The organism is Pantoea graminicola, assembly GCF_048452665.1.
GTDB lineage: Bacteria > Pseudomonadota > Gammaproteobacteria > Enterobacterales > Enterobacteriaceae > Pantoea.
The window spans coordinates 115,106-172,776 of sequence record NZ_JBLWSJ010000008.1; the positions used below are offsets into that span (position 1 = coordinate 115,106).

Here is a 57,671-nt window from a genome sequence, read left to right on the forward strand (position 1 = left end):
GCCGACCTGCAGACCAATCACCGTCACCACCGGCAGCATGGCGTTGCGCAGCGCATGCACCACGATAACGCGCATCCGCGTCAGGCCCTTGGCGCGCGCCGTACGGATGTAATCTTCACCCAGGACTTCGAGCATGGCCGAGCGCGTCATACGCACAATCACTGCCAGCGGGATGGTGCCAAGGACGATGGCGGGCAGAATCATGTGCATGACCGCATCGTGGAAATCACCCGGCTCGCCCCAGAAGAAGGTATCGATCAGCATGAAGCCGGTCAGCGGCAGGGTGTCGTCCAGGAAGACGCTGTCGCCCACCCGCCCGGACACCGGCGTCAGGTTGAACTGCACCGAGACCAGCATGATCAGCATGATGCCCCACCAGAAAATCGGCATGGAGTAGCCGGTCAGTGAGATGCCTACCGCCGTATGGTCGAAAATCGAGCCACGTTTCACGGCCGCCAGAACCCCCACCGGGATGCCGATAGCGACGGCGAAGATCATGGCGCAGATGCCGAGTTCCAGCGTCGCTTTGAAGCGCGGCACGAACTCATCCCAGACCGGGATACGGCTCTTGAGTGAAATGCCGAGGTCGCCATGTAACACGCCGTTGATGTAGTTCAGATACTGTTTCCACAGTGGCTGATCCAGACCCAGCAGCGCCATTAACTGTGCATGACGTTCAGGTGAAATACCGCGTTCACCCGCCATGATCAGCACCGGATCGCCGGGGATCATATGAACAAACGCGAAAGTAAGTAGTGTAATGCCAATAAACGTTGGGATGACAAGGCCCAGACGTCGGAGTATGAACTGCAGCATAATCCGGTTTCTCTCTTGTCCGCGCGACCGTCGCCGCGAGGGGGGTTATTGCTTACATCTGACGATCGGGTAGGCCCGACCGCGACGCAGACAGGCTGCGCCTCTACCGTTTCCAGTAAAACAGGGAGATAGAGCCGGGGCGACGCGCAGCCGCCCCGGAAATGCGACAATTATTCTTTAATGTCTACCTGAGCAAAGTAGTGTCCGCCCAGCGGATCGACTTTGTAGCCGGAGACTTTCTTGCTGACCGGTTCATAGACCGTTGAGTGCGCGATCATCAGCGCCGGTGCCTGGTCATGCATTACAACCTGAGCCTGCTTGTAGTACTCGATGCGCTTCGCCTGATCGGCGGTGGCGCGGGCTGGCTGGATCTGATCCTCGAAGGATTTATCACACCAGCGCGAGTAGTTAGAGCCATCTTTGGCCGCTGAACAGCTGAACAGCGTTGCCAGGAAGTTATCCGGGTCACCGTTGTCGCCGGTCCAGCCCATCATGACGGTCTGGTGCTCGCCCGCTTTAGCACGCTTCAGATATTCGCCCCACTCGTAGGTGACGATTTTGGCTTTCACGCCAATCTTCGCCCAGTCGCTCTGGATCATCTCCGCCATGCGGCGTGCGTTCGGGTTGTAAGGACGCTGAACCGGCATCGCCCACAGGTCAATGGAGAAACCGTCCGCCATGCCCGCTTCTTTCAGCAGCGCTTTGGCTTTCTCAGGATCGTACGCGTAATCTTTCACCGCATCGTTGTAGCCCCACATTGTTGGTGGGATCAGGTTTTTAGCCGGCTGGCCTGCACCCTGATAAACGGCGTCGATGATTGCCTTTTTGTTGACCGCCATGGTCAGTGCCTGGCGCACTTTCAGGTTATCCAGCGGTTTTTTCTCAACGTTGTACGACAGATAACCGACGTTCAGGCCAGCCTGCTCATACAGATTGATGTTTTTGTCCTGCTTCATACGGGCGATGTCAGCCGGGTTCGGGTACGGCATCACCTGGCATTCGCCTTTCTGCAGCTTGGCGTAACGCACGGACGCGTCTGGCGTGATTGAGAAGACCAGGCGATCGATTTTAGGCTTGGTGCCCCAGTAATCCGGGTTCGCTTTATACAGGATGCGGGAATCTTTCTGGTACTGCAGCAGCTGGAACGGCCCTGTACCCACCGGATTCAGGTCGACGTTCTGCGGAGTGCCCGCTTTCAGCATGTTGTCGGCGTACTCTTTCGACAGAATTGAGGCGAAGTCCATACCGAGATCGGCCAGGAACGGCGCTTCAGGACGCGTCAGCACGAAGCGTACAGTGTGGTCGTCCACTTTTTCGACTTTGCTGATCAGCTTCGGCATATCCATGCCTTCGAAATATTCGTAGCTGCCGCCGGAAACGCCGTGGTAGGCGTTATTTTTGTCCAGCTGGCGCTCGAAGGTGAACACCACATCATCCGCGTTAAATTCGCGCGTCGGTTTAAAATCTTTAGTGGTCTGCCACTTCACGCCTTTACGCAGGTGGAAGGTGTAGGTTTTACCGTCTTCGCTGACATCCCATTTCTCTGCCAGCGCCGCGTGCAGTTCGGTGGTGCCGATAGTGAACTCAACCAGTCGGTTGTAGATCTGACGTGAGCTGGCATCGTAGGTGGTGCCCGAGGTGAACAACTGCGGGTTAAAGCCTTCCGGCGAACCTTCAGAACAGTAAACCAGGGTTTTTGCCTGAACACCGGCGGCGACAGTCATAGCAATCAGGCTCAGACCGACCTTCAGCATCCCGGATTTAGCCAGGGAGTTGATCATGCTTTTGCTCCATTGTGATGTGATGTTGTGTGTATTGCCCGACCTCTGATTTTTTTATGCGGTTCAGGCGGACCACCGAACGGGTGGCGTAAACGCACGATACTGTTTGTTTTTCTTATGCCGACCGGGCATTCAGAAAATTCCGTAACTGCACGTTTATTGACGCATCAATTTGTCAACAGTTGCAAAGAACGTCAATACAACGGTTACTTATTTACACAGAGTGTGAGGAATAGCATGCAACGGTAATAAAAACCGTTTTGCCTTGAAAGCCATACAATGCACAGCGCAGAAGGCCTGGTTTCCGTGCATTGTGCTGGACGGCGACTCTGTCGCTAGTGATTCTCACCGCTAAAAAACTTAAAAATTTCACCGATAAATGCTGAATAACTGAACGATTCACCGTGCGTTATGACGTTCATCCAGCGGAATATGCTGGTAAGTAAGTATAAGAAATCAGCATGTTGACGCTTTCGGTCATAAGAAGAACGTGTCGCGAATTATGCTGGCATCTCTGATGTGGCAAGGGCTGTCAGCGCGAAAACGGCCATAACAGCGGTCAATCAGCGAAACGGGTGACGAACGGGTTTTACTGGAACTTTCAGGAAAAGGCAGAGGCGTTGTGGGGTTGACATCCGCCGCCTGATAACGCAGGAAAATCCGGGACCCTTTGTCCGACGACACCTGTGAGCTGCGGGATGATAAAATATTGATTATGTTATCTTTTTTTCATTGCCTGCCACCTCTGTCAACTATAACACCAGGGGATCCTGCCTAGCTGCCAGATCGGGAATGCACTGCGGTAAGCGGCTCACGGATTTAGTCTGAAGTGTCCGTATTGGCACCTGAAACCTCTGCCGGATGTAAAGCGAAGGGAGCCTGCATGGCTGTCGGATCGGGAATGCGCCGGAAACACGGTCAGATCGGAAAGGCGCTTAAACCTTCCCTGGACGCTTTTCTCTTCTGCCCCTGTTCCCTGCGCCTTAGATTATGCGCTGCGGTAAGAGGCTCACGGATTTAGTCTGAAGTGTCTGTATTGGCACCTGATGCCTCTGCCGGACGTAAAGCGAAGGGAGCCCGCGCCTGTAGCAAAGCATAGCGGGCCAGGGATGGCCCGCGCTGAGCCCGCCAGGGATGGCGGTTTTGCGTCTTTGCGGAAGGCGCAGGCTTCCTGAAGCCCGCTCAGTACCAGGCGCCTGCCCGTAATCCTCTTTTCTGCAGACGAAAAAAAACCTGTCTTTTCAGACAGGTTTCTTAAATATGGTCGGCGAGAGAGGATTCGAACCTCCGACCCACTGGTCCCAAACCAGTTGCGCTACCAAGCTGCGCTACTCGCCGATGGGGGCGCATGTTACTGCTACCCCCGAACAGCGTCAACCGCTTTTTGAGCTTTTGCCGCCGATCGCCTGGAAAGCACACGGTTAACGGGCTTCAGCCGCCTGCCGCTGCCTTTTCATCCTCTGCTACAGCGACTTAGCCTGACTCTTATCCGGTGCCTGGCACCAGTTATTGGCCGGATTAATGCCTCCATCTGGCGAGGTATACCCCAGACAACCCAGAATGGTATCGAACAGCTCAACATGCCGATGAGTACGCCCTACACGCTGCTGCGCCTGCAGACGCTCAAAGTTGCTGCGGTTCTGGCTGTCTTCCAGGTATTTATCAGACGCCCAGACCATCATGGGCACCCGGAACTGCTCAGGGGGGGCCATCTCACGCGGCGTGCCATGCAGATGCATATTCTCGCTGATCGACTCACCGTGATCGGCTGCATAGAAGACGATCGCCTTCTTGTCGCGCAGCTGGTCCAGCACGCTGTCCAGCATGCTATCGACATAGAGCACCGAGTTATCATAAGCATTAATCAACTGCGCTTTACTACAGGTCTCATCCACGCCCATGCACTCCGGCTGATATTTCGCGAAGCTGCGCGGATAACGCTGTGAATAGAGATAGTGCGACCCTTTGGTGTGCAGCACCACCAGATGCTTGCCTTTCGGGAAACGATCCAGTGACGCTTTCATCTCCGGCACCAGCAGCATGTCATCGACCGCTTTACCCTGATTGCGCTTCTCTGAACCAATCTGCTCGCGGAAAGCAAAGTTATTGGCATTTACGTTATCGTAGAACCAGACCTCGCTCTGCATCGCAAACAGTTCCGAGGTAAAGCCCAGCTCTTTCATCACCGCAAACACGTTCTGCTCTTTCAGCGTACGCCCCGGATTATCCATGGTGCCGCCCTCGCGCACGAACATGCAGCGCAGCGACAGTTTGGTCGCGGTATCACAGGACTCACCCCGGAAGGCCACCAGGTTCTTCTCTTTGGACAGCTTCGGCGTGGTATCACGCTCATAGCCCAGCATCCCCATGTGATCCCAGCGCGTGGTCTCGCCAATCACAAACACCACATAGGTATCGTCCAGCCCGGCAGGCGCAACATAGGTAAACTTCTTCGCCGGATCGAGCAGCTCCTCGTTTTTCAGAGACTCATCCACGCGGGTCCACGCAAACAGTCCGACCGCCGCCAGCCAGTTAGACGGCAGATAGGAGTGCGCTACCACCCCGCCGTAGCTCGGCAGATCGATATTGGTGATCTCTTCGTTGTGCTTCTGCAGCTTGTCGAAAAAGCGGATGGGCAGCCAGACCAGCGCGACACAGAGCAGCATAACCAGGGTCGGTTTCAGGCGCTGCCCCGGCGTCCGCAACTGCTCATTCAGCGTCATGCTCAGCCGGTTGCGCCAGATCATCAGCAGCGGCAACGCGCTGACCAGCACCATCCACAGGATGAAATGATAACCCACGACCTCTTTAGAGAGATCGGTGTCGGTAGTCATCACTGACGCCACAATACCGTAACCAATCACAACGTTAAAAAACGCCATGTAATAGGCCGCGGCGACAGAAATCAGCACGATCAGCGTGGCCAGCACGCGATAAAACCACTTTCCTCCCAGCGACAGCAGGCGCATCAGGAAGAACGTCAGCAGCACAATGGCGACCACCTCGGTGACGGCAGTCAGCCAGTTCGTTATCGTAGAATGCCTGAGAAAACCATCAAAACGGCGATAGAAAATCGGTAAATTCAGTAAGATACCGAGATAGAGCGCCAGCAAGAGCGATAACTTTTGCTGAGACAGGGTTTTAATATAATTCATGAAAAAAGGTGTTTCTCCGGAGTGAAGCGCTTGACCAAATCTTGTTATGTGACTACCGAAACGCGACAGAGTTCGCCGAATAAGCGGACCGGACAAAGATGAAGGAAAATTCTGAACGGGCTAACAGGCTGTAACGCGAGGTGGCTCAGTAAAGCATGGCCGCTCTTGTCAGGCCAGAAAATAATCACTGATGACCCGATTAGCGCCTTTTTTTACACAATGAGAGGATTCGTGGGAGGACATTGCCGCAGTGCGCAGCAGAAAAGAAGCGGGCCTGCGTATCAGGCCCGCAGCACGCTTAGCAGAGGATATTCAGCGTGACGTCGATGTTGTTGCGGGTCGCGTTTGAGTAAGGGCAGACGATATGTGCCGCATCCACCAGCTTCTGCGCTTCTGCTTCATCCATGCCAGGCAGATGAATGTTCAGCGTCGCTTCAATACCAAAACCGTTGGGAATAGGACCGATGCCCACTTCACCTTCGATCCATGCATCTTTTGGCATAGCGATTTTGTCACGACCAGCAACAAACTTCATCGCGCCGATGAAGCAGGCAGAGTAACCCGCAGCAAACAGCTGCTCAGGGTTGGTGACTTCACCGCCTGCACCACCCATCTCTTTTGGCACGCCCAGTTTCACGTCCAGCACACCGTCAGAAGAGGTTGCACGACCATCGCGACCACCGGTTGCTTTGGCTTTGGCGCGGTAAACCACTTGTTCTAAAGACATGACATTTCTCCGTTACGCTATTTAATCGCCCGCTACTTATTTAGCCGTAACCGGGCGGTGAGGTTCAGTGGGTGCGGCGCACCCAACCGCAATCTTTATCGGGACTGGTTCAGGTTGTCGCGCAACCCATCCAGCTGTAATTTCAGGGCCAGCAGGGCCTCATCTTCACAGGCCGTGGCACATTTAACGGCGTCAGGGATGGTCTCAGCCCTGGCGCGCAGCGCCCGGCCAGTCTCCGTCAGCGTCACCGCAACCTGCCGCTCATCCTGACGGGTGCGCTGCCGGTTAATCAGACCTGCGCTCTCCAGCCGCTTCAGCAAAGGCGTTAAGGTGGCCGAGTCTAAAAAGAGCTGCTCGCCAATCTCCGAGACCGTGACATCATCTTTTTGCCACAGCACCAGCATCACCAGATATTGCGGATAGGTAATATCGAGCTGGCTCAGCAGCTGGCGATAGACTTTGCTCATCGCCAGGTTGGCAGAATAAAGCGCAAAGCAGAGCTGCTGATCGACCAACAGTGGCATCGGTTTCACTTTTTTGTCATCTTGATCACTGTTCATACTGATGAATATAGATAGTGCGCTAGATAATTGCAAGCAAACTTTTGGCCAGGGGGAAAAGCATGCAGGATTCACTGGAAGAACAGGCTCGTCGCTTTGCCACCGAGGCACATGCCGGGGCCGGTCAGCGCCGCAAATATACCGATGAGCCATACATCGTTCATCCGGCTGCGGTCGCAGAGCTGGTGCGCAGCGTCAGTCACGACGAGGCGCTCTTAGCGGCGGCCTGGCTGCACGACACGGTGGAAGATACCGCCACGACGCAACAGGATATCGAAGCGCATTTTGGTCAGCGTGTGGCCAGCCTGGTGGAGATGCTGACCGACAGCGCCCCCGCCAACGCAAAGAACCGCGCCGCCCGCAAAGTGGCGCACTTCCGCCACACCGCCAGCGCCAGTCCCGAGGCGCAGACCATCAAACTGGCGGACATCATCGACAACACCCGCGCGATCGTCCGTTTCGATCCCGATTTTGCACGGATTTACCTGGTAGAAAAACAGATTCAGATCGCCTTACTGAAACAGGGTGATGCGCAGCTATGGCAGCAGGCTTCGACGATTATCGAAAGCGGGCTGGCCCAGCTGCGGGAGCCGCCCTACAGCGTGCCGGAGAGCTGGTTTGCAAAGCAGGCGGCGAAATACAGCCTCTGACATCCATAAAAAAACCCGCCAGCGGCGGGTTCCTTCGTGCTGCCTGATCACTCAAGCAACTGCCGCCCCAGATAGGGGTTGGCATGTAATAACTTCATCAGTTTCTGCGCCGTCGCAGATGGACGGGTACGGCGGGCTTCCCAGCTTTTCACGGAAGAAACGCTCACGCCCATTACTTTCGCAAACTCATCAACCTGCATGCCGGTCATTTCACGCAGACGCTGCGGCTCTGGCTGGGCGGGTTGCTGACGCTGAATAAGTAACTCGGCGGCGCGATCATCACGTGTCAAAACAATCTGCTCAAGGCTGCTGAGCAATTCAAACATCGGGTCTTTTAATTCCATAGAGAACTCCTTAAAACTCACTATGAAGCACGTGAAAGTAGAGAGGTACGAGCCTGAAGTCAGGACTCTGAAACCGGGCCTGTTCCAGGCTGGATCCCGCAAGGGTTTGTTTTTGTTATGAGAGAAACCATTACGGGACACAGCCTGCGGTGCACTGCTTTAAAAGTTGTCAGGTCAATGCAACAAATGCCGGGAGACTAAGTATGGATAGAGACCTGACGATTTGCCGCGCAATTTGTAATTATTTTTTTAACTATGGTTTGCCGGAAAAATTCCAGCGCCTCTAACGTGCTGAGGCAGTTGATTTTTGCGCCTCCATAGCGGGCAAAAAAATCAATCGGTGTTTGCGATTTATGTGGAAGCCATCATGCTTTTTACTGGCATCTTCTCATTTCTGTGAGGCGCTGCACCTCTGCAGTGATGAGTGCAAAATATACGCCAATGGTTTACTTCCTGAACACATATATTCATCGCTCTAATGAAAATAAGAATAATCCTGGCATACCCTTCAGCGTTGCCGCGCGTCGGCTCACGGTGCCGGACAGGAAAATCCGCTAATCTGAACGCTGTTTTTTTAGCAGATTAATCAACAGTGGACCTGAAGAAACGGCGGGCGCCCCATTCCGGTGCGTTTATGCCGTCTGCGCCTGGCGTTATGCGCGACAAAAGTGCGCTCCCTGACTGTTGCGCAGACGGCGGCCCACACTCCCGATCCCGGCAAGGAAGAGCGATGCGTGAAACAGATTTTAATGTCGCTTACCCCTCTCATCGCGTCCCGATGATGGGGCGTAATGCGGTGGCGACATCACAACCGCTGGCGGCGCAGGCAGGCTTGCGTATGCTGCAGCAGGGGGGCAACGCGGTGGATGCGGCGATCGCCACGGCTATCGCCTTAACCGTACTGGAGCCGACCGGAAACGGCATTGGCAGCGATGCATTTGCGATCGTCTGGGATGGCAGTGAGCTGCATGGGCTCAACGCGTCAGGCCGTGCTCCGGCCGCCTGGCACCCCGGACGTTTTGCCGCCTTTGACGCCATGCCGGAAACCGGCTGGGAGTCAGTCACCATTCCTGGCGCGGTGTCGGCATGGGTCTCACTGGCGCAGCGCTTCGGCACCCTGCCGCTGACCACCCTGGCGCAACCGGCGATCGATTATGCGCGCGATGGTTTTCCGGTCTCACCGCTGATTAGCCAGCTGTGGCAGCGCGGCTACGACAAACTACGGGATCAGCCGGGCTTCAGCGACTGCTTTGCGCCCCAGGGCCGCCCGCCGCAGGCTGGGGAACTGTTCCGCAATCCGGCGCAGGCCGCCACCCTGCAGGAGATCGCCGAAACCCAGGGCGAGAGCTTCTATCGTGGCGCGCTGGCGCAGAAGATAGCGGCCTTCGCCCGTGAGCATGGCGCCGCCCTGACGCTGGAGGATCTGAAAAACCATCGGGCTGACTGGGTTACGCTGCTGTCGCATCCGTTTGCCGGTGGATCGGTCCAGGAGCTGCCGCCTAACGGTCAGGGCATCGCGACGCTGATCGCGCTGGGGATTCTGGAAGAGTGGGAGATCAACCGTCACGCACCCGATTCGCCGCAGTGGCTGCACCTCTCGATTGAGGCGATGAAACTGGCGCTGGTCGATCTCGAACGCTATGTCACCGATGAAGATCACCTGGAATTTCCGGCGGCGCTGCTGCTGAGCCGGGACTATCTTCGCCAGCGGGCCGCACTAATCGATCCTGACAGAGCAGGCGATTTCCGCTTCGGCTCGCCGCAGCAAAGCGGCACTGTCTATGTGGCCGCCGGTGACAGCCAGGGCATGATGGTTTCGTTCATTCAGTCCAACTATATGGGTTTTGGCTCCGGCGTGGTCGTCCCCGGCACCGGCATCAGCCTGCAGAATCGCGGCGCGGGCTTCTCATGCGACCCGGCCCATCCCAACGTCGTGGCGGGCGGTAAGCGCCCTTTCCACACCATCATCCCCGCCTTTGCGCGGGATCAGCAGGGCCAGCCGCTGATGGCGTTTGGCGTGATGGGTGGCCCGATGCAGGCCCAGGGGCACGTTCAGCTGGCGCTGCGCATCATGCTGCACCGGCAGAATCCCCAGGCCGCGATTGATGCGCCGCGCTGGCGGGTGGTTCAGGGGCGCGAGGTGGTCTTCGAATCCACCCTCGATCGCAATACTCTGAGCACCCTGCGCCGCATGGGCCACAACGTGCTGCTGGAAGATCCGCTGAGCAACTACAACTTCGGCGGCGCACAGGCGATAGTGCGCGATCCTCAGGGGTTCTATATTGCAGCCAGTGAAAGCCGGAAAGATGGTCAGGCCGTGGTCTTTTAGGGCCGCCGCCAGAAAAACGCCGCCCGGAGAGCGGGACGCCTGCAAGCCGCGCAGGGCGCGCCGCAGATCCTGCTCTGTTACCGCCATTTCAGAAAGCACCTGTTTTAGCGGCGGTTTCACATTGTGCCGTGGCGCGGGTTTGTTCTATTCTTTAGGCCATTCCTACCTGGACATCAGACAGTATCACCGACAGGAGTTGACCCTATGGCTTCAGGATTTACACGCCTCATGGCACGCGGCGGCATTATGCTCGCTGGCGCGCTGATCGTGCTGCAGCTCACCGCATGTGGTGACAAAGAGGGCGAGCAGCGTAAAGCATTTATCGACTTTCTCCAGAATACCGTGATGCGCAGCGGCGAGCATCTTCCCAGCCTCAGCGAAAACCAGAAGCAGAGCTTTGGCAACTTCGCCAGCGATTACGCCATTCTGTATGGCTTCTCGCAGCAGGCGAACAAAGCGGTCGAACAGGGAATGCGTCCGGTGGTGGATGAGCTTTCCGCGATTCGTGTTCCGCAGGATTATCTCAGCCGTCGCGACTCACTGCGTCAGGCCAACAGCGCCCTTGTGATTGTCACCCAGCAGATTGAAAGCGCCAAAATGCAGGCGGACAGCAGCAAAGCGGCCCTGAAGCAGTCGGATGATCTGAAAAAGGTCTACGACACCGCCTACAACAAAGTGGTAACGGTGCCCGCCAATCAGCTGATCCCGCTGCTGCCTAAACTGCAGGCGCTGAGCCAGGGTGCGGTGCAGACCGGCGACTTCCTGCAACTGCAGGGCTCCCGGGTCAGCTTCAATGATGGCGGCGTACAGTTCCCGACCCAGGATCAGGCTACGCAATATAATGCGCTGATGAGCACGCTCTCTGCCAACGCTCAGGCCCTGCCTCAGGCCCAGGCGGCCGTTCAGGGTGGCATTCAGCAGTAAACCGCTTTCCGGGCAGAGGTGATCTCTCTGCCCCTCTCCCCACTCTTTCTCTTTGCCGCCAGGACCCGCAAAATGAAGTGTGATCTGGCGCATTTTCGACCAAAAATATTTTGTGACTTTCATCACATATCTATAACAAAGCGCCTTTCTCAGGATGTGATACAGCTCACAGATAACCGGCAAATCTGACTAAAAATCGCCCAATACAGCGGCATTCACGCCACTAATTGTGATCAGAGTCACGCTAATGACCCCTGCAGCCCCCCTTAATCAGTGACACAGATCACACTAATGTCATGCCCTACGCAGTGCCAGATTCGCGTGATAGAGTCCGCGTGCATACAGTAATACCACCGGCTTCAGGTCGGGGTGGCTAAACAAAAACAAACGCGCTCTCCTATTGCAGCGCGTCTCAATAAGGGGTGGGTTTATGTCCTCATCAGTGAAGGTCAAAGTACAGAGCTTTGGTCGCTTTCTGAGTAATATGGTGATGCCAAACATCGGGGCGTTTATCGCCTGGGGTATCATCACCGCGCTGTTTATTCCAACTGGCTGGATCCCTAACGAAACGCTGGCCAAACTGGTCGGCCCGATGATTACTTACCTGCTGCCGCTGCTGATCGGTTTCACCGGCGGACGTCTGGTGGGCGGAGATCGCGGCGGCGTAGTCGGTGCCATCACCACCATGGGTGTGATTGTCGGTGCAGATATGCCGATGTTCCTGGGGGCGATGATTGCCGGTCCGCTGGGTGGCTGGGCCATTAAGTCGTTTGACCGGGCCATTGACGGCAAAATCAAAAGCGGCTTCGAGATGCTGGTCAACAACTTCTCGGCCGGTATTATCGGGATGGTGCTGGCCCTGCTGGCATTCCTGGCCATTGGCCCGCTGGTAGAAGGTCTGTCGCATATTCTCGCGGCGGGCGTGAACCTGATGGTGCAGAACAACCTGCTGCCGCTGACCTCCATCTTCGTAGAACCGGCGAAAATCCTGTTCCTGAACAACGCCATCAACCACGGTATCTTCTCACCGCTCGGCATCCAGCAGGCGAGTGAAGCGGGTAAATCGATCTTCTTCCTGATCGAAGCGAACCCGGGTCCGGGGATGGGCGTGCTGATGGCCTACATGTTCTTTGGTCGTGGCAGTGCAAAACAGTCTGCGGGCGGTGCCGCCATTATCCACTTCCTGGGCGGCATCCATGAGATCTACTTCCCTTACGTGCTGATGGCGCCTCGTCTGCTGCTGGCCGTGATCCTGGGCGGGATGACCGGCGTCTTCACGCTGACCGTCCTGAATGGCGGCCTGGTCTCTCCTGCTTCACCGGGTTCTATCCTGGCGGTGCTGGCGATGACGCCAAAAGGCGCCTACTTCGCTAACGTCGCTGCTATCGCGGCCGCCTTTGCTGTCTCCTTTGTGGTTTCCGCTATCCTGCTGAAAACCAGCAAAGTGAAAGAAGATGACGACATCGAAGCCGCGACCCAGCGCATGCATGAGATGAAAGCGCAGTCCAAAGGCCTGAGCGCACCCGGTGCCGCCATTGCCAGCGACGCCATGAGCGTGGACCTGCATCATGTGCGTAAAATCATCGTTGCCTGTGATGCCGGTATGGGCTCCAGCGCCATGGGCGCAGGCGTGCTGCGTAAGAAAGTGCAGGATGCCGGTCTGCGCAATGTCTCGGTGACCAATACCGCGATTAACGCCCTGCCGGGTGATGTCGATCTGGTGATTACGCATCGTGACCTGACCGAACGCGCAATCCGTCAGGCGCCGCACGCGCAGCATATCTCGCTGAATAACTTCCTCGACAGCGCGCTCTACAGCACTCTGACCGAACGTCTGGTGGCGGCTAACCGCAGTGACGCGCATCGCGAAACCGTGAAGACGACGCTGGCCGATAGCTACGATGAAGGTAACGCGCATCTGTTTAAGCTGGGCGCGGATAACGTCTTCCTTGGCCTGACCGCCAGCAACAAAGAGCAGGCGATTCGCTTTGCCGGTGAACAGCTGGTGAAAGGCGGCTACGTCGAGCCGGAGTATGTGGAAGCGATGCTGGCGCGTGAAAAACTGACCCCGACCTATCTCGGTGAGTCAATCGCGGTGCCGCACGGCACGGTGGAAGCCAAAGATCGCGTGCTGAAAACCGGCGTGGTGTTCTGCCAGTATCCGGCAGGCGTCCTGTTCGGCGAAGAGCCGGAGGATGTGGCGCGTCTGGTGATCGGGATTGCGGCCCGCAATAACGAGCACATCCAGGTGATCACCAGCCTGACCAATGCGCTGGATGATGACAGCGTGATCGAGAAGCTGGCCAACACCAGCAGCGTGCAGGAAGTGCTGGATCTGCTGTCAGGCAAGCCTGCCATCGCATAATGTGGTGATATTTTCCCTGGGGCGGTCATGCCCGTCCCGATTTTCCGGGGCGGGTTTGCCCGCCCCATCGTCATTTGATATGGGTCAAAAATTATGAAAGCGTTACATTTCGGAGCAGGAAACATCGGTCGCGGCTTTATCGGCAAATTACTGGCTGATGCCGGTATCGAACTGGTTTTTGCTGATGTGAATCAGACGGTGCTGGATGCACTGAACGCGCGTCATGAGTACCCCGTTCATGTGGTTGGCGAACAGGCCAGAACAGAAATCGTGACCGGCGTCAGCGCCGTTAACAGCACCAGCGAGGCGATCGTCACCCTGGTGTCTGAGGTCGACCTGGTGACCACCGCCGTAGGTCCGCAGATCCTGGAGCGCATTGCCGGCAGCGTGGCGAAAGGGCTGGCTAAACGCAGCGATGACGGCACGACCCGTCCGCTGAATATCATCGCCTGTGAGAATATGGTGCGCGGCACCAGTCAGCTGAAACAGCATGTTCTGAAGGCGCTGCCTGAGCAGTATCAGGCCTGGCTGGAGCAGCATGTCGGCTTTGTTGATTCCGCCGTCGACCGCATCGTGCCGCCCACGGAAGCGGGCAGCAGCGATCCGCTGGAAGTGACCGTTGAAACCTTCAGCGAGTGGATCGTCGACAAAACCCAGTTTAAAGGCGACCTGCCCACCATTCCGGGCATGGAGCTGACCGACAACCTGATGGCCTTTGTTGAGCGCAAACTCTTCACCCTGAACACCGGCCACGCGATTACCGCCTATCTTGGCCAGCTGGCCGGTCACCAGACCATTCGTGACGCCATTCTGGACGAAAAAATCCGGGCCGTGGTGAAAGGTGCGATGGAGGAGAGCGGCGCGGTGCTGATCCAGCGTTACGGTTTCGACGCGGAGAAACATGCGGCCTACATCCGCAAAATCCTGGGCCGTTTTGAAAACCCTTATCTGAAAGATGATGTTGAGCGCGTAGGCCGTCAGCCGCTGCGTAAACTGAGTGCTGGCGATCGCCTGATTAAGCCAACTCTGGGGACGCTGGAGTATGGTCTGCCACACGCCAGCCTGGTGCAGGGTATTGCTGCTGCAATGCACTATCACAGCGATCAGGACCCGCAGGCGCAGGAGCTGGCCGCGCTGCTGGCAGAAAAAGGTCCACAGGCGACCCTGGCTGAGATTTCCGGCCTGGATGCCGACAGCGAAGTGGTGGCTGCTGTGGTGAGCGCCTGGCACGCTATGGCATAATGCGCGCGTGTTAGTGACGCAAGCCGGGCGCAGTTCGCCTGCGCCCAACGGCGGTATTGAACCCATGCAGGCAATAATGGAAGAGAAGCAAGCTTTTGAGAACCGGGTGCTTGAGCGCCTGAACGCCGGTCGTTCGGTGAGAAGCTTTCTTATCGCCGCCGTTGAGCTATTGGCTGAAGCAGTCAATCTGCTGGTGCTGCAGGTGTTCCGCAAAGATGACTATGCGGTGAAGTATGCCGTGGAGCCACTGCTGCTGGGCGATGGTCCGCTGGGCGAACTCTCGGTTCGCCTGAAACTGATTTATGGCCTGGGCGTTATCAGCCGGCACGAATATGAAGATGGCGAACTGCTGCTGGCGCTGCGCGAAGAGCTGAACCACGATACCGCCGACTACCGTTTCACCGACGATGAAATCCTCGGCCCGTTTGGTGAGCTGCACTGTGTCACCGCCTGGCCGCCTGCCCCGGTGTTTCACACCGACGATGCGGAGCTGCGCAGTATGCAGCAGCAGCGCTATCTGCAGATGGTGCGATCCACCATGGTCCTGTCACTCACCGAACTGATCGCCCGCATCAGCACCAGGCAGGCGTTTAAAAAGCCCGGCAGCTAATCCCGTCAGGCGCCCTCTGCGGCGCCTTTTTTGTCTTACGCTGAGCGGGAACCTGCATCCGATTTGGTGTATCCTTAGCCTGTTTTCCTCAACGAGTTGTTGTCATGAAAGAGCAAGAAAAGAACGAAATCAAACTTCTCAGCGATAAGCTGGACGCACTGAACCGCAAAGAGCCGCAGTTACTGGAGTCGGGTGACACCGAGAAACTGGGCGCACTGCTGAAAGAGAAAGAAACGCTGGTCACGGAGATCGAGCGTCTGCGCAATCAGCGGGTTGAAAAGCTGAGTGCCGAAGCGCAGAAGCTGCAGAAAATGGGCTTCAGCCGCGAAATTACCAAAAAAGAGCAGGCTAATCTGGGTGCGCTGAAGAAAAGCGTGCGCGGCCTGGTAGTGGTGCATCCAATGACCGCGCTGGGACGTGAAATGGGCCTGAAAGTGATGACCGGCTTCGCCAGAACCGCCTTCTGAAGCGTCGATCAGGCCGCAGCCTGATCGACATCGGCTTTGCGTTCGCCAGCGGCGGCACAGACCTGTTCTGCCAGCGCATCCAGCAGTTCATAGCGACGGCGGTACTCTGCGCGCTTCTTGCTGGCGATCTCCTCCAGCGTTTTACGCGGCAGGCTCAGCGGCAGGGTAAACATCCCGTCACTGCGTGCCTCTCCACTCAGCGACAGCCAGAATTCACTGTAGCTGGCAAAGAACTTATCCCCTTTGCTGTGGCGATAGCGCAGACTGCGGAAGACGTGTGTCTCATCACCCACCGCCAGAATCTTCTCAACGCCACACTGTTTCGCAACAATAAACACCGCTTCCATTAACAAGCGTTTCGGGAAGAGACCCTGCGCGGCTTTTGTCGCTTCACGGATGACCTCATTATTGATATGTTTCCGCGGCCCCTGTAATCCGCCAATTAATAAGGTGCGCTGGTTATTCTCATTAAGAATAGAAAATGAAAGCGACGCGATAATTTCGTCGTTATAACGCAACACCAGCGTTACTTCGCCTTCGCGGTCAAAATAGCCTGAACTGCAGGAGAGTAAGAAGGCTTCGCCGTTTTTACCGGTCAGCGCCGCCAGCGGATTATCGGTGGCGCTCTGCAGCAGCTGACGCAGCGCAGGATTTTCCAGGTTATTCATCAGGGTATAATGATCGAGAATCGCCTGCGCACGCGCAGCAATACTCAGTCCTGAACGCAGATAAGGCCGGTGCAGCTTGGCGGGCAGCAGACCCTGGGTGCTCATCAGCAGAGGCAATTGCGGCAGACGCGACAGGGCATCCAGATAATGCAGCGTCGTCAGTGGTGATATTAAGGTCCTTAAGACAAATTTCATCCGGAACCGTTTACTTATCCAGAGTTTATCCGGAACATATTTACCACTAATTAACTGAAAAAAAAGCGAAGCAGAGGAATCTGTCGTAGTTTCGTGAGTAGTTATAATGGACATAGTCAGCGACACACAGTGGGTTAAGCAGGATTGTCACTGAAAATAACATAGCCAATATCAACGGCAGGTTAATGCGGAATAACATTAAAACTGATTTATGACGATTTCTGGTTCCATCTGAGAATGCGCAATATAAAGCAAAAAAAAACCGGCGAAATAGATTTCACCGGTTGAGCGGTTAACGCCGGATTAACTTACTGCGCTGCAGCGAAGCGGGCTGCCGCTTCGTCCCAGTTAACCACGTTCCAGAACGCTTTGATGTAGTCAGGACGCTTGTTCTGATACTTCAGGTAGTAAGCGTGTTCCCACACATCCAGACCGATGATCGGGAAGCCAGATACGCCGGCAACCGCTTCACCCATCAGCGGGTTATCCTGGTTTGCGGTTGAGACCACGGCCAGCTTGTCGCCTTTCTTAACCAGCCACGCCCAGCCTGAACCGAAACGGGTCGCTGCGGCTTTCTCGAACTCTTCCTGGAATTTTTCCACGCTGCCGAAATCTTTCTCGATAGCCGCTTTCAGGTCGCCCTGCAGGGTGGTGCCGGTTTTCAGGCCTTTCCAGAACAGGCTGTGGTTCGCGTGACCGCCTGCGTTGTTGCGCAGCGGACCTTTTTTGTCTGCTGGCAGCTGATCCAGTTTGGTGATCAGCTCGTCGACCGGCAGATCGGCAAATTCAGTGCCTTCCAGCGCCGCGTTGGCGTTGTTCACATAGGTCTGGTGATGTTTAGTGTGATGGATTTCCATCGTCTGCTTGTCGAAATGCGGTTCCAGTGCGTCGTATGCGTAAGGCAGGGATGGCAGTGAATAACTCATGTTCTTCCTCTCCATTTAATATGAGCAGCACGACAGATTCGGGACGTGCCGCGTAAGCAGTCGAATCATTATAGTTAAATTCATGTAGCGTAAAAGGGTAATCAATGCCCTAATAACCATAAGGATTTGCGAAACCCGGCAAAAGCAACCCGTTGTTTTTACAGCGGGCAGCTGCACGCTCTGCTTACAGAGATCGGATCGCGCCGACGGTTATGCAGGCGCGCCATCTGCCCGGATGCCGCGCCTGCCCTGCCCTTTGCCTTAGCGACCCAGCTCGCGCAGTGCGCTGTCGAGCGCCCCCACCAGCCAGTCGATGTCGCTTTCCTGGAAAGCCAGAGGCGGGCGCAGTTTCAGTACATTCCCATAGGGGCCGGCGACCGAGGTCAGCACGCGATGTTCACGCAGCTTCTCAATCAGATCCAGCGCCAGCGTCTTATCCGGCGTTTTGCTGTGACGATCGGTGACCAGTTCAAAGCCGATAAACAGCCCGGCACCGCGCACATCCCCCACGCACTCAAAGCGATCCATCAGCGTACGCAGCTCAGCCAGCAGCTTCGCACCGACCACGCGGCTGTGTTCCTGTAATCCCTCTTCGGTGATCACTTTCAGCACCGCCTGCGCCGCCGCCATCGCGACCGGGTTGCCGCCAAAGGTATTGAAGTAAGGAATCGAGTCGCTGAAGGCGGCCAGCACCTCGCTTTTTGCCAGCAGTCCGGAGACCGGGATGCCGTTGCCCATCGGCTTGCCGGTGGTGATCAGATCGGGCACCACATCGTGACGGCCAAAGCCCCAGAACGCGTCGCCGGTGCGGCCAAAGCCTGGCTGAACTTCATCGGCAATAAAGATACCGCCGTTGGCATGCACCACCTCGACGGCTTTTTTCAGGAAGCCGCGCGGGTCGGGCAGGACGCCGTCCGACGAGAAGATCGAATCCGCCAGGAATCCGGCAAACTTAATGCCGTGCGCGGCCATATCATCAATCTGCTGCTGAATCTGGCTGGCGAACCAGTCGCCCAGATCCGGGGCATCCACGCGATAAGCATCCGGCGGCATCACCAGCCGGGTGGTCGGCGCCAGCGGTTGCCCGCTACCCAGCGCCGGAGAGGCCCCGGAGGTCAGCTCGCTGGTGCCGTGATAGGCCTCTTTGGTGACGATAATCCCGGTGCCGCCGCTGAAGGCGCGCGCTACGCGGATCGCCAGATCGTTGGCTTCCGAGCCGGTACACATATACATGGCGCGATCGATCGCCGCAGGTGTCGTCGCCAGCAGTGCTTCGCTGTAGTCGAGAATATTTTCATGCAGATAACGGGTGTGGGTGTTCAGCCTTTTCATCTGCTGCGTCACCGCGTCAGTCACGGCCGGATGACAGTGACCAATGCTGGCCACATTGTTGTAGACGTCGAGATATTTATCGCCTGCCGCATCCCACAGATACTGCCCCTCTCCCCGCACCAGATGAACCGGCTTGCGATAGAACAGGCGATAGGATTCACCAAGCACCTTGCTGCGTTTATCGGTCAGCTTGCGCGTCTCGCTGTCCAGCGCAGCGGCATGTTCGGCACGAAAACTGTTGGTATCCATAATGGTGGAACGCGTGGCCATAATTGACTCCGGTTTCAGGGATAAAGGGGAAGAGCGGATGCCCTTATCATGCCTGCCTGCGCTAAAAATGCAACAAAATACACAAATGCAATAAAATACACATGACGGCGGCAAGGAGTCGCGCTAAGCTGGCCCCCGATTCAGACGGACGCCAGCGCCCGACTGGCGTATTATCCGTGCTCTTCGCGCTTTATAAGGAAACCGCTATGCTGCAGGAAATGCGTCTTCACCGTATCCGTGCCTTACTGACCCGGCTTAACCAGGTGAGTACCGAACGCATTATCAGGGAGCTGGAGGTGTCACGCGAAACCGCGCGCCGGGACATGATTGAGCTGGAATCGCTGGGGCTGGCGCGCCGGGTGCATGGCGGGCTGGTGGCGCTGGAAACCCCAGCCGAACCGCCACTGACTGAGCGCCGCAGCCAGCAGACCCGTGAGAAGCGCGCTATCGCCCGCGCAGCTGCGCAGCTGCTGCAGCCCGGACAGACGCTGTTCCTGGACGCGGGCAGCACCACTACGTTTCTGGCAGAGGAGCTGCATGCCCTTTCCGGCCTGACGATCCTCACCAACAGCCTGCAGGCGGCGCTGGCCCTGAGCGCCGGAGAGGAAAATCAGACGCTGAACAATCAGATTATTTTGCTGGGCGGGAGCATGTCTGCGGGCGCACAGCAGACGCGCGGCGAAATCACCGTCGGCGAAATTATGCGCTACCGTGCCGATATTGCGCTGCTGTCGCCGGTGGGCGTGGAGGCGGATAGCGGGGCCACCAGCTTTCATCCGCACGAAGCGGCGATTGCGCGTGCGATGGTGCAGCAGTCTGCATCCTGCTATCTGCTGGCCGATCACAGCAAGCTGGGCGTGGTCAGCCGCACGGTCTATGCGCCACCGCAGGCGATCTCTCTGCTGATTACCGACGGTGGCGGCGGCGACGGTGCCGCCCTTGCGGCGTTGCAGCAGCAACTGCCGGAGGTGATGGTGGTTTAACGCAGCCGCTGAGGGTGGCTGTAGATGGTGGCCCGGCCCGGTTTGCTGAAGCCGGCCAGCGTCAGGTTGCAGCGCTCAGCGACCTCCACCGCCAGGCGGGTCGCCGCCGAGACGGCAAACAGGATTTCCACGCCGCACATGGCGGACTTCTGCACCATTTCATAGCTGGCGCGGCTGGAGACCAGAACCGCGCCCGGCCCCCAGTCGGCCTGGCTGCGATAGCCCAGCAGCTTGTCCAGCGCCACATGGCGCCCCACATCTTCGCAGCCCCCGGCCAGCTGACCGTCGGGCTGGATCCATGCGGCCGCATGGGTACAGCCGGTAAGCTGGCCGACCGGCTGATACGCTTTCAGCTCTCCCAGCGCCCGATCCAGCCTGTCCAGCGCAAAAGTCTGGGTAAAGGGCAGCGGCGAGAGCGGCTTGCCGATCTGTTCCAGCTGTTCAACGCCACAGACGCCACAGCCCGTCCGCCCTGCCAGGGCGCGGCGCTGCGCTTTGAGGGCCATAAAACGGCGGCTGGAAAGCTCAATCTGCACCTCTATACCGTCGCAGCCCGGCACGATATCCATACCAAAAATGTCGCCGGGCGCATCGATAATGCCCTCCGAGAGCGAAAAGCCCAGCGCAAACGCCTCCAGATCTTTTGGCGTGGTCATCATCACGACGTGAGAGATGCCGTTATAGACCAGCGCCACCGGCACTTCGTCCGCCAGCCAGTCTGAACGGGCGGCCGTCAGATCGTCACGCTGCCACACCTGCGTCATGCTGACACCGGCCTGAGTTGTTAAATCTTCGCCTGAGTCAGGCTGGATAGCTTTCAAAAAATATGACCTGTTGTTAATAAATGATGAAATTCAGCGTCGTATTCCGCCGCGTCCTGATTCTGCCTCTAAGCCCCGGGTTGCGCAAATAAACCGCGGGGCAATTCATGCGGTTTTACCGTCGCAGCGGGCTGGCGCGCCCGCTGGTGCAGAAAATGAGAAGGGTCATTTTTCAGGCATAACATCAGTAAGCATATAACAACAGTAATCCGTGGCGGCCGCTGAAAATCTGCTTGCAACTTCCCTTCACTGTCGAGGGTTTTTAACAAAATGTAGGAAATGAATTACTAATGACTAACCTGTTGACCCTGGTCAACTTAGACGCAGATAAGACTGTTATTTTGCAGGGCTTCGCAATGGAGCCGATACAGAAGAACGAAAATGCAAATAAACAGACGGAGTTTTTTTAAAATCTGTGCAGGCGGCCTGGCGGGAACCAGTGCTGCGCTACTCGGTTTTGCCCCCACCACAGCCTTAGCCAGCGTCAGAGAATTCAAACTCATCCGCGCCAGAGAAACCCGCAATAACTGTACCTACTGCTCGGTCGGCTGCGGCATGCTGATTTACAGCCTGGGCGATGGGGCGAAGAATGCCAGCGCCTCGATTTATCACATCGAAGGCGATCCTGATCATCCGGTCAGCCGGGGATCGCTCTGCCCGAAAGGGGCGGGCGTGCTCGACTTTATTCACAGCGAGCAGCGACTGAAATATCCGGAATATCGTGCGCCCGGTTCCGATAAATGGCAGCGCATCAGCTGGGAAGAAGCCTTTGATCGCATCGCCCGGCTGATGAAGCAGGACCGCGATGCCCATTTCCAGACCACCAATGCGGCGGGCGTGACGGTCAACCGCTGGCCGACCACCTCTATGCTCTGCTCTTCCGCCGCCAGCAATGAAACCGGCCTGCTCGATCAGAAATTTGCCCGGGCGCTGGGGATTCTGGCGCTGGAAAATCAGGCGCGCCTCTGTCACGGCCCGACTGTCGCCGCACTCGCGCCGAGCTTTGGTCGCGGAGCGATGACCAACAACTGGAATGACATTAAAAATGCCAACGTAGTGATGATTATGGGCGGCAACCCCGCCGAAGCACATCCGGTGGGGTTTAAGTGGGTCATCGAAGCGAAAATCCATAACAACGCCCAGGTTATCGTGGTCGATCCGCGCTTTAACCGTTCAGCGGCGGTAGCCGATCACTATGCGCCACTGCGGGCGGGCAGCGACGTGGTTTTCCTGATGGGCATCGTCAACTATCTCCTGCAGCACAATCAGATCCAGCAGGAGTATGTGCGCGCCTTTACCAATGCCGCCCTGATTGTCAAAGAGGACTTCAGCTTCAGCGACGGCCTGTTCAGCGGCTACGATGCCGCGTCCCGTCAGTACGACCGCCAGAGCTGGCACTATGAGCTGGATGAAAAGGGCTTTGCCCGCCGCGATGAGAGCCTCACGCATCCGCGCTGCGTCCTGAACCTGCTGAAAGCCCATGCCAGCCGTTACACCCCGGACATGGTGACGCGCCTGTGCGGGACCTCGCAGGATGCCTTTATGACGGTGTGTGAACAGCTTGCCTCCACCTCCGTTCCTAATCGCACTGCGACGATTCTTTATGCGCTGGGCTGGACCCATCATACTAATGGCTCACAGATTATCCGCACGGCGGCAATGATCCAGCTGCTGCTGGGCAACATCGGGATGCCAGGCGGCGGGATCAATGCACTGCGCGGGCACTCCAACGTGCAGGGCTTTACCGATCTCGGTCTGCTGACGCAGAGTCTGCCGGGTTATCTGCCACTGCCCTCCGAGAAGATGACCACCCTGACGACCTACCTGCAGCAGGCCACACCGGCTGCGGCCCTGCCGGAACAGGTCAACTACTGGCAGAACACCGATAAATTCTTCGTCAGCCTGATGAAGAGCTTCTATGGCGATAAGGCCACGGCAGAGAATCAGTGGGGCTACGACTGGCTGCCGAAGTGGGATAAAAGCTACGACTGCATGGCGCAGGCGGAGATGATGGAGCAGGGGGCGCTGAACGGCTGTCTGATTCAGGGCTTCAACATGCTGGCGGCCTTCCCGGATAAAAACAAAGCGGTCCGCGCACTTTCTCGCCTGAAATATATGGTGGTGATCGATCCGCTGCGCACGGAGACGGCCAGCTTCTGGCAGCATCACGACGCGTTTAACGATGTCGACCCGTCGACCATTCAGACCGAAGTGTTCCGCCTGCCCTCCTCCTGCTTCGCGGAAGAGTCGGGATCGGTGGCGAACTCATCGCGCTGGCTGCAGTGGCACTGGGCGGCCGCCGAGCCACCGGCGGAGGCGCTGCACGACGGTAAAATTCTCGGCAACCTCTTTATGCGGCTGCGCGCGCTCTATCGTCTGGAGGGCGGCGCCGCGCCGGAACCGCTGATGGCAATGCGCTGGGATTACCGCGATCCCTACAATCCTGAGCCGGAAGAGGTCGCGCAGGAGAGCAACGGCCAGGCGCTGACCGATATTTATGACGCCAGCGGCAAGCTGCTGCTGAAAAAAGGCCAGCAGCTCAACGGGTTCGCTGAACTGCGTAACGACGGCACCACCGCCAGCGCCTGCTGGATTTACAGTGGCAGCTGGACGCAGGAGGGCAATCAGATGGCACGGCGCGACAACGCCGATCCGTCGGGGCTGGGTGCGGTCTCCGGCTGGGCCTGGGCCTGGCCTGCTAACCGCCGCATTCTCTACAACCGCGCCTCTGCGGATGCGCAGGGCAAAGCCTGGGATCCCGCCCGTCGCCTGATCGAGTGGGATGGCGCGCGCTGGCAGGGTATCGACGTGCCAGATTATCCGGTCACCCTGTCGCCACAGAAGCAGGCCGGTCCCTTTATTATGCAGCCCGATGGCCTGGGTCATCTGTTTGCGCTCGATAAAATGGCCGACGGCCCGTTCCCGGAACATTATGAGCCGATGGAAAGCCCGCTCGCCGATAACCCTCTGCATCCGCAGCAGCGCCACAGTCCGGTCGTCCGGCTGTTCAGCAGCGACGCCGCCCGGCTGGGCAAGGCCGCTGACTACCCCTGTGTCGCCACCACCTACTCCATCACCGAACTGTTCCGTCACTGGACCAAACATGCCCTGCTGAATGCGATTGCGCAGCCGGAGCAGTTTGTTGAGATCGGCACCGAACTGGCCGAGGAGAAAGGGATCCGCGCCGGTGACAGCGTCAAAGTCACGTCGCAGCGTGGCTATATCAACGCTAAAGCGGTGGTCACCCGTCGTCTGCAGCGTCTGACGATTGATGGCAGACCGGTCGACACCGTGGGCATTCCCTGTCACTGGGGCTTTGAAGGCACCACGCGGAAGGGCTTCCTGGCCAATACGCTGACGCCGTCGGTCGGCGATGCCAACTCGCAGACCCCGGAGTACAAGGGATTCTTAGTAAAAGTCGAAAAAGCGTAACGGTGGATGACAATGGCTTATCAATCACAAGATATTATCCGTCGCTCGGCGACCAATGGCTTTACCCCACCGCCGCAGGCGCGCGATCACCAGCGTCAGGTGGCAAAACTGATCGACGTCACCACCTGTATCGGCTGCAAAGGCTGCCAGGTGGCCTGCTCGGAGTGGAACGACATCCGCGATGAGGTCGGGCATAACATCGGGGTCTATGACAATCCTGTCGACCTCAGCGCCAAATCCTGGACGGTGATGCGCTTCTCGGAAGTTGAGGAGGATGGCCGGCTGGCCTGGCTGATCCGCAAAGAGGGCTGCATGCACTGCGCCGATCCCGGCTGCCTGAAAGCCTGCCCGTCGGCAGGCGCCATCATCCAGTACGCCAACGGCATCGTCGACTTCCAGTCTGAGCAGTGCATCGGCTGCGGCTACTGCATCGCGGGCTGTCCGTTCAACGTGCCACGGCTCAACAAAGAGGATAACCGCGCCTATAAGTGCACCCTGTGCGTGGATCGCGTCAGCGTCGGCCAGGAGCCCGCCTGCGTGAAAACCTGTCCGACCGGAGCCATTCATTTCGGCAGCAAAAGCGACATGCTGACGCTGGCGGAAGCGCGCATCACGGAGCTGAAGTCACGCGGATTTAAAAATGCCGGTCTCTATAACCCGGAAGGCGTGGGCGGCACCCACGTCATGTATGTGCTGCATCACGCTGACAGGCCTCAGCTCTATCACGGGCTGCCGGCGAATCCGGGCATCAGCCCGACCGTGACCTTCTGGAAAGGGATCTGGAAACCGCTGGCGGCAGTGGGTTTTGCCGCGACGTTTGCCGCATCAATTTTCCACTATGTTGGCGTGGGCCCGAATCGCGTCACGGAGCATGACGACAACAGCGATCAGCCTGAGGAGCATCAATAATGAAAAAGCCCGATCATCTGGTGCGTTACCGCGCACCCGAGCGCATCAATCACTGGATTGTCGCGATTTGCTTTGTCATGGCCGCGTTAAGCGGGTTAGGGTTTTTCTTCCCCTCTTTTAACTGGCTGATGCAGATATTCGGCACGCCACAACTGGCGCGTATCCTGCATCCTTTCACCGGCGTAGTGATGTTTGCGGCGTTTATGCTGATGTTTTTGCGTTACTGGAAACATAATCTGATCACCCGCGATGACCTTTACTGGGCCAGAAACATTCATCGGATTGCGCTGAATGAAGAGGTGGGCGATACCGGTAAATATAACTTTGGTCAGAAGTGTGTGTTCTGGGCTGCTATCATCAGCTTAGTGTTGCTGCTTGTAAGCGGTATTGTGATCTGGCGGCCTTACTTTGCGGATGCCTTTGCCATTCCCCTGATTCGTCTGGCGCTGATTGTGCATTCGGTCTCTGCGGTGGCGCTGATCATCGTCATTATGGTGCACATTTATGCTGCATTGTGGGTCAAAGGGACCCTGACCGCGATGGTGGAAGGCTGGGTCAGCGCCGAATGGGCCAGACAGCATCATCCCCGGTGGTACCGTGAGCAGCGTAACCGGCCAATAAAACAGGAAAAACGCCCCTGATGAGTATTCGCATAATCCCGCAGGACCAGCTGGAGAAAGGCGAAAAAACAACGGCGGAGATGATTCCGCCGTTACTTTTTCCCCGGCTGAAAAATTTATACAGCCGCCGTGCCGCGCGATTGCGCGACCTGGCGGCGAAAAATCCACTCGGCGACTATCTGCGCTTCGCGGCGACGATCGCGGAAGCGCAGGAGATTGTGCTGTATGACCATCCGCTGCACATGGATCTTCATGCCCGGCTGACGCAGAGCGCCCGCGAGGGCAAGCCGCCGCTCAATATTCACACCCTGCCGCGTGATCCGCACTGGCAGCGGCTGCTGCATTCGCTGATTGCCGAGCTGAAGCCGGAGATGAGCGGCCAGGCGCTGGCGGTGCTGGAGAATCTGGAAAAGGCCTCTGCCACGGAGCTGGAGACGCTGGCCAGCGCCCTGTTTACCGGCGAGTATGCGCAGGTCAGCAGCGATAAAGCGCCCTTTATCTGGGCAGCCCTCTCGCTCTACTGGGCGCAGATGGCCGCGCTGATCCCCGGCAAAGCGCGGGCGGAGATGGGCGAGCAGCGCCAGTTCTGCCCGGTCTGCGCCAGTATGCCGGTCGCCAGCGTGGTGCACATGGGCAGCCACGAAGGCGCGCGCTATCTGCACTGCAATCTGTGCGAGAGTGAGTGGCATGTGGTACGCAGCAAATGCACCCAGTGCGAACAGTCCCGGGATCTGCACTACTGGTCGCTCGAAAGCGAACAGGCGGCCGTGAAGGCCGAGAGCTGCGGCGACTGTGGCACCTATCTGAAGATGCTCTATCAGGAGAAAGATCCGGCCATTGAACCGGTGGCGGATGACCTGGCGTCGCTGATACTGGATGCCAGAATGGAGCAGGAAGGCTTCGCGCGCAGCAGTCTCAATCCTTTTATGTTTCCTGGCGAATAGTCACTGACTCCGGAGAACCCGATGAAACTTATTGGCAGCTATACCAGTCCGTTTGTGCGAAAGATTTCAGTCATCATGCTGGAAAAAGGCATTACGTTTGAATTCGTTAACGCATCGCCTTACAGCGATGACAGCCATGTGCCGCACTACAATCCGCTGGGCAAAGTCCCGGCGCTGGTCGCTGATGATAAGCAAATCTGGTTCGATTCCGGCATCATCGCGGAATTTCTGGAGCAGCGCGGCGCGGAACCGCACCTGCTGCCAGCCGATCCGCTGGCGTCACTTAACATCCGCCAGATGGAGAAGCTGGCGGATGGCATCTGCGATGCCGCGCTGGTAATCGTCCGCGAGCAGTTGCGTCCGGGCGATCGTCAGTCAGAAGAGGTGCTGCTGCGTCATCGGGAAAAGATTCAGCGCAGTCTGGACATGCTGGAGGCGAAGGTGGCAGAGGGAAAATGGCTCAATAACGGCCAGCTCAATCTGGCGGATATCGCTACCGGCTGCATGATCGGCTACCTCAATTTCCGCCGCGTGGTGCCCAACTGGTGTGTTGAACGTCCGGCGCTGGTGAAACTGGCGGAAACGCTGTTCCAGCGCGAGAGCTTTGCAATGACGACGCCGCCTGCGGCGTGAGGGTGTCCAGAGCCAGAACCATTAAAAGGGACAATGGTGTCTGGCTGCATGTTAGGGTCATGTGTTAATTAAGGTCAGCGGAGGTCTAGTGCCAGGTTATAGATAAGTAAAAATTATATTTAATTGATTACATTCATTCCTGCACCTGGATTTCCCCTCAAAAATTTCAACTATCCCTCCGGCCACCCGGAATTATAAAAAATAATTAATATGTATAAATTTTATTAAAAACTAATCATAAGTAAATTGATAATTTATAATATAAGACCCTAATTTATTAGTATGAGCAGTCACCCACACTTTAGTCATACCTTGCTTCCTGTCATTGTATAAATTTGTACGATTTTTACAAAGTTGAAGCCATCTTTTCGTATGAGCATCTTCAATCCACAAGCCAGCCTCACAATGGCTATATTTACCAACTGCCGGACCTGGAAACGTAACCTCATATTCAGACTCGTACTGAATAATCTTACCAGGCGCGATATAAACATAGACACTGTAACAATTCAGAATGCAAATAAAACCAACAGAAAACCCACACCCAAAAGCTTTCAGTACATAGGTCGCTGATTCACCAACTGGTCTGAAATAAACAGCCAGCCCCGAAAAGATAAGACCCAAAATTGATGCAACAGTAACATATGTTGTCCACTCAGGAACACTTTTCATTAATACAACACGTCTTGCGACGCCATCTGCCCACATCAGATACCATAGCCATGCTGCAAATATGGTAAAAAAAACGGCGAGGAATAAATAGCGCTTAATCTTTCCCTTTTCATAAGCTGAAACAAAACCGCTTCCATGCATTTTGATCCTTCCTTTGACAATCGGACTGTTAAATTATTTTTTAGTTAAAAATTTTTAAATAAAATTTATTTTAAGCAACTAACTTTTATAATGGGGTAATGGTGTCTGGCACAGTAGGACGCTTTATCTGCTGGTCAGCAACAGAGCTGATCGCAGGAACCGATACAGTGGTCGGGAGCCTGATAACCGTGCGAACAAACAGGTTCTTTCAACGCGATCACCGATACGGATTCCGGTGATTTCATCTCATGCCTGCTTAATAAATTCCTGCGGACAATCTCGTTAACAATACGCTCAGGAACATTATCAGCCTCGCATGTTTTATCATCATGAACAATAATGCGGCTTGCGTTTTCATACCCTGGTGCCCACATATTATTATCAGGTAAATTTTTATAAACGGCGATGAGTGGTTTTTTCCACGCAGCAGAGATATGTACTATCGAAGTATCAGGTGTTATGACCACATCCGATTCTTTAATTAATGCCATCACATGATGCAACGTACAAAAGGGGTTTTTTACAACACCATCAGGAAGCGGTACCAGTAATTCGTTACGATGATCCAGAATAATTAACTTTATTTGTTTGCCTTTATTACTAACGAGATGAACAAGCTCCAGCAATTGCTGTTGTGAGAAATTCCTTTCTGGCGTACCTGCAAAGGCATTAACAATAATCTTTTTTTGTTTTTCCAGGGATCAAGAAAAAATTTTACCTCATCAAGCACACCATCAGGAAAATACAAACTATAATCGGCGCTGCCTTTATCTTTAACACCAACAATTTTGCTGAACAAAGACAGTAATTCTGTAACGTGCTGCTTTTTATTTTTAAAACGAACTGAAACGGTGTAATGGCCGATATCAGGTTTTTTATTTAACCCAATAACGAACCTCGCATTGATATCATTAAACAGTTTCATCCGATGCACCGGCATTTCGGATAAAGAAGGGTCGATAATCAGATCATATTTATTTCTATTTAGCATCTTTATCGTTGCCTTTGAAACGGTATGATTCAAAGACTTCAGGTAATGGTTATAAGTGCAATTTCTCGCTTTATAAATATGCCTGATAAAAGGGTTGTATTTTATTACGTCGTAACAGGCTTCAGTTACCAGCAAATCAACTGCATAGCCAGCCTGATGAAGCGACCTGATGAGTGGGGTCGAAACGATGATATCACCCACTTTGCCTTCATTGCGAACAAGCAATATGGTTTTCACAGAGTCAGGATTAAAGGATACTTTTGCACGTTTATCCCACAGAAGCTTTGCAATTGAGATTCTTGCTTCGAGCTTCACCTTTTTGAGATAGTAATTTTTTCTTCGGTTCCACTCGCGTATTTTTTTGAATGATCCCGTTGATACCGTGATCCTCACATCCTTATTCATTTCGCCCCTCCTGCTTCCTGAGTACATCATTTTCATGATACCCAAACATCATAAATGAGCAGCTATTTATGTATATATAAAATTTCCAATAAGCGTGTAATTCTACAACACCCGAAAACGCTTAGACCATATAATAACCCTTTTTTATTTCATAGAATTATCATTCATCTAACATCGCTGGTTGGGATTTTGATATAGATACCTATCAACTTTTAACCAAATACACTTTACTGCATCATACGTTACGATATGGCAATTCAGGTTGCCATATATAAGAATTTAACTTACAGATAACCAATGCTGAATTGTGATTAATTATTTAATTAAAGAGAATTAATTAAAAAATTGGGAAACCATGATCTTTATTAACTGCATGCTTATTTCGTTCATAGCAGCGGGAAAAACGCTTTTGGAGATAGTATTATCCATCGAAAAAAATCCGTTTTTCAGAGATGCCTCGCAATCTATTCCGAAGCTTTCAGCGAGTTTACAAAGCAGACGGTGTATATTTGAACAGGAGAAAACAGTAAAGGAAGCGCGTAACGAGAGATTATTAGCGCGGGCTGAAGGTGGTGGAACACCAGCAGCCCGCTGACCACAACTAACTGGATAGGAGTTAATTATGGCTGGAACAGATTCTACGTCAGAACCCGTCACATCCCAAGCACGCAAAAGCATCGTCGGATATCGCCCCAACGGCGGCAGACCAAATCCCTTGCCTCAACTGACCATCAAAGGGCGATGGCTGGAACAGTGGGGATTTATTAAAGGACAGCCGGTCAGCATCATTGCCAAACAGGGTCAGCTGATTATCCGCATCATGCACATCATGGAGGAGAACGTATGAACATCACTTTTATTCAGGAACCCATCCCGGAACTGACTATCGCTGGCGGCAAGCTGGCGGCACCCGGATTTACCACCGACACACCAATCCGGCTGATGCTGCGGGATAACGCGCTGACAGTGACCACCGTGACCGATGAAGCGGAGTGGAAAGAACTCTGCGAAGCCAGCCAGCAGTGGCAGGATTTGGGCGCGGACTGGGTGCGGGAGAACGGCGGGGTGATTATCGGCGGCAGCTGGCTGACCGGTTTCGGTATTACTGAGGCGGGACAGCTCGAGATTACCGCTGCGCCCGGCGTGATTCGGTTGCAGCGGAGGTAAGCGAGAGGATTCAGGGCTTAAAGCAAAAATCCCGGCGCAACGGCCGGGACTTCAGAAGATTATTCAGGATCTGATGGGGGAGTTTTACGCGATTTGTACTTATCTATCAGATTAAAAACTATTGAGGCTAATGTAATCGCTGTTCCTGCAATACAACCAAAAATAATAGCTCTCTTAATCTGTCCATCAGGTATCAAGAAATATCCATTCTTAATATATACAATGAACGATGCACCAGCTCCTAAAATAAAACAGACCAGTATACAAAAAACACAAGAATAAATTACAAGCTTGATATAGGCGATCATTTTCCACCCTCATTTCCTTTTTCAGATTCAGAGGACTTTTGCGGAGCCGGTGTATTCAAGAGATCTTTTGTATATCCACCTAAAAATTCTGTCCCAAGTGAGCCGATAGCATCAAATATGAATCCAGGAGCTTCCTTTCCTGTTATTGAACTAACTACCCCTGGTGCATATTCACCAAATCCCCAGCCCAGTCCAGCGCCACCTGCTGCGATACCAATCGATCCAGTATCAGCTCCATCAGTAAACACTGCACCACCTGCCGCTATCCCAACATTCTGCCAGACGTTACGGCCTGGTGCTAACGCACCAGTTACAGCCGCAGAAGCACTTCCCCAGTAATCCCATGTCTTTTGCTGATTTTCAGGCAGGCTCTGATTCTTTTCACTGTTTATATCAATCCACTGATAGGTGCCATTTGCTATTTCCGCTATCGTTGCGCCCGCCACAACCTTCCCAATGCTCGCTGCTGGCCCTATATAACCTGCACCGGCAATCAACACACCATCTTTATAACCGTCAACGATGACTTTGGTGATATTTGCGCCTTCTGGCAGATCACCTTTCGCATTCTTACTCAGTGCAGCGTTGATCTCTTCTGTTATCGCTCCTGCTTCTGCCATTGACATTCCCAGCGTTGAGGCTGCGCCACCGTAGCTGTTCAGCCCTGACGGCAGACTGAACATGTCGTTATTCTCGGACGTGTTCTTTCCTGCCTGCGCACCTGCCACGGCTGAAGCCGCACTATCTGCGGTAAGTCCGACTGCCAGCCCGCCTGCCAGCGTGCTCAGAGCTGATATGGTCTGCTTCTGCGTTTCATTCAGCCTGCTGTAATCATCCGTGCCATACAACGTTTTCGCTATTACGGAAGTTGCGACGGACGCGGTTGCTGCACCTGCCGCTCCGGTTAGTGCTGAGTTACCTGATGCCTGCGCCACTACTGCACCAACAACCGCATGGGCCATCAGGTTTGCTTCCGGGTTGCCTTCCGTCAGCCTGTGTATCTCCGTCGCCAGGTATGGCGCGGCCGCGCCGCTTATGGCCTGCGCCACGCTACCGCCCGACAGCCCCTGTACCGCTGCCGTCACCGCGCTGATGGCACGCTGCACCTTACCGCCCGTTCCGAACCCGGTCTCCGCAAACGCCTGCTTATAAAGGTTGCTGTATACCTGGTTATTAACGTCACTTTCGCTGTACTGCTTCGTCGGATCCTTCGCTTTCAGCTCTGCCAGCGCCCTGTCGCGGTCGGCCTGCGTGGTCCCGGACATCTTATCGTTTGCGGCCTTCGTCGCGATTATCTCGCCCTGCGTCCGGGCGATATCCCCCGCCTGCGCGCCGATTTTCCCGATGAGCTGCGCCGCCTTCAGCCGGTTCTGCTCCTTCTCTTTATCAAAGATAACCTCCAGACCCGGGTTCGCGTTCGCCACGTCATGGCTTAAATCTGCAACGTCCTGCTTCTGCTTCGATGAGTCGCGGATAACAATAGTGCCCTCGCTCACCGCCGACCTCGTGGTGCTTTCCGCGCTGCCGCTGTCGTTCAGCCCCGCCAGCATCCCGTTCGCCATGTTGCCCTCAAACTGGCTGCCGATGCTGCCGCCGGTGCTCATCCCCGCGCTCTGGTGTTCGGTTTTGTAGTCCGCGTGGTTCTCTATGTCGCCAAAGCCCAGCGTGCCGGTGTCGAGCCTGTTCAGGCTGGCATCTGCCGTACTCGCGATAACCGCACCGTTCAGCTGCGTGTGTTCACCAGCCGTCACGTCAAAGCCGCCCCTGCCCGCAAAAATCCCGGTCTGCTCCGCCACGCTCTGCCAGTTGCTGTGCATCTTATCCCGGCTCACGTTCACGTTCGCCGACCCGGTCATCGAGCCGAACGTGAAGCTGCCGCCCGCGCTGGCGCTCTGCTGCTTACTGTCGTAGCGGTCGCTGTCCTGCTCTGAGGTCAGCGTCAGGTTGCGGCCCGCGTCCACCTTCACACTTTCACCATTTGCCTGCGCGCCCGTGAGCGTGGTGTCGCGCCCGCTGGTCAGGCTGAGCTGGCTGCCCGCGTCCAGCGTGGTTTCGCTGTGCGTCAGCCCGTTGCCCTTTTCGCTGCCCTTTGCCGCATTGACGCTCGCCGACACGCTGATGCCGTAGCCGCCTGAACCCACGCCGATGCCGACCCCGACGCTGCCGCCCCTGCTGCTGTTTTTGCTGTCGGTGCTCTGCGTGTTCTGCGCCGACTGCAGCAGGATGTCCCGCGACGCCGCCAGGCTCATATCACCGCCCGCCTTCAGCTGGCTGCCGGTAATGCTGATATCGCCGCTCTGCGCCGTGCCGTTTTTGCCGGTTGCCGTGACGTTAAGGTTCCGGCCCGCCGTCAGCGTGCTGCCCTGCGACCGGCTGCTCTCAGTTCGCGTCTCGCTTTTCGACGACTGGCTGCCGTATGAGGCGCTGACGCCGATGGTATTGGTCGCGCCCGTCTCATAGTCTTTATCGCCCGGACTCCGGCCTGCGGCGGCATTGTGTGCATCCGCCGAGGCCGTGTTCAGCCCGTCCATCTGAACCGCCTGCGCCGCCTGCACCCCGTTCAGCGCCGCCTGGGTATTCTGCAGCGCGCTGACCCGCCCGTCACCCGACTTCCTGGCCTGCTGCGCAGTACTCACCGCCGTGTTGAGCGCACTGCCCGCCGCACCCGACAGGGCAAGCGTCAGTCCGCTCTGCTTCGTCTCGGTCTTCTCGGTGCGCGTCCGCTGGTCATAGCCCGGGTCGATGCTCACGCTGTCGCCCGTCAGGTTCAGGTCTTTCCCCGCCACCAGGTCCGCGCCGCCGACGTGGAGCCGGTTGCCCGCCGTGATGTTTACGCTGCCCTGGCTGCTGCCGACGGTGCTGACGCTCTGGCTCTGGGTGGTACCTTTCTCATCGATTTCATGGCGGGTCGACTGCTTCCCGACTGTAAAGCCGATGCCGCCGCTGCTCAGCAGACCGCTCTTTTTCTTTTCCTCCAGCTGATAGTGGCTGTCGGTCTCGGTGGCTGCGCCGATCTCCACGTCGCGCCCGGCACGCAGGTTCACGTCCCGCTCGGCGGCAACCGCCGAGCCGGTCACCCTCAGGTCGCGCCCGGCGATGACCGTGACGCTTTCACCGCTCAGCAGGCTGCCGTTCTCACGGGTAGTAATGTCCTGCGTTACGCTGTGGCCGCTGCTTTTGTTCAGCAGACCTTTATTCTCTGAGCGCTCCTCGCTGTAGAACGACTCCCGTTCGGTGGCAGTATTCAGCACAATGTCCTGCTTCGCCTGCAGCCCGACCGCGCCCTGTTCACTGTGCAGTGTACTGCCGGTCACCGTAACGTCGCCCTCGCGCCCGATCACCGTTACGCCCTGCTGCCCGCTGAAGGTACTGCCGGTGCTGCTCTCACGAGAGTTTTCCTCCTCGCGATGGCTGCGGGTCTTGCCCTCGCGCTTATTCTCGCTGTCCTGATCAAGCACGCTGGCACGCGCATCCTTAATGGTCACGTTCTTCGCACTGACGCCAATTTGGCCCTGTGAACTGTCAACCTGCGCGCCTTCGGCCTGCAGGTTATTGCCCGCCACCACCGCCACGCCCTGGTCACCGCTCAGGGTGCTGAGCAGCAGACGATCTTCCTGACGGCTGTTGCTGACCGATGAAGTCCGGCTATTGGCCTCAAGATGGGTGGTGTTGGTGGTGGTTTCAGCGCCGATGCGAATGTCGCCGCCAGCCTCAACCCGGGCTGAGCCGGAGGCGCTGGCCTGGCTGCCGGTCAGCGTCAGATCACGCCCGGCAGAGAGCAGGATGTTACCACCGGCGCTAAGCTCACTGCCCTGCGCCTGCTGCCACTCGCCGCTGCCCTGCGCCATGCGCTTGCCCGCCTCTTCCATGCCGCGGCTGGTACGATTGCCCATCGCCCCGGCGATAACGTTCAGGCTGCCGCTATGGCTGCTTTTCGCGGTACCGATCTCAAGGTTGTTGCGTGCGCTCAGGCTAAGATTATCGGTCGCATTGAGCTTCGCACCCTGTAGCCGGATATCGGTGCCGCTGAGGCTGATATCGTCAGCGCTCATCGTCGCCTGCCGCAGGGCATTCTGCAGATCGGTGCTGATCGTCAGCGTCTCCGCTTTCACATCAATGCTGCCCGCTTTGATGTCGCCGCCCAGGTGCAGGAACTGCCCGCTGTCAACGGAAAGCGCCTTGTCCGCAAAGAGATTCCCTGCGTTGGTCACGCTGCCCGCTGAGAGCTGCAGATTACCGCCGCCAATTACTGCGCCCGCGCCCGTCACGCGCAGTGTGGCCGGTGCCAGATAAACTTTTGGCACCCACACGGTCTGCGGGCCGTTCGCCGTATCAACCGTTTCGCTGACCAGCCAGACGATATCCTGCTGCAGTGCTGCAATCTGTTGCGGCGTCAGCGCCACGCCCGGCACCAGATGGAAATCCTGCGCCACTTTTGAGCCGTTGTTCATCAACGCCTGGTACTGCGCCATCGCATCAAAGCCGTTAACAGAGGCCCTGCCGGTCAGTTTCAGGACCTGCTCACGCACCAGCCGCTGCTCATAAAAACCATCGCCCAGTCGTTTATGCACCTGCGACGGGTCATAGCCCACCCGTTCGAGCAGATAATCACTGCTGATGAATTTATCCCGACGCGTAAAGCGCTCATCAGTGACCACCAGGAACGGACTGCCCGCCGCGGTATGCTGGCTGAACAGGCCGTTATTGGGGATAGTTGTGGCGACTTTCTCCAGCTGTTGCAGCGCCGTCAGCGCCAGCTCAGCCGGTAACAGCGGGCGAGCATCGTCACCCGCCTCAAGCTCTGTATCGCCGTCATGGTGAGCGACACCGTCCATAGTGAAAGCCAGCGGGTTGCGTTCATACTCCGCGCGCTCGGCGTCGACCGCCTGCAGCGCTGCCTCAAGCTGGCTAACCTGCGCCTGATTAACGGTGGTGTTACTGATGTTCGCTCCGCTGATACTGACGTTACCGTTGCCGGTGATGATGCCGTCAACGGTAGCCAGGGCAATGGTCTGGTCAGAATGGAAGGTCGGATACCAGTGATGGGTATTCTGGTCATAATGATCGACAATTAGTTCCTGACGGCGCTCATTGACCGAGTAGCCCCGGTTATCAACGCTGCCACCGCCATCCACGGTCAGATTGCCGTTGGCCGTGATCACGCTGGCATCATTGAGTAACGCGCCGGTGATGCGCAGGATCATATTGCCACCCGCCAGGATACGGGCGCCGATGCCTTCACTGACCAGCCGATCACGCGTTACAGTGCCGGTTACAGTTCGTTCACGAAAATTGTTGTAATCAGTGACGAACGGCGCATTGTCGATGTCGATATGCTTTTCAGGATCCCACTGCTCAATACGTCCACTGTTTGCTTCGCGCCAAACCGTGTTCTGGTAAGGGGTTGGGACGTGCTTTTGCCGCAACCCACGGGTTTCATAGAACGTCATGGCATAGGTGCCGTCGGCATTGGGGTTGAGCGCCAGATAGTTAACCCACAGATCGGTCAACACGCCCTGATTGTTCATGACACGGACCTGGGCGCGTTTGCCTGCAGCGTCAATCGCCAGCAGCGTGCCGTAAGGATTACTCTGCGCGGCCGCCTCATCCTGGAAGGTCAGCTGCTGAGTGGTTGACGCCATGGTGCTGAGTTCCGTATTGGTCTCTCCGCCGTAAGAGCGCCAGTAATAGTTATATCGATGCCACTTGTAGTCATTAGTCTCAGCGTCGCGCTCAATCACCAGTCCTTCGCGCAGATTATCGAGCCGTCGCGCCTCCAGTGTCATATCACCGTCGGCTTCGATAAAACTCGCCCGGTTCTCAATCAGGTCATTGCTGAGTAGCGACAGACGATCGCCGCTGTAAAGCAAGGCGCCATCTTTGTTGCTCAGCCGCTCGCGGGCTTCCAGCGTCAGGCTTTCGGTGGCCGCGATGACTGCCGGCTGGCCATGGTTATCGATAACCCGACCCAGCACGGTGACCTCATCGCCCATCACGGTCGCGCTGTTATCCAGCGAGTCGACATTCAGCGTCAGGGCGTCCGCTTCAAGACGCCCGCTGTTCAGCAGCGCACCGGCCGTGAGCTGCACCGTTTTGCCTACCAGCATTGCTGGGTTAGTGATAGCCGTGGCATTCAGTATCAGATTACCTGGCAGCAGCCAGTCGGCCAGGTTCGTGAACGCTCCGCTCAGCGAGAAGGTCACCGTGCCATTACTGCTGAGGGTTTCGCCTGCCTGGTGGGTATAGTCCTGTTGCGCGGTCAGCGTCAGAGCCTGCAGGCCCAGCAGCGTACCGCCCCGATTGTCGAGGGTCTGTGCATGGATGTTTAATGCGCCCGCACTCTCCAGCCGTCCACCCTGATTCAGCAGGACAAGCGGGGAATCGGTGGCCGGCAGATCACCATTGATGTCGAGATCGCCATTGGCCAGCATCTGCCCCTGTCGGTTATCCAGCCGGGCAATGCCCCGCAGCAGAAGCGTTCCGGCGCTTTGCAATCGTCCGGTGCTGTTATCAATGTCACGGGCAGTCAGGGCGGTGTGAGTAGTACCGAGGATCAGACCCGCGTCGCGGTTGCTCAGCCGATCTGCCTGCAAGGACACCGCCGCCTGGCTGCTCATCACCCCCTGCGCGCTGTTATCGATCGTCGTCGCGTTCAGCACTAAATCCTGGGTGGCAACCAGCTGTCCGCCCTGGTTATTCAGCTGCGCGGCCGCCAGCGTCAGCGCAGCGCCGCTGTGGACTTTGCCCTGCTGGTTGTTGAGCAGATTGATGGTGTAGAGACCCGCGCCCTGGCTGATCAGCGTGCCGCCGGTATTGTCCAGCTGTCCGCTGGTCAGGTTTAGCGTCTCGCGGCTGCTGAACACGCCCTGACGGTTATCGATCGTCGCGGCATTAACCTGCTGTCCACCATTGCTGCGTACCGCGCCGACGCTGTTATCTAACGAACCCTGCAGGTTTAGCGTGAGCTGTTGCTGGCTGTCGATGCTGCCGCCTGCATTGTTCAGCGTCTGCGCATCCAGCTGAAGCGCATTGCCGCTCTGCACGTTACCGGCCCGGTTATCCAGATCCCCGGCCAGATTCAGCCGCGACTGCCGCTGACTGTAGAGCAGACCGCCCTGGGTGTTATCGAGACGCGCAGCGGTGATGGCCAGCCCCTCACCGGCCAGCCACTGGCCGCCCGCATTGTTTATGTTACCGGTACGGCTGCCTTCGGTCTGACCCTGAACGGTTAGTTGCTGCTGAGCAGAAACTTTACCCGCCAGGTTGTTGATAGTCTGCGCAACGCGTAACGCCATGCCAGAAGCCGACTGCAATACACCGCTGGCGTTACTGAGCCAGTTTGCTGAGAGTTCAGTCTGCTGCTGACTTTGCACGCTGCCGGCCGTGTTATCGAAACCAGCAGTCGTGGCAGTCCAGCGCGCCTGGCTGCCCATCCATCCCTGCGCATTCCCGATCTCCTGCGCCTGAAGCGTCTGGCTTAAGCGGCTGAAGATGCGGCCGTTGCTGTTATCCAGATGACCGGTGAACTGCATATCCAGGGTGTCCAGCGCATTGATGGCACCCTGAGCATTAAACAGATTCACAGCGCTTGCCTGCGTGCGGCCATTACCGGTCAGGGTGCCGCCCTGATTGTCCCAGTCACCCGTCAGGTTGAGCGTCAGCGCCTGCTGGCTAAGCACCTGTCCTGACTGGCGATTGCTCAGCGCACCACCCTGAAGCAGCAGATCGCCGCCACTTTGCAGCGACCCGCCATCGTTATCAAACAGTGTCGCGGAGGAGCCATGGACCGCGAGGGCGTTTTGCGCCGTGAGTTTGCCACCCTGGTTGAGGATATCGCCGCGGCTGGTCAGGACCAGATCGCCGCCAGACTGCAAACGGCCGCTGGCGTTATTGAGTTGATCTGCCGTTGCCGTGACCCGCTCACCACCCTGCGCCGTCCCACCGCTGTTTTGCCAGAATCCGCCGCTGTTGAGCAAAAGATAATGACCCGCTTCGACCCAGCCGCCGCGGTTGTCCAGGCCCTGTGTCGTCGTCAGGCTCAGATCCTGCAGCGCAATCAGTTTGCCCTCTGTGTTGTCCAGTCCGCTTGCTGTCAGGCTCAGATCGCGCTGGCTGATGATCTCGCCCTGCACATTGTTCAGATGCTGCGCGTTCAGCGACAGCTGGCCGCCGTTCAGGGTACCCGCGTGATTATCCAGATCGCCGCCTGCGCTGAGCGTCAGCACATTACCGGCCAGCAGATTACCCTGACTGTTATTAACCGCGTCACGGGCAGTGATCGCCAGCGACGCCTGTGTTTTGACGGTGCCGCTCTGGTTATTCAGGCTGCCTGCCTCAAGCGCCAAATCGCCGTTGCTGCCCAGTTCACCCGAGGTGTTGTCGAGCAGTCCTTCAACCCGCCAGTGCTGCGCCGCGTTATCCAGTGCAACCATCCGGCCACGCTGGTTGTTCAGCGAGATGCTCTGCAGATTGAGCTGCTGGCTCTCAATCGAGCCGTCGCTGTTGTCGAGCCCGCCAGACAACGTAAAGCGGCTTTCGCCACTTCCGGTCTGCGACCATCCCGCCTGCTGGCTGAACAGGCTGCGTCCATCGATCTGCCAGCGTCCGGCGCTGATTTGTGCCTGCTGCGCGTCGATATCACCTGCGGTATTAATCGTCAGTTCATCACTGTTGATGACCGACTGCCGTACAGCAACACCCTCTTCCTGAGCAATCAGAGAGGCGCGGCTGGCGGCAACCTGAGCGCCACTGAGATCGACCCGGCGTCCGCGCGCGCTGACCTCTTTTTTGCTCAACAGGCTGCCGCTGGCGCGAATAGTATCCTGGCTCTCCAGTTGCAGACTGGCTTCCTGCACAATCTGGCTGCTGGCGTCGCTGCCTGCCAGCAGGTGTCCACTGCTCTGAATGCTGCGGGCCGCCTTCAGTTGCACATCACCTGCCGCCGCCAGGGTGCCGGACTGGGTAATCCCGCCTTCCCGACTCTGAACCGTCAGCTGACCGCCACTGTGGAGTTTGCCCTGATAATCAACGCTATCTCTGGCCGCCAGGCTGATGTCGCCTCCGGCCTGCGTGACGCCATCCTGTGCCGCTGATTGCCAGACGAGTTTGCCTTCGCTGCTCACTACCAGCGTTTTACCCGCCTGCACCTGAGCGTTCTGATTCCGCACGCCGACGCCCGCTTCGGTGCCAATCATGCGGATCTGGCCGCTGTACATGCCGCCCATCTGGCCCATGTCGATCGCCAGTTCAGGTCTGGCGCTGCCGTCGTCAGCCAGCGGTGTGACCGTCTGCGCGTCTGCGCTTACGCGGTTGCGACCGGCCACCACCGCCAGCTCCTTTTTGGCCCAGACGCCCGCATTGATCTCCACCGCGCGGGCCAGGACGTCAACATACTCAGTATCATGGCGGGGATCGCCGTTGAGTCCGCCGCCTTCAATGCGCACCACACCACGTTCAACCTGATAACCCGCCACGCTGCCGTCAGCGTTGAGCTGCGGTTTGCCGGTGGTCAGCGTCATGCGCCCGGCATTGATCGTGCCGCATCCGTTGCAGACGATCCCCGCCGGGTTAGCGACAATCACCTGCGCCCGTCCGCCCGCCACTTCCATATAACCGCGAAGCTGGCTGGGATTATTGCTGTTCACTTCGTTGAGGATCACCCGCGCCGGTGCTGCGCCGGGCTTGAGGTTGGGGTTGCCCTGAATCATTCCGGCCAGTTGCGTGGAGGTCATCACTGCGGAGTTATTCAGGATGGCACCGTTCTGCGCGACATCGAACTGCTGATACTGGTTATGCGAGATACCAGCCTGATTAGGCGCAGTAATATTGACCTGCGGCAGCCCGTTCTGCGTAGCGATGACGTCTGGTCGCTGACCGGGCATCGCACTATTGTCCGCCACAATGCCGTTTGCCAGTGCTGGCCCGGCACACAGCGCCAGTCCAAGCAGCCACGTCGTGCGGCGTAACGTGACCCAGAGACGCGGCGCGCCGTTGCCACGGCTCTGGCCGGGTTCCATGCTGCAACTGCGGGCAAGTTCTGACACCACCCGGAGCTCACCATGGGTCCGGCTGAAGATAATGCGATAGCAATGTTTATTCATGGGGTCACATCCGTGTGAAAGTCAGAAGTTCAGCCAGCGGGATCGCCCGCTTTATTGGTCAGATTTCCAGGTTAACGCTGAAACCCGCCGTCGCGCCTGATGTATGAAAACCCGCCGGTTTATAGAGCGGCACGCCCGCAAACAGGTCGTAGCTGAACCGGCCCCAGAGCGAGCCGCGTACGCCGATGGCACTGCCTGCCAGCTGATGCCCGACCAGATCCCGGGCTCCAGGCCCGCTTACCCGGCCATAATCAGCCGCCAGATAGAGCTCATGTCCGCGTGAGAAAAGATTCCAGCCCATTTCGTTGCGCCACAGCAGACCCTTTTCGCCTGACAGCATCTGTTCACCGTCGAAGCCGCGCACCGTATAACGCCCGGCAATCGCCATGCGCTCCTGTGGCGTCAGGGCATTCGGACTCCACTGGCCACGCACGCTGCTGTAAATCCGCCAGGGCTGCTCGCCCAGGGCGAAAGGATGGTTGATGCCGAGGTCGCTCAGCAGTATGCCGGTACGCGCGCTGCCCTGATGACGCGACTCTTCCGGCGCAGGCAGTGCATTAAACGCTCCGGTGCCACGCCGCCAGGCGATATTCGCGTCCAGCGTGCTGCTGCCAAAATAGCTGTGCTGATTCAGGCCCAGCTCCCAGCCCGCGGTGCGCCGCTTTTGCTGCTCTATGTCGATATTGTTGACGGCGTTGGTGGAGTGTTTGCGATAGCCGCGCATATTCAGCGTGGTTTTGTTGGACTGGTCGCGATAGAGCAAGCGGGAGACCGTGAGCTGGGCGTTGTCGCTCTTACCGCTGTAGCGCAGCACCTCATTGGCATTAGGGATGTTCTGGTGATAGGTGTAGTCGTTATAGTTGCCGGAGACGGCCCAGTACCCGATCGGGAAAACGTAATTCAGGGTGTGCGAGCGGTTGCCGAACGGCCCATGCTCAAACAGATTTTTGCCGATGCTGGCGTAAAAAAGGTCGTTTTGCGCAAAAGGCGCATCCACCGCCAGCGTGGCGGAACCGAGGTAGCGTCCGGTACTTTCAGAGCCGCTATCATCCAGCCCCAGATTGAGCCGCACCGGTCTGCCTTCATGCCAGTTGACCTGCAGATCGCTGGTCGCTTCCTGCTCGCCCGGCACGATCTTAATGTCGGCACTGGCGCTGGGCACCCGCTTAAAGTTCTCCAGACCCTGCTCAATATCACGCAGATTCAAAATATCGCCCGATGACGCCGGAACGGCATTCCACAGCCGTCCGCGCCAGGAAACAGGTTCTTCGAAGCGAATCTGTCCGATGCGGCCAGGCTGCAGCGTCAGCGTTAATACTCCTTTGGTCAGATCCTGTTCCTGCGCCATTACACGGGTCGTGACATAGCCTCTGGCAAGAATCGCATTCTGCACTTTGTTGATGATCAGCGTGATGCCCTGCCCGCCCAGACAGCGGCCTTTAGCGTCGGCGGCAGCATCAAGTGCCCACTGAAAACGGCTGGCTGCTTCGCCCGTCAGGGCGATCTGATTAATGGCAAAGCAGGGATGTTCACTGACCGGATAGCCTGGCAGAGGACGATACGGACGCGAAAGATGTTCATCCACCTGCGGAGCATTCTGCTGTTGCAGCAGGCGCTCACGCAACTGCTGGCGCAGTTGCTCGCGGCTATCAATCGTCAGACCTTCTTCATGGGGGAGATTAACAGGTGGCGCAGCCATCAGCGGTAAAGCAGTGCAGGATATCGCCCCTGCCATCATGCCGGGCAGACGTAGTGACGCAGGCCTGCGCAGTAAAAAAATCCTTTTCATGAAAATTCCATTTCACTAAATGTAACCGGGTGTAACTTTTGGCGGATTATCGCTCTGGAGAGAGGAAAAACAAGGGGTAAGACTACTTTTCAGGCGGTTTCTTAACCTGCGAATAGCGGGTAAAAATGGCATGAAGACGGGCAAAGGAGATGAAGCAGCAAACTGAATTTTCAGGCTAAATGCGCCATAAGATTCAGTTAAGTTGCTGATTTAACCATTTTCAGCCGCGCGCAAAGCGACTGAGCGGATTTTTGCCCTGAACACAGAGAGGCTGGCGAGAATGTTTATCGCCCGGATTGAAATCCACAAAAAAAGGGACGATTTCTCGTCCCTTTTTCGCACGGCTAATCACATTACTGCAGCAGCGAGATATCCGCGACCTGCAGGAACAGTTCACGCAGTTTAGACAGCAGCGTCAGGCGATTGACCCGCACCGCCTGATCGTCGGCGTTGACCATCACCTTATCGAAGAAGTTGTCTACCGCAGTCCGCAACTGGGCCAGTTCGACCAGCGCATCCTGATAGCGGCCTTCCGCGAAGTAGGGCTGCAGCTTGCTGCTCAGCGCGGTCACAAAGGTCGCCAGCTGGATCTCTTCGTTCTCTTTCAGCAGCGACGCCTGCACGCTGTCGTTTAGCGTTTCGGTCGATTTCGCCAGGATGTTAGAGACGCGCTTGTTCGCTGCCGCCAGTGCGGCCGCAGCCTCCAGCGTACGGAAGTGTGACACCGCTTTCATACGGGCATCAAAGTCCGCCGGACGAGTCGGACGACGCGCCAGCACGGCCTGCAGCGTATCGATGCTGTGTCCCTCTTCCTGATACCAGGCGCGGAAGCGGCCCAGCATAAAGTCGATCACATCGTCGACGACGCGGGCATTGCTCAGCTTGCTGCCATAGAGACGCACCGCCTGTTCAGTCAGCGTCTGCAGGTCGAGCGGCAGGTTCTTCTCAACGATGATGCGCAGGACGCCCAGCGCCGCACGACGCAGTGCAAACGGATCTTTGTCGCCTTTTGGATGCTGGCCGATGCCGAAAATACCGGCAAGCGTATCCATTTTATCGGCAATCGCCAGCGCACAGGCGACCGGGCTGGAGGGCAGATCGTCACCCGCAAAGCGCGGCTGATACTGCTCGTTCAGCGCCACCGCCACATCTTCGGCTTCGCCGTCGTGGCGCGCGTAGTGCATGCCCATCACACCCTGGGTGTCGGTGAACTCGAAGACCATGTTGGTCATCAGGTCACACTTCGACAGCAGGCCCGCGCGGGTAGCGTGATTCACATCTGCGCCAATCTCACCGGCAATCCAGCCCGCCAGAGCCTGAATGCGATCGGTTTTATCGCGCAGCGTGCCCAGCTCTTTCTGGAACAGCACCGTCTCCAGACGGGGCAGATGATCTTCCAGGCGCTTTTTGCGGTCGGTATTAAAGAAGAACTCGGCATCGGCCAGGCGGGGACGCACCACTTTCTCGTTGCCAGAAATAATCTGGCGCGGATCGCTGGACTCGATATTGGTGACGAAAATGAAATTCGGCAGCAGGTTGCCGTCATTGTCATACACCGGGAAATATTTCTGGTCGCCTTTCATGGTGTAGACCAACGCTTCCGCAGGCACCTTGAGGAATTTCTCTTCAAAGGTCGCGGTCAGGACGACCGGCCACTCCACCAGCGATGTCACCTCTTCCAGCAGGCTGTCGCTGATGTCGGCGTTGCCACCCAGACGACGCGCCGCAGCTTCAGCATCGGCTTTGATCATCGCTTTACGGGTCTGATAATCGGCGATCACTTTACCGCGTTTTTCCAGCACGTCAGGATAGTGATCGGCGTGTTCAAGGATGATGTCGTTTTCGCCCATAAAGCGGTGACCGCGAATGTGACGTCCGGACTCAATGCCCAGAATGGTGCCCGGGATCAGCGCATCACCCAGCAGCATCACGACGGTATGCACCGGACGGACAAACTGCACATCGCTGTCGCCCCAGCGCATCAGTTTTGGCACCGGCAGCTTGCTGAGTGCGGTCGCGATCATTGCCGGCAGCAGCGCCTGAGCCGCTTCGCCTTTGACCTGAGCGCGATAAACCAGCCATTCGCCTTTATCGGTGGCGAGGCGTTCGGCCTGATCAACAGTGATGCCGTTTCCGCGTGCCCAGCCTTCGGCCGCTTTGGTAGCGTTACCGTCGGCGTCAAAGGCAGCCGCGACGGCCGGGCCGCGCTTCTCCACTTCCCGATCGGGCTGTGCGGCGCTCAGGTTTGCGACTTTCAGCGCCAGACGACGCGGTGCAGCAAACCAGCTGACCTCGCCGTGGCTCAGGTTGGCTGCATCCAGTTCAGCGGTCACCTGTGCGGCAAAGGCTTCTGCCAGGCTGCGCAGGGCTTTTGGTGGCAGCTCTTCGGTGCCGATCTCCACCAGGAAGGTTTGTTCAGTCATGGCTGCCTCTTACTTTTTGTTATTGCACATCGGGAAGCCCATCGCCTCGCGAGAGGCGTAGTAAGCTTCAGCCACGGCTTTAGTCAGGGTACGAATGCGCAGAATGTAGCGCTGACGCTCCGTCACCGAGATCGCTTTACGGGCATCCAGCAGGTTGAAGCTGTGCGCCGCTTTCAGAATGCGTTCATAGGCGGGCAGTGGCAGCGGTTTTTCCAGCGCCAGCAGATGCTGCGCCTCTTTCTCGTACTGCTCGAAGCAGGTAAAGAGGAAATCAACGTCGGCGTATTCGAAGTTATAGGTGGACTGCTCCACTTCGTTCTGATGGAACACGTCGCCGTAGGTGGTTTTCCCCAGCGGGCCGTCGCTCCAGACCAGATCGTACACGCTGTCGACGCCCTGGATGTACATCGCCAGACGCTCCAGGCCGTAGGTGATCTCACCGGTCACCGGCTTACACTCCAGGCCACCCACCTGCTGGAAGTAGGTGAACTGCGTCACTTCCATGCCGTTGAGCCAGACTTCCCAGCCGAGTCCCCAGGCACCCAGCGTCGGGTTTTCCCAGTTATCTTCCACGAAGCGAATGTCATGCACCGTCGGATCCATACCCAGCTCTTTCAGCGAGCCCAGGTAGAGCTCCTGAATGTTGTCCGGTGAAGGTTTGATGATCACCTGGAACTGGTAATAGTGCTGCAGACGGTTCGGGTTTTCACCGTAACGGCCATCGGTCGGACGGCGCGATGGCTGCACGTAAGCGGCGGCGATCGGCTCCGGGCCGAGTGCGCGCAGGCAGGTCATAGGATGTGAAGTGCCAGCGCCCACTTCCATGTCCAGCGGTTGGACAATGGTGCAGCCCTGACGCGCCCAGTAATCCTGCAAGGTCAGGATCAGCCCCTGAAAGGTTTTGGTATCAAACTTTTGCATGTTGAGTGTGCACGCGCTTCGGTTAGATTAAAAAAAGAGGCCGACAGTATACCCTTTGACCGCGCGATGTGCAGCCGTAAATCCCTGCCGCTGCCGGGCCGTGCAGACAGGCGGGTGGGCGGCCATACAGAGGGCTCCGAATCGTGCTGACGGCAGTTGTTGACCGGGTCGCATTTGGCTACCCTTTTCCGCACGGACGCTATGCGCAAGAGGACGCCATGCCGCAGAAGATATACTGGATCGACAATTTACGCGCGGTCGCCTGCCTGATGGTGATCGTGATTCACACCACCACCTGGTATATCACCGGGCCGATGGCGGTAACCGGCACGACTTGGGATGTGGCAAACCTGCTCAATTCCGCCTCGCGCGTCTGTGTGCCGCTGTTCTTTATGATCTCCGGCTACCTGTTCTTCGGCGAACGCAGCGCCCAGCCGCGCCATATGCTGCGGCTGGTGCTCTGCCTGCTCTTCTACAGCGCGGTCTCCCTGGCCTATATCACCTGGCTGACGCCCATCAGCGAGGGACGGTCGATCCTGAAGATGCTGCAGAAACCGGTCTTTTATCACCTGTGGTTTTTCTTTGCGCTGATCGGCATCTATCTGCTGTCGCCGCTGATTCAGGTCAAAAACGTGCAGGCGCGTTACGTGGCGCTGCTGGTGCTGGTGCTGGCGGTGCTCGCCAACCCTAATACGGTCAGCCAGTCGCTGGGGCCGTTCCATTTCCTGCCGGTCAACCTCTATGTCAGCGGCGACAGCATTTACTACCTGCTTTATGCGCTACTGGGACGGGCTATTGGCAGCATGGAGACACAGCGGCGCGGCCTGACGCCGCTGGCGGCCGGGCTGTTTATCGCCTGTGTGATTGGCATTACGCTGGGCACGAAAAAGGCGCTGATCGTGAACGGCGCCTTTAACGATACGTGGTATCTCTACTGTGGTCCGCTGGTGTTTATTGCCGCCATCAGCCTGCTGGTCGTCTTCAAAAACAGCCTGAATCAGCGCACGCTGCCCGGATTTACCGTGATTGCGCGCTATTCACTGCCGATCTACGGCTTTCATGCACTGTTTATTCACTATCTGCGCACGCATCACTACGACGATATGTCGCGGCCGTGGCTCGACCTGCCGTGGGTGTTCGGGCTGACGCTGGGCGGCAGCCTGCTGCTGGGGATGGCACTGAAACGCCTCGATACCCGTCACCTGGTCAGCTGACCGCGCCGCGTGACACCAGATCCCAGCCGCGGGCACGCCACAGCGCAGGCAGCTGCGCCATATCGTCGAAGCGCGTGACCAGCGGATGGTCCAGATCAGGATTGTGCGGATCGGCACAGTAGTAGTAGACCGGGATCCCGGCGGCGATACCGGCGCGGGCGCCCGCTTCGGAGTCATCCACCAGGATGCAGCGCTCGATCGGCACCTGCATCTGCTCCGCGGCGTGGTACATCAGTTCCGGATCGGGTTTCCAGTGCAGAATGTCATAGCCGCTATAAAGCCGATCCTCAAACAGCGACAGCATCCCGGTTAAGCCCAGCGAATGCTGCATCTTTTTGACGGTTCCATTTGAGACCACGCACATCGGCACGGTAATCTGCTCAACCAGCGCCTTCGCGCCAGCGATCGGTTGCAGATGCTGATCGAAGAGCCGCGCCACTTCCGCCCGGTAGGCGGTTTCCACCTCCTCCATCGGCAGCGTGATCTGATGCGCGTCGCCGACGTCACGAATGATGTCGTAGAGTTTGACGCCTTTGTACTTTTCAAACATCTGCTGCAGCGACAGCGCCAGGCCGTAACGGGCAAAGGTGTTGACGTAGGCCTGGGTGCAGAGCAACTCACTGTCCACCAGCGTGCCATCGCAATCGAAAAAGACGCATTCTACTGACATCAGACTCTATCCTTTGATTCAGGGGTGTGCTCCACACTCTACCGCACTCAGCGCAGATTGCGAGACTGGCAATCGGTTGCGAAAAATCATTGTATTGCCCCGGTAAAATCGCCAGGATACGCGCCGATGAATTTTTCTTCCGGATGAATGGCATGAGCAAGCAAGGCGTTTTGCAGCGCATCTTCAGGCTGCAGGAACATGGCACCACGGTGCGTACCGAAGTGATCGCGGGTATCACCACCTTTCTGACGATGGTCTATATCGTCTTCGTCAATCCGCAGATTCTCGGCGTCGCCGGTATGGATACGCAGGCCGTGTTTGTGACCACCTGTCTGATTGCCGCCTTCGGCAGCATCCTGATGGGACTATTTGCCAATCTGCCGGTGGCGCTGGCGCCTGCGATGGGGCTGAACGCCTTTTTCGCCTTTGTGGTGGTCGGGGCGATGGGCTATTCGTGGCAGGTCGGCATGGGCGCGATCTTCTGGGGTGCGGTTGGCCTGCTGATCCTGACGCTGCTGCGGATCCGCTACTGGATGATCGCCAATATTCCGCTGAGCCTGCGCGTCGGCATTACCGCCGGTATTGGCCTGTTTATCGCCATGATGGGGCTGAAGAATGCCGGTATCATCGTGCCGAACCCCGATACTCTGGTGGCGGTGGGGAATCTGACCTCCCACAGCGTGCTGCTGGGTGCGCTGGGCTTCTTTATTATCGCTATTCTGGCGTCGCGCAATATCCACGCGGCGGTGCTGATCTCCATGGTGATCACCACCGCGATTGGCTGGATGCTGGGCGACGTGAAGTTCGCTGGCCTCTTCTCCGCGCCACCCTCTGTCTCCTCCGTGGTCGGCCAGGTGGATATCAAAGGCGCGTTTAATATCGGCATGGCGGGCGTCATCTTCTCCTTTATGCTGGTTAACCTGTTCGACTCCTCCGGCACGCTGATTGGCGTAACCGACAAAGCGGGTCTGACCAACGAAAGCGGCACCTTTCCACGGATGCAGCAGGCGCTTTATGTCGACAGCATCAGCTCGGTCAGTGGCGCGCTGGCAGGCACCTCCTCCGTGACCGCCTACATTGAGAGCTCCTCGGGAGTGGCAATTGGCGGACGAACCGGCCTGATGGCGGTAGTGACCGGTCTGCTGTTTCTGCTGGTGACCTTCCTGTCACCACTGGCCGCGATGGTGCCGGGCTACGCCGCGGCGGGCGCGCTGATTTACGTTGGGGTATTGATGACGGCCAGCCTGTCGCGCGTGCGCTGGGATGACTTAACGGAAGCCGTTCCGGCCTTTGTGACCGCCGCCATGATGCCGTTCAGTTTTTCGATCACCGAAGGCATCGCGCTGGGATTTATCGCTTACTGTGTCATGAAGGTCGGCACCGGGCGATGGCGTGAAATCAGCCCCTGCGTGGTGATCGTCGCCCTGCTGTTTGTGCTGAAGATTGTCTTTATCGACGCGCACTAAGGCTGTGGATGGCCGCCACCTGCGGGTGGCGGCCTGCTCAGATTTCAGGATGCAGCTTACGTTCACCAGGCAGGCTGGTCAGCCGCAGGGCATGTGGCCCGATATTGGGTTTCCCCATCTCAATTTCGCGTAAGGCGCGCCACTGAAAGTCACTGTCCATCTCCCAGAGATGCAGACGCTGGGTCGCCGACGACAGGGCACAGGACCAGACCAGCATCGGCTCCGCATCACATACCACCTGAATATCGGGATAGAGCGACGAACGCAGCCGCCCCGCACCCGGCAGCAGGCGCAGCGAATCCAGCCCCCGATCCACCTCACCCGTCAGCTTGAGAATGCTCTGGCGTAATGTCCAGATCTGCGTCACCGCTTCCATGACATCCTGCTGGGCGTTGATCCAGGCAAGTTCGCCCGAGGTTAATGCCTGAATCAGCTGCGCCTGCGTCTGCCGGCTTCGCGCATGCACAATCTCCATATCCAGACCGGCCCGTCCGCCCTCTTCCGCCAGCAGCACCCCCACCGTATTGCCGGTGTAGGCGATACTGAAATCGGGCAGATCGCTGTCGGCAAACACCGGGCGTCCGTTGCTCTGGATAATCAGGCGCGGCAGCTCCTGGATGCCATACACCCGCAGCATCAGCTGTGCCAGCAGGGTTCGCGCGGCAAGAAACCGCCCACGCCGCTTGTCAGCAAACTGCTGAGCCGTGTCCGTAACTGCCTGGGGGATGCGTAAATCATGAGCCGGAAAAGCGGGGTCGCCCGTCCAGCGTACAAAATGACCAGCCATCTGTCGCTCCGTGAAAATGGTCAGATAATCATCAGCGACATTGTAAGAATTTTCTTAACGCATTGCACCCGGCAACATACAGATAAGCATAAATTCGGAATAGGATGAGCGGGACAGAAAGGGGTCATGAGCGTACATTTATTCAACCTGCCCGCAGAATCGGGATTGCTGCCTCTTCCAGACTGACCCGCCCGACCGCCAGCGGGCCCTGCTGTCATGCGGCTGTCGGGTCGCTGTCGGGTGCGGGTCGTGTTGCTGCCGGGCACTTTGCCGCACACTTTCTGCCTGTCTGTTATTACGGAGAACGCGCATGAGCAGCATCAACAGATTTAAAGCACACCGTCTGGCCCGGGCATGGTCGCAGGAACAGCTGGCAGAAATGGCGGGGCTGAGTACCCGCACCGTCCAGCGGATAGAGAATGGCGAAAAGCCAGGTCTGGAAACGCTGAGTGCACTGGCGGCCGTCTTTGAGGTGAGCGCCGGTGATCTGACCGGGCCACAGAACGGCGAGGATCAGGCGCTGGACCAGCGGATTACTGAAGCTCGCAGCAGGATCGCCGATGAAGCGCGCTTTTACCGTTCGCTGATCGTGGCGGTAGTGGTGTGCGGGCTGCTGTTCGTTCTGAACCGGATGACAGCACCGGCAACGCACTGGTCACTCTGGGTGGCGGCGATCTGGGGGGCGCTGCTGGTCGTCCGGGCGATACGGACCTTTGTTTTTCATGACGCGATGCAGCGCTGGCAGCAAAAACGCCTGCAGAAGATGCTGCGCCGCTGAGCACCACGATCGGTTCAGGCAGGCCGTTTGCGTCGCGACTGAATCGCGACGCGATCAGCATCAGGCGAAGCGGCTTGCCTGTTCGAAGCTCAGGCGCGGCAGGCGCGGATGCAGTTTCGACGCCTCGCCGTAGCCCAGGTTAATCAGCAGGTTAACCTGATACTGGCCATCCGGGAAAAACGCCTCGTTGATTTTTTCCGGGTTGAAACCGGACATCGGACCGGCATCCAGACCCAGCGAACGGGCTGCGAGGATCAGGTAACCCGCCTGCAGGCTGCTGTTGCGGAAGGCGGTCTCTTTCGCCGCTTCCGGGCTGCCGGTAAACCAGCTGCGCGCATCCGCATGCGGGAAGAGCGCGGGCAGCTGCTCATAGAATTCGCGGTCCCAGGCCACAATCACCGTCACGGGCGCGCTCAGGGTCTTATCCAGATTGCCGGAAGAGAGGGCCGGTTTCAGCTTCTCTTTGCCCTCCGCCGAGGTCACAAAAACAAAACGCGCGGGCAGGCAGTTCGCCGAGGTCGGGCCCAGCACCGTCAGATCGTAAAGCTGTTCCAGCAGCGCGTGGTCGACCGGCTTGTCCTGCCAGTAACTGTGGGTGCGGGCGTCGTGGAACAGGGTATCCAGTGCGGCATTGTCGAGCGGTGTACTCATGCAACTCTCCTTTCTTCTGGCAAAAGGTTCGGCCAGGAATGTTCACGTAGTGGGTCTGCTTCCGGCCGGATGCGGAACGGGACAACGCGCGGCACGCTCTGGCCGCCCCGCAGATCGGCGCATCTACCGTTATACGACAACGCAGAGCCGCCGCAAAATAACATATCAGCAAGAATCGGGGCAGAAGCGGGAATAACAGGGAAGCAGAGAGCGGGTGAGCGGGCCTGACAGCTGGCGCCGTCAGGCCAGGGGATTATTTACCGATACAGAAGCTGGAGAAGATGCGGCCCAGCAGATCGTCGGAGGTGAACTCGCCGGTGATCTCGCTCAGCGCCTGCTGCGCCACGCGCAGCTCTTCCGCCAGCAGCTCACCGGCCCGGGCACCCAGCAGCTGCGCTCTGCCCTGATCCAGGTGCGTCGCCGCCAGTTCCAGTGCCTGCAGATGACGACGGCGCGCCAGGAAGCCCCCTTCCATGTTACCGGCGAAGCCCATGCTCTGCTTGAGGTGATCACGCAACGCCTCAACACCCTCGCTGGTGCGCGCCGAGAGGCGAATCAGCGCGTGGCCGTTGATTTCGGTCAGGCCGAGAGGCTCACCGGTGACATCCGCCTTGTTGCGAACCACGGTCACCGGCAGTGCCGGCGGCAGGCGGGAGATGAAATCGGGCCAGATAGCCGCCGCTTCGGTGGCGTCGGTCGTCGTACCGTCCACCATAAACAGCACGCGGTCCGCCTGTTCGATCTCCTGCCAGGCGCGCTCAATCCCGATACGCTCCACTTCGTCGCTGGCTTCGCGCAGACCGGCGGTGTCGATGATGTGCAGCGGCATACCGTCGATATGAATATGCTCGCGCAGGACGTCACGGGTGGTGCCCGCAATGTCTGTGACGATCGCGGCGTCACGGCCTGCCAGCGCATTCAGCAGGCTCGATTTGCCCGCGTTAGGCCGCCCCGCTATCACCACCTTCATCCCTTCACGCAGCAGGCTGCCCTGACGCGCTTCGGCACGGACGGCATCCAGGTCGTCGATTACGCTGTTCAGCTGCGCTTCGATTTTGCCGTCAGAGAGGAAGTCGATCTCCTCATCGGGGAAGTCGATGGCCGCTTCGACATAGATCCGCAGATGAGTCAGCGCCTCCACGAGAGCGTTAACCCGCGTGGAGAAGACGCCCTGCAGCGAGTTCACCGCCGAACGGGCCGCCTGCTCAGAACTGGCATCGATCAGATCGGCAATCGCCTCGGCCTGCGCCAGGTCGAGCTTGTCATTCAGAAACGCCCGCTCCGAAAACTCACCCGGCTGGGCGATACGTACGCCCGGCAGCGCCACGATGCGCTTCAGCAGCAGATCGAGGATCACCGGGCCGCCGTGGCCCTGCAGCTCCAGCACATCTTCGCCGGTAAAGGAGTTCGGACCGGGGAACCACAGCGCGATGCCCTGATCCAGCACGCTGCCGTCGCTGTCAGTAAAAGGCAGATAGTCGGCATATCGCGGCTTCGGCAGCTTGCCCAGCAGCTGACGGGCGACCTCTGCCGCCTGCGCGCCGGAAACGCGCAGAATGCCTACGCCGCCACGTCCGGGCGGCGTTGCCTGGGCAACAATAGTATCGCTGTGGCTCATAAATTTTCTCTCGCTACAAAAAACACAGGCGGTCGCTTTGACCGCCTGAGATTAGACTTTTTCCGCGCGGGACAGTGCCCGCGAGGGCTTACGCTTTCTTCTTGTCGCGGCTGTGCAGACCACGTTTTTCCAGGCCGCGGTAGATCAGCTGCTGCTGGAGAATGGTCACCAGGTTGCTGACGATGTAGTACAGCACCAGACCTGACGGGAACCACAGGAAGAAGACGGTAAAGATCACCGGCATGTAGGTCATGATCTTCTGCTGCATCGGATCGGTCACGGTGGTCGGTGACATCTTCTGAATGAAGAACATGGTGATACCCATCAGAATCGGCAGGATGTAGTACGGGTCCTGCGCTGACAGGTCATGGATCCAGAGAACAAATGGCGCATGACGCAGTTCAACCGAGCCTGACAGCATATAGTAGAGCGCCAGGAAGATGGGCATCTGAATCACCAGCGGCAGACAGCCACCCAGCGGATTCACTTTCTCTGCTTTATACAGGGCCATCATTTCCTGGCTCTGCTTCTGCTTGTCATCCCCCAGACGCTCACGCATAGCCTGAATTTTTGGCTGCAGCATACGCATCTTGGCCATCGAGGTGTACTGCGCTTTGGTCAGCGGGTACATGATGCCACGCACGATGAAGGTGATGACGATAATGGAGAAGCCCCAGTTACCGATGAAGCTGTGGATAAATTTCAGCAGCTTGAACAGCGGCTGAGAGATAAACCACAACCAGCCGTAATCGACGGTCAGGTCAAGGTGTGGCGCAATCGCGGCCATCTTATCCTGAATTTCCGGGCCGACCCACAGCGTTGCACCCAGATTCTGCTGTGCGCCTGCGGCAATGGTGACCGGTGCAGATTTGTAGCCAATCGCCGCAACGCCATTACCCAGGTTGCTGGTGTAAAGCGTGTTAGTGCCGTCGGTACGCGGCACCCAGGCCGTGGCAAAGTACTGCTGCAGCATCGCTACCCAGCCATTGCTGGTCGTCGCGCTCAGGTTCTCGTTATCCGCGATGGTGTCGAATTTGTACTTCTCATATTTCGAATCGCTGGTGGAGTAAGCCGCGCCACGGAAGGTGTGCAGAGCAAAGTTGTTGCTGCCGGTATCGCGATGCTTAGGCAGATCGATGGTCTGCTTCAGCTGGCCAAACAGGGACACTTCCAGCGGCTGCTGAGTGGTGTTGTTGACATGATAATCGACATTAACGGCATATTCGCCACGCTTGAAGATGAAGGTTTTGGTGTAAACCACGCCATTTTCAGCGGTAAAGGTCATCGGCACACGCAGTTCGGACTGGCCATCGGCCATCTCGAAATGATCCTGCGCGGCAGTGAACAGCGGACGCGCGCCGTTGTTCGGGTTATCCGGGCCGTTACGACCGGTTAATCCGCTCTGTGCCTGGTAAACAAACGCTGGCGTCGTTTCAAGCAGCTGGAACGGCTGATCAGAACCCAGTTTGTCCGGGAACGTCAGCAGTTGAGCCTGCTCAACATCACCGCCGCGGGTGTTGATATTCAATGACAGGACATCAGTCTTAACGGTGATCGTCTGGCCCTGACCGCTGGCCGGTACACCCTGACTGGCGGTATCACCCGCTACGCTGTTGGTGCCTTGTGTGGTCTGCGTCTGCTGTGGCTGCGGAGCGTGGTCCGTCTGCCAGGCTTGCCAGATCATAAAGGACACGAACAGAAAAGCGATGAGAAAGAGATTGCGTTGCGAATCCATCGTTAATGTTCTCTGGTATCAAAGGTTTTTGGCGGCACAGGATCGTCACCACCCGGGTTCAAGGGGTGGCATTTTAATACGCGTTTTAATGTCAACCAACTGCCTTTTATCAGGCCAAACCTGCGTAACGCCTCAATTCCATAATGAGAGCAGGTAGGATGAAACCGACAGTGTGGTCCCAGTAATGGACTGATACCGCGTTGATAGACGCGTATCAGGACGATCAGGAGCCGCGCGCCAGGCGACAGTGACGACGCCATAATTTCTCCAACGCTTCCGTCAGCATACGGTTATCCAGATCGGCAACCCCCTTCTTCGCGACGACCACGAAGTCCATCGACGGCAGTTCATGCTGACGCAGGCGAAAGCTTTCGCGGGTCAATCGCTTGATCCGGTTGCGTTCATGCGCGCGTTTAACATGTTTTTTAGCGACGGTGAGACCGATGCGGGGATGCCCCAGCGCGTTAAGGCGGCCGAGAATAGTGATTTGCGGCGTGCCAGCCCGTTGTGGCTGCTGGAAGACGAAAGTGAAATGAGTGGGAGTTAACAAACGTAACTCCCTGGGAAATGCGAGCTTACCCATCAGGGCTTGCTTTATTACTTAGAAACGGTCAGACGAGAGCGGCCTTTAGCACGACGACGTGCCAGAACCTGACGACCATTTTTTGTTGCCATACGAGCACGGAAACCGTGTGAACGGTTGCGCTTCAGTACGGACGGTTGAAAAGTGCGTTTCATGGCGGTTTCTACCTAAACTTGAAAATTTTCACTGGGTGACGCGTTTCGGGCCAGTAAATCGACCGACGCCTCAATGTGTCTTTAATAAAGAGGCGGGATTGTAATAATTGTACAGTCCCGAGTCAATTTACTTCGCGTGCAACGGTACCTGAAAACCCGCTTACAGCCCGCTGAGTTCCAACATTTCACCGCAGGGCGCAATGTCGGGTGGAGAATTATACGGGGTCCGCACTAAAGCGCAAGGATCGCACGGGATCTTATTGCGATCGTCTGCGGGGATCCTGGGGATAAAATGAGACGCCGCCCGAATTTTTCACGGATTGCGCCAGATCCCTGGGGGTTTTTCCCGCAACTGGCGTAAACTTCCCTGCGTGCTTCCGGCCTGTGGATAAAAACGATCAAAACTGTGTAGAAAGGGAAGATCTCTGCCTCGCTTTGCGCTATGATCCGCCCTTCCGCTGACGATCCTCCCGAGATTGCAGGATGGAAAACCGCTGATAGCGGTCGCAGGCGCTTTCTTAGTGTCTGTGTCAAAAATGAACGTTTCTTAGAGTAACGCCTACTATTCTTTTCGAATTTGTACGAGTGGAGTCCGCCGTGTCACTTACGCTTTGGCAACAGTGTCTTGCCCGTTTGCAGGATGAGCTTCCTGCCACCGAATTCAGCATGTGGATCCGTCCACTCCAGGCTGAGTTAAACGACAATACGCTTGCCTTGTATGCTCCAAATCGCTTCGTACTCGACTGGGTTCGGGACAAATACCTTAACAGCATCAATGCCCTGCTGAATGAATTCTGTGGGCCTAATGTGCCGACGCTGCGTTTTGAAGTCGGCACACGTCCGGTTCAGCAACCTGCGGCTGCGGTGAGCCAGCCGGTCATGGCGAACGTCAGCACGCCCGTCATGCCGGTGCAGAGCCACGTTCGTCCGGCTCCGGCGCAGATCGTGCGTCCCAGCTGGGATAACGTTCCGGCTCCGGCCGACGTCACGTATCGCTCAAATGTGAATAACCGTCATAACTTCGATAACTTCGTCGAGGGTAAATCCAACCAGCTGGCGCGCGCGGCGGCACGTCAGGTGGCGGATAATCCCGGCGGCGCTTACAACCCGCTGTTCCTTTATGGCGGCACCGGTCTCGGTAAAACGCACCTGCTCCATGCAGTGGGCAACGGCATTATTGCCCGCAAACCCAACGCCAAAGTGGTGTATATGCACTCCGAGCGTTTTGTGCAGGATATGGTCAAAGCCCTGCAGAACAATGCGATCGAAGAGTTTAAACGCTACTACCGCTCTGTGGATGCGCTGCTGATCGATGATATTCAGTTCTTTGCGAATAAAGAGCGTTCGCAGGAAGAGTTCTTCCACACCTTTAATGCCTTATTAGAGGGCAACCA

The 57,671-nt window shown here is 57.2% G+C and carries 46 protein-coding genes and 1 tRNA gene (2 of these 47 running past the window's edge); 20 read left to right on the forward strand and 27 right to left on the reverse strand.

The window, feature by feature from the left end; translation table 11 throughout:
* From dppB to ACNY69_RS17545, 6 genes are all read right to left on the reverse strand, one after another.
* Window positions 1-816, reverse strand: the 5' portion of a protein-coding gene (gene dppB / locus ACNY69_RS17520) for a dipeptide ABC transporter permease DppB (RefSeq protein ID WP_111141300.1). It extends 204 nt beyond the left edge of the window; 816 of the gene's 1,020 nt are visible here — the first part of the coding sequence; the start codon lies at window positions 814-816; the stop codon falls past the left edge of the window.
* Between the two features lie 170 nt (window positions 817-986).
* On the reverse strand, window positions 987-2,597 hold the full coding sequence (gene dppA / locus ACNY69_RS17525; protein WP_111141301.1) for a dipeptide ABC transporter periplasmic-binding protein DppA: 1,611 nt from the start codon (window positions 2,595-2,597) through the stop codon (window positions 987-989).
* Window positions 2,598-3,858: 1,261 nt separating this feature from the next.
* Window positions 3,859-3,935, reverse strand: a tRNA-Pro gene (locus ACNY69_RS17530).
* Window positions 3,936-4,060: 125 nt separating this feature from the next.
* Window positions 4,061-5,752 carry a kdo(2)-lipid A phosphoethanolamine 7''-transferase gene (eptB, locus tag ACNY69_RS17535; RefSeq protein WP_111141302.1) on the reverse strand — a complete coding sequence of 564 codons (1,692 nt, stop codon included), beginning with the start codon at window positions 5,750-5,752 and terminating at the stop codon, window positions 4,061-4,063.
* A gap of 298 nt (window positions 5,753-6,050) precedes the next feature.
* Window positions 6,051-6,479, reverse strand: coding sequence for an organic hydroperoxide resistance protein (locus tag ACNY69_RS17540; protein ID WP_111141303.1), 429 nt, complete (start codon window positions 6,477-6,479; stop codon window positions 6,051-6,053).
* Window positions 6,480-6,574: 95 nt separating this feature from the next.
* Window positions 6,575-7,039, reverse strand: coding sequence for a MarR family winged helix-turn-helix transcriptional regulator (locus ACNY69_RS17545; protein WP_111141304.1), 465 nt, complete (start codon window positions 7,037-7,039; stop codon window positions 6,575-6,577).
* Window positions 7,040-7,101: 62 nt separating this feature from the next.
* On the opposite strand from ACNY69_RS17545, the gene ACNY69_RS17550 reads away from it, so the two are divergent.
* Complete coding sequence (locus ACNY69_RS17550; RefSeq protein WP_418799356.1) at window positions 7,102-7,689, forward strand: HD domain-containing protein; 588 nt, start codon at window positions 7,102-7,104, stop codon at window positions 7,687-7,689.
* A 47-nt stretch (window positions 7,690-7,736) separates the two neighbouring features.
* Here ACNY69_RS17550 and ACNY69_RS17555 read toward each other — a convergent pair whose 3' ends face one another.
* Entirely contained in the window at window positions 7,737-8,033 is a 297-nt protein-coding gene (locus tag ACNY69_RS17555) for an HTH-type transcriptional regulator (protein ID WP_010257438.1), read from the reverse strand.
* A gap of 730 nt (window positions 8,034-8,763) precedes the next feature.
* On the opposite strand from ACNY69_RS17555, the gene ACNY69_RS17560 reads away from it, so the two are divergent.
* The 6 genes from ACNY69_RS17560 to ACNY69_RS17585 all read left to right on the forward strand — a co-directional run bounded on the left by ACNY69_RS17560 (window position 8,764) and on the right by ACNY69_RS17585 (window position 15,970).
* Complete coding sequence (locus ACNY69_RS17560) at window positions 8,764-10,362, forward strand: gamma-glutamyltransferase family protein (protein WP_367395964.1); 1,599 nt, start codon at window positions 8,764-8,766, stop codon at window positions 10,360-10,362.
* Window positions 10,363-10,566: 204 nt separating this feature from the next.
* Entirely contained in the window at window positions 10,567-11,286 is a 720-nt protein-coding gene (locus ACNY69_RS17565) for a DUF3053 domain-containing protein (RefSeq protein ID WP_111141307.1), read from the forward strand.
* A 430-nt stretch (window positions 11,287-11,716) separates the two neighbouring features.
* A complete protein-coding gene (locus ACNY69_RS17570; protein ID WP_418799359.1) occupies window positions 11,717-13,651 on the forward strand; it encodes a PTS mannitol transporter subunit IICBA in 1,935 nt (644 codons plus the stop codon).
* Window positions 13,652-13,744: 93 nt separating this feature from the next.
* On the forward strand, window positions 13,745-14,893 hold the full coding sequence (mtlD, locus tag ACNY69_RS17575) for a mannitol-1-phosphate 5-dehydrogenase (protein WP_418799361.1): 1,149 nt from the start codon (window positions 13,745-13,747) through the stop codon (window positions 14,891-14,893).
* 64 nt (window positions 14,894-14,957) lie between these two features.
* A complete protein-coding gene (mtlR, locus tag ACNY69_RS17580; RefSeq protein WP_199560031.1) occupies window positions 14,958-15,503 on the forward strand; it encodes a mannitol operon repressor MtlR in 546 nt (181 codons plus the stop codon).
* A gap of 104 nt (window positions 15,504-15,607) precedes the next feature.
* Window positions 15,608-15,970, forward strand: a complete 363-nt coding sequence (locus ACNY69_RS17585; protein ID WP_111141311.1) for a YibL family ribosome-associated protein — start codon at window positions 15,608-15,610, stop codon at window positions 15,968-15,970.
* Window positions 15,971-15,978: 8 nt separating this feature from the next.
* Here the strand turns inward: ACNY69_RS17585 and ACNY69_RS17590 are convergent, their stop codons facing one another.
* From ACNY69_RS17590 to ACNY69_RS17600, 3 genes are all read right to left on the reverse strand, one after another.
* Window positions 15,979-16,947: a VirK/YbjX family protein gene (locus ACNY69_RS17590; protein ID WP_111141312.1), complete on the reverse strand. Its 969-nt coding sequence runs from the start codon at window positions 16,945-16,947 to the stop codon at window positions 15,979-15,981.
* Between the two features lie 194 nt (window positions 16,948-17,141).
* Entirely contained in the window at window positions 17,142-17,759 is a 618-nt protein-coding gene (gene sodA, locus ACNY69_RS17595; RefSeq protein WP_111141313.1) for a superoxide dismutase [Mn], read from the reverse strand.
* A 261-nt stretch (window positions 17,760-18,020) separates the two neighbouring features.
* The gene (locus tag ACNY69_RS17600; protein ID WP_111141314.1) at window positions 18,021-19,361 is read right to left on the reverse strand and encodes an aspartate aminotransferase family protein; all 1,341 of its coding nucleotides are present in this window, start codon (window positions 19,359-19,361) and stop codon (window positions 18,021-18,023) included.
* Window positions 19,362-19,567: 206 nt separating this feature from the next.
* Here ACNY69_RS17600 and ACNY69_RS17605 point away from each other — a divergent pair, with 206 nt between their 5' ends.
* Entirely contained in the window at window positions 19,568-20,344 is a 777-nt protein-coding gene (locus ACNY69_RS17605; protein WP_418799364.1) for a DeoR/GlpR family DNA-binding transcription regulator, read from the forward strand.
* Here the strand turns inward: ACNY69_RS17605 and fdhD are convergent.
* The gene (gene fdhD, locus ACNY69_RS17610) at window positions 20,341-21,108 is read right to left on the reverse strand and encodes a formate dehydrogenase accessory sulfurtransferase FdhD (protein WP_233499006.1); all 768 of its coding nucleotides are present in this window, start codon (window positions 21,106-21,108) and stop codon (window positions 20,341-20,343) included. The genes ACNY69_RS17605 and fdhD overlap by 4 nt on opposite strands.
* A 438-nt stretch (window positions 21,109-21,546) precedes the next feature.
* Between fdhD and fdnG the strand changes: the two genes are divergently transcribed.
* From fdnG to ACNY69_RS17635, 5 genes are read left to right on the forward strand one after another with little or no spacing between them, the layout of a single operon-like run.
* The gene (gene fdnG / locus ACNY69_RS17615; protein ID WP_367395962.1) at window positions 21,547-24,597 is read left to right on the forward strand and encodes a formate dehydrogenase-N subunit alpha; all 3,051 of its coding nucleotides are present in this window, start codon (window positions 21,547-21,549) and stop codon (window positions 24,595-24,597) included.
* 12 nt (window positions 24,598-24,609) lie between these two features.
* Window positions 24,610-25,506 (forward strand): formate dehydrogenase subunit beta, encoded by an 897-nt coding sequence (gene fdxH / locus ACNY69_RS17620; RefSeq protein WP_111141318.1) that lies wholly within the window; start codon window positions 24,610-24,612, stop codon window positions 25,504-25,506.
* Window positions 25,506-26,147, forward strand: a complete 642-nt coding sequence (gene fdoI / locus ACNY69_RS17625) for a formate dehydrogenase cytochrome b556 subunit (protein ID WP_111141319.1) — start codon at window positions 25,506-25,508, stop codon at window positions 26,145-26,147. Before fdxH ends, fdoI begins: the two co-directional genes overlap by 1 nt.
* Window positions 26,147-27,070, forward strand: coding sequence for a formate dehydrogenase accessory protein FdhE (gene fdhE, locus ACNY69_RS17630; RefSeq protein WP_111141320.1), 924 nt, complete (start codon window positions 26,147-26,149; stop codon window positions 27,068-27,070). The genes fdoI and fdhE overlap by 1 nt, the downstream gene beginning before the upstream one ends.
* Window positions 27,071-27,091: 21 nt before the next feature.
* Complete coding sequence (locus ACNY69_RS17635) at window positions 27,092-27,703, forward strand: glutathione S-transferase (RefSeq protein WP_111141321.1); 612 nt, start codon at window positions 27,092-27,094, stop codon at window positions 27,701-27,703.
* 231 nt (window positions 27,704-27,934) lie between these two features.
* On the opposite strand, the gene ACNY69_RS17640 is transcribed toward ACNY69_RS17635, so the two are convergent.
* The 3 genes from ACNY69_RS17640 to ACNY69_RS17650 form a co-directional block, all read right to left on the reverse strand.
* Window positions 27,935-28,516: a hypothetical protein gene (locus tag ACNY69_RS17640; RefSeq protein ID WP_418799367.1), complete on the reverse strand. Its 582-nt coding sequence runs from the start codon at window positions 28,514-28,516 to the stop codon at window positions 27,935-27,937.
* Between the two features lie 134 nt (window positions 28,517-28,650).
* Window positions 28,651-29,142 carry a glycosyltransferase family 9 protein gene (locus tag ACNY69_RS17645; protein ID WP_418799368.1) on the reverse strand — a complete coding sequence of 164 codons (492 nt, stop codon included), beginning with the start codon at window positions 29,140-29,142 and terminating at the stop codon, window positions 28,651-28,653.
* Window positions 29,097-29,912, reverse strand: a complete 816-nt coding sequence (locus tag ACNY69_RS17650) for a glycosyltransferase family 9 protein (RefSeq protein WP_418799370.1) — start codon at window positions 29,910-29,912, stop codon at window positions 29,097-29,099. Before ACNY69_RS17650 ends, ACNY69_RS17645 begins: the two co-directional genes overlap by 46 nt.
* A 355-nt stretch (window positions 29,913-30,267) precedes the next feature.
* Between ACNY69_RS17650 and ACNY69_RS17655 the strand changes: the two genes are divergently transcribed.
* The 3 genes from ACNY69_RS17655 to ACNY69_RS17665 are packed head-to-tail and all read left to right on the forward strand — an operon-like array spanning window position 30,268 to window position 31,079.
* Window positions 30,268-30,507: a hypothetical protein gene (locus ACNY69_RS17655; protein WP_293770709.1), complete on the forward strand. Its 240-nt coding sequence runs from the start codon at window positions 30,268-30,270 to the stop codon at window positions 30,505-30,507.
* Window positions 30,508-30,534: 27 nt separating this feature from the next.
* A complete protein-coding gene (locus ACNY69_RS17660) occupies window positions 30,535-30,759 on the forward strand; it encodes a SymE family type I addiction module toxin (RefSeq protein ID WP_293770711.1) in 225 nt (74 codons plus the stop codon).
* A complete protein-coding gene (locus ACNY69_RS17665) occupies window positions 30,756-31,079 on the forward strand; it encodes a SymE family type I addiction module toxin (RefSeq protein WP_367395959.1) in 324 nt (107 codons plus the stop codon). Before ACNY69_RS17660 ends, ACNY69_RS17665 begins: the two co-directional genes overlap by 4 nt.
* A 59-nt stretch (window positions 31,080-31,138) precedes the next feature.
* Here ACNY69_RS17665 and ACNY69_RS17670 read toward each other — a convergent pair whose 3' ends face one another.
* From ACNY69_RS17670 to glyQ, 5 genes are all read right to left on the reverse strand, one after another.
* A complete protein-coding gene (locus ACNY69_RS17670) occupies window positions 31,139-31,387 on the reverse strand; it encodes a hypothetical protein (RefSeq protein ID WP_288477248.1) in 249 nt (82 codons plus the stop codon).
* The gene (locus tag ACNY69_RS17675) at window positions 31,384-41,487 is read right to left on the reverse strand and encodes a hemagglutinin repeat-containing protein (protein WP_418799372.1); all 10,104 of its coding nucleotides are present in this window, start codon (window positions 41,485-41,487) and stop codon (window positions 31,384-31,386) included. The genes ACNY69_RS17670 and ACNY69_RS17675 overlap by 4 nt, the downstream gene beginning before the upstream one ends.
* Window positions 41,488-41,545: 58 nt before the next feature.
* On the reverse strand, window positions 41,546-43,276 hold the full coding sequence (locus ACNY69_RS17680) for a ShlB/FhaC/HecB family hemolysin secretion/activation protein (protein WP_418799374.1): 1,731 nt from the start codon (window positions 43,274-43,276) through the stop codon (window positions 41,546-41,548).
* 353 nt (window positions 43,277-43,629) lie between these two features.
* Entirely contained in the window at window positions 43,630-45,699 is a 2,070-nt protein-coding gene (glyS, locus tag ACNY69_RS17685) for a glycine--tRNA ligase subunit beta (protein WP_111141587.1), read from the reverse strand.
* 9 nt (window positions 45,700-45,708) lie between these two features.
* The gene (gene glyQ / locus ACNY69_RS17690) at window positions 45,709-46,620 is read right to left on the reverse strand and encodes a glycine--tRNA ligase subunit alpha (RefSeq protein WP_003849680.1); all 912 of its coding nucleotides are present in this window, start codon (window positions 46,618-46,620) and stop codon (window positions 45,709-45,711) included.
* 218 nt (window positions 46,621-46,838) lie between these two features.
* Here glyQ and ACNY69_RS17695 point away from each other — a divergent pair, with 218 nt between their 5' ends.
* Window positions 46,839-47,834: an acyltransferase gene (locus ACNY69_RS17695; RefSeq protein WP_111141589.1), complete on the forward strand. Its 996-nt coding sequence runs from the start codon at window positions 46,839-46,841 to the stop codon at window positions 47,832-47,834.
* Here ACNY69_RS17695 and yieH read toward each other — a convergent pair.
* A complete protein-coding gene (gene yieH / locus ACNY69_RS17700; RefSeq protein WP_111141591.1) occupies window positions 47,827-48,504 on the reverse strand; it encodes a 6-phosphogluconate phosphatase in 678 nt (225 codons plus the stop codon). The genes ACNY69_RS17695 and yieH overlap by 8 nt on opposite strands.
* Window positions 48,505-48,656: 152 nt before the next feature.
* Here yieH and ACNY69_RS17705 point away from each other — a divergent pair, with 152 nt between their 5' ends.
* On the forward strand, window positions 48,657-49,970 hold the full coding sequence (locus ACNY69_RS17705) for an NCS2 family permease (RefSeq protein WP_367395955.1): 1,314 nt from the start codon (window positions 48,657-48,659) through the stop codon (window positions 49,968-49,970).
* A 37-nt stretch (window positions 49,971-50,007) separates the two neighbouring features.
* Here ACNY69_RS17705 and ACNY69_RS17710 read toward each other — a convergent pair whose 3' ends face one another.
* Entirely contained in the window at window positions 50,008-50,757 is a 750-nt protein-coding gene (locus ACNY69_RS17710; protein ID WP_418799378.1) for a 4'-phosphopantetheinyl transferase family protein, read from the reverse strand.
* A gap of 310 nt (window positions 50,758-51,067) precedes the next feature.
* Here ACNY69_RS17710 and ACNY69_RS17715 point away from each other — a divergent pair, with 310 nt between their 5' ends.
* Window positions 51,068-51,535, forward strand: a complete 468-nt coding sequence (locus ACNY69_RS17715; protein ID WP_418799380.1) for a 2TM domain-containing protein — start codon at window positions 51,068-51,070, stop codon at window positions 51,533-51,535.
* 60 nt (window positions 51,536-51,595) lie between these two features.
* Here the strand turns inward: ACNY69_RS17715 and ACNY69_RS17720 are convergent, their stop codons facing one another.
* From ACNY69_RS17720 to rpmH, 6 genes are all read right to left on the reverse strand, one after another.
* On the reverse strand, window positions 51,596-52,186 hold the full coding sequence (locus ACNY69_RS17720) for a malonic semialdehyde reductase (RefSeq protein ID WP_418799381.1): 591 nt from the start codon (window positions 52,184-52,186) through the stop codon (window positions 51,596-51,598).
* A gap of 253 nt (window positions 52,187-52,439) precedes the next feature.
* On the reverse strand, window positions 52,440-53,804 hold the full coding sequence (gene mnmE / locus ACNY69_RS17725) for a tRNA uridine-5-carboxymethylaminomethyl(34) synthesis GTPase MnmE (RefSeq protein WP_111141702.1): 1,365 nt from the start codon (window positions 53,802-53,804) through the stop codon (window positions 52,440-52,442).
* An 88-nt stretch (window positions 53,805-53,892) separates the two neighbouring features.
* Window positions 53,893-55,539 carry a membrane protein insertase YidC gene (yidC, locus tag ACNY69_RS17730; RefSeq protein WP_111141700.1) on the reverse strand — a complete coding sequence of 549 codons (1,647 nt, stop codon included), beginning with the start codon at window positions 55,537-55,539 and terminating at the stop codon, window positions 53,893-53,895.
* A 2-nt stretch (window positions 55,540-55,541) separates the two neighbouring features.
* Window positions 55,542-55,799, reverse strand: a complete 258-nt coding sequence (gene yidD / locus ACNY69_RS17735) for a membrane protein insertion efficiency factor YidD (protein ID WP_008926397.1) — start codon at window positions 55,797-55,799, stop codon at window positions 55,542-55,544.
* Window positions 55,763-56,122, reverse strand: coding sequence for a ribonuclease P protein component (gene rnpA / locus ACNY69_RS17740; protein ID WP_111141698.1), 360 nt, complete (start codon window positions 56,120-56,122; stop codon window positions 55,763-55,765). Before rnpA ends, yidD begins: the two co-directional genes overlap by 37 nt.
* A gap of 14 nt (window positions 56,123-56,136) precedes the next feature.
* Entirely contained in the window at window positions 56,137-56,277 is a 141-nt protein-coding gene (rpmH, locus tag ACNY69_RS17745; protein WP_003849659.1) for a 50S ribosomal protein L34, read from the reverse strand.
* A gap of 597 nt (window positions 56,278-56,874) precedes the next feature.
* On the opposite strand from rpmH, the gene dnaA reads away from it, so the two are divergent.
* On the forward strand, window positions 56,875-57,671 hold the 5' portion of the coding sequence (gene dnaA, locus ACNY69_RS17750; RefSeq protein ID WP_293773483.1) for a chromosomal replication initiator protein DnaA. Its footprint extends 619 nt past the window's final position; only the first 797 of its 1,416 coding nucleotides appear in the window; the start codon lies at window positions 56,875-56,877; its stop codon lies beyond the right edge, outside the window.

Bases quoted from the DNA above. Each gene is read 5' to 3' on its own strand.
- dppA (WP_111141301.1), bottom strand. From the start codon at position 2,597: ATGATCAACTCCCTGGCTAAATCCGGGATGCTGAAGGTCGGTCTGAGC.
- eptB (WP_111141302.1), bottom strand. From the start codon at position 5,752: ATGAATTATATTAAAACCCTGTCTCAGCAAAAGTTATCGCTCTTGCTG.
- ACNY69_RS17540 (WP_111141303.1), bottom strand. From the start codon at position 6,479: ATGTCTTTAGAACAAGTGGTTTACCGCGCCAAAGCCAAAGCAACCGGT.
- ACNY69_RS17545 (WP_111141304.1), bottom strand. From the start codon at position 7,039: ATGAACAGTGATCAAGATGACAAAAAAGTGAAACCGATGCCACTGTTG.
- ACNY69_RS17550 (WP_418799356.1), top strand. From the start codon at position 7,102: ATGCAGGATTCACTGGAAGAACAGGCTCGTCGCTTTGCCACCGAGGCA.
- ACNY69_RS17555 (WP_010257438.1), bottom strand. From the start codon at position 8,033: ATGGAATTAAAAGACCCGATGTTTGAATTGCTCAGCAGCCTTGAGCAG.
- ACNY69_RS17560 (WP_367395964.1), top strand. From the start codon at position 8,764: ATGCGTGAAACAGATTTTAATGTCGCTTACCCCTCTCATCGCGTCCCG.
- ACNY69_RS17565 (WP_111141307.1), top strand. From the start codon at position 10,567: ATGGCTTCAGGATTTACACGCCTCATGGCACGCGGCGGCATTATGCTC.
- ACNY69_RS17570 (WP_418799359.1), top strand. From the start codon at position 11,717: ATGTCCTCATCAGTGAAGGTCAAAGTACAGAGCTTTGGTCGCTTTCTG.
- mtlD (WP_418799361.1), top strand. From the start codon at position 13,745: ATGAAAGCGTTACATTTCGGAGCAGGAAACATCGGTCGCGGCTTTATC.
- mtlR (WP_199560031.1), top strand. From the start codon at position 14,958: ATGCAGGCAATAATGGAAGAGAAGCAAGCTTTTGAGAACCGGGTGCTT.
- ACNY69_RS17585 (WP_111141311.1), top strand. From the start codon at position 15,608: ATGAAAGAGCAAGAAAAGAACGAAATCAAACTTCTCAGCGATAAGCTG.
- ACNY69_RS17590 (WP_111141312.1), bottom strand. From the start codon at position 16,947: ATGTCCATTATAACTACTCACGAAACTACGACAGATTCCTCTGCTTCG.
- sodA (WP_111141313.1), bottom strand. From the start codon at position 17,759: ATGAGTTATTCACTGCCATCCCTGCCTTACGCATACGACGCACTGGAA.
- ACNY69_RS17600 (WP_111141314.1), bottom strand. From the start codon at position 19,361: ATGGCCACGCGTTCCACCATTATGGATACCAACAGTTTTCGTGCCGAA.
- ACNY69_RS17605 (WP_418799364.1), top strand. From the start codon at position 19,568: ATGCTGCAGGAAATGCGTCTTCACCGTATCCGTGCCTTACTGACCCGG.
- fdhD (WP_233499006.1), bottom strand. From the start codon at position 21,108: ATGACGCAGGTGTGGCAGCGTGACGATCTGACGGCCGCCCGTTCAGAC.
- fdnG (WP_367395962.1), top strand. From the start codon at position 21,547: ATGCAAATAAACAGACGGAGTTTTTTTAAAATCTGTGCAGGCGGCCTG.
- fdxH (WP_111141318.1), top strand. From the start codon at position 24,610: ATGGCTTATCAATCACAAGATATTATCCGTCGCTCGGCGACCAATGGC.
- fdoI (WP_111141319.1), top strand. From the start codon at position 25,506: ATGAAAAAGCCCGATCATCTGGTGCGTTACCGCGCACCCGAGCGCATC.
- fdhE (WP_111141320.1), top strand. From the start codon at position 26,147: ATGAGTATTCGCATAATCCCGCAGGACCAGCTGGAGAAAGGCGAAAAA.
- ACNY69_RS17635 (WP_111141321.1), top strand. From the start codon at position 27,092: ATGAAACTTATTGGCAGCTATACCAGTCCGTTTGTGCGAAAGATTTCA.
- ACNY69_RS17640 (WP_418799367.1), bottom strand. From the start codon at position 28,516: ATGCATGGAAGCGGTTTTGTTTCAGCTTATGAAAAGGGAAAGATTAAG.
- ACNY69_RS17650 (WP_418799370.1), bottom strand. From the start codon at position 29,912: ATGAATAAGGATGTGAGGATCACGGTATCAACGGGATCATTCAAAAAA.
- ACNY69_RS17655 (WP_293770709.1), top strand. From the start codon at position 30,268: ATGATCTTTATTAACTGCATGCTTATTTCGTTCATAGCAGCGGGAAAA.
- ACNY69_RS17660 (WP_293770711.1), top strand. From the start codon at position 30,535: ATGGCTGGAACAGATTCTACGTCAGAACCCGTCACATCCCAAGCACGC.
- ACNY69_RS17665 (WP_367395959.1), top strand. From the start codon at position 30,756: ATGAACATCACTTTTATTCAGGAACCCATCCCGGAACTGACTATCGCT.
- ACNY69_RS17670 (WP_288477248.1), bottom strand. From the start codon at position 31,387: ATGATCGCCTATATCAAGCTTGTAATTTATTCTTGTGTTTTTTGTATA.
- ACNY69_RS17675 (WP_418799372.1), bottom strand. From the start codon at position 41,487: ATGAATAAACATTGCTATCGCATTATCTTCAGCCGGACCCATGGTGAG.
- ACNY69_RS17680 (WP_418799374.1), bottom strand. From the start codon at position 43,276: ATGAAAAGGATTTTTTTACTGCGCAGGCCTGCGTCACTACGTCTGCCC.
- glyS (WP_111141587.1), bottom strand. From the start codon at position 45,699: ATGACTGAACAAACCTTCCTGGTGGAGATCGGCACCGAAGAGCTGCCA.
- glyQ (WP_003849680.1), bottom strand. From the start codon at position 46,620: ATGCAAAAGTTTGATACCAAAACCTTTCAGGGGCTGATCCTGACCTTG.
- ACNY69_RS17695 (WP_111141589.1), top strand. From the start codon at position 46,839: ATGCCGCAGAAGATATACTGGATCGACAATTTACGCGCGGTCGCCTGC.
- yieH (WP_111141591.1), bottom strand. From the start codon at position 48,504: ATGTCAGTAGAATGCGTCTTTTTCGATTGCGATGGCACGCTGGTGGAC.
- ACNY69_RS17705 (WP_367395955.1), top strand. From the start codon at position 48,657: ATGAGCAAGCAAGGCGTTTTGCAGCGCATCTTCAGGCTGCAGGAACAT.
- ACNY69_RS17710 (WP_418799378.1), bottom strand. From the start codon at position 50,757: ATGGCTGGTCATTTTGTACGCTGGACGGGCGACCCCGCTTTTCCGGCT.
- ACNY69_RS17715 (WP_418799380.1), top strand. From the start codon at position 51,068: ATGAGCAGCATCAACAGATTTAAAGCACACCGTCTGGCCCGGGCATGG.
- ACNY69_RS17720 (WP_418799381.1), bottom strand. From the start codon at position 52,186: ATGAGTACACCGCTCGACAATGCCGCACTGGATACCCTGTTCCACGAC.
- mnmE (WP_111141702.1), bottom strand. From the start codon at position 53,804: ATGAGCCACAGCGATACTATTGTTGCCCAGGCAACGCCGCCCGGACGT.
- yidC (WP_111141700.1), bottom strand. From the start codon at position 55,539: ATGGATTCGCAACGCAATCTCTTTCTCATCGCTTTTCTGTTCGTGTCC.
- yidD (WP_008926397.1), bottom strand. From the start codon at position 55,799: ATGGCGTCGTCACTGTCGCCTGGCGCGCGGCTCCTGATCGTCCTGATA.
- rnpA (WP_111141698.1), bottom strand. From the start codon at position 56,122: ATGGGTAAGCTCGCATTTCCCAGGGAGTTACGTTTGTTAACTCCCACT.
- rpmH (WP_003849659.1), bottom strand. From the start codon at position 56,277: ATGAAACGCACTTTTCAACCGTCCGTACTGAAGCGCAACCGTTCACAC.